This window comes from Kytococcus sp. Marseille-QA3725 (genome assembly GCF_054950055.1).
Genome location: NZ_JBUCLA010000001.1, coordinates 1,477,107 through 1,534,777 on the forward strand (window position 1 = coordinate 1,477,107; position 57,671 = coordinate 1,534,777).

The following is a 57,671-nucleotide window of genomic DNA, read 5'->3' on the forward strand; positions in this document are numbered from 1 at the left end:
TTCCATCGTGCAGCCGCTCATCCTGCTCGTCTCGATCCCGTTCGCGGCGACGGGCGCGATCGCGCTGCTGATCCTCACCCGGATCCCGCTCGGCGTGGCCGGCATGATCGGCGGGCTGATGCTGGTGGGCATCGTGGTGACCAACGCGATCGTGCTGATCGACCTGGTGAACCAGTACCGGGCCCGCGGGCTGTCCATCGAGGAGGCCGTCACCGAGGGCAGCCGCCACCGGCTGCGGCCCATCCTCATGACGGCGCTGGCCACCATCTGCGCGCTGCTGCCGATGGCCTTCGCCCTGACCGGCGGCGGTGCCTTCATCAGCCAGCCGCTGGCCATCGTCGTGATCGGCGGCCTGGTGAGCAGCACGCTGCTGACGCTGCTGCTGGTGCCCGCGCTCTACGTGATCGTCGAGCGCGTCGCCCGGCGCCTCGGGCACGACCGCGGCGAGCAGGCGCCGGCGCCGGTCGAGGAGCGGCGGGGGCCGGTGGGCCAGCGGCGCGGCGGGTCCACCGCCCTGGACGGGTGGCGCCCGGCCGGGGCCTGAGCCCTCAGTCGCAGGTGCTGCCGACCTCCCGGTCACCCACCGCCACCGGCAACTCGCCGGACGGGGTGAGCTCGCCGGTCAGCGCCCGCGCGGCGGCGTCCAGCTGGGCCGGGGTGTCGCCGAAGGTGGCCAGGCGCACGGGCGCGTCCGCCTCCGCGAGGCCGTAGGGCAGGTCGAGCGCCAGCGCGACGTCCGACGAGGAGCCGGCCTCGCCGGCCGATCCGGGAGCCGAGGAGCCCTCCGGCTCGGGCATCCCACCGTCCTCCACCTCCCCGGCGGCGTAGTCACCCCCGGCGACCAGGCGCACGACCTGCTCGGCACCGGGCCCGACCTCGAGTCCGGCCTCGGCGAGCGCAGCCCCCAGCCCCTCGCGCTGGTCGACGGTGCCGCCCTCGACGCGCACCCGGTCACCGGGCTCGAAGGTGCCGACCTCGCACGAGCCGAGGCTGGTCAGGGAGGCCTCGGCGAGGCGGGTGGCGAGCTCATCGCCCGTGCCGAGCACCTGCTCACCGGGCTGCTCACCCACCTGCAGGCTCGAGGCGACCGACCGGGTGGCGGCCTCGCGCAGCCGCTCCTCCGGCAGCGACCCGTCCCGGACCGCCTCCACGAGCGCCGCCCGCGATCCCTCGGGGTCCGGGGGCATGAGCAGCAGGTCGATGCCGGCGGCGACCGCCGTGACCGCCCGGTCCTGCCCGGAGGCGGGCTCCGCGCTGTCCAGGGCGCCCATGTTCATCGCGTCGGTGACCACCAGGCGGTCCTCGCCGAGCTCCTCGCGCAGCAGGTCGACCACGGGGCGGCTGAGGGTGGCGGGCAGGTCGTCCACCGACTCCAGCGCGATGTGGCCGACCATGATCGGCAGCCCGGCGTCGGCCGCGGCCCGGAAGGGCACGAGGTCCCGCTGGCGCAGCTCGTCCGGTGAGGCGTCGCTGGCCGGCAGCCCGACGTGGCTGTCGGTGGTCAGGCCGCCGTGCCCGGGGAAGTGCTTGGCCCCCGGCACGATCCCGGCCTGCTGGTAGCCCTCCCCCAGTGCCGTCACCACGTCCGCGACGCGCTCGGGGTCCGATCCCGGGGAGCGGATGCCGATGGTGGGGTCCTGCGGGCCGAGCGTGACGTCGGCGTCCGGGGCGAAGACCATGGTGAAGCCGAGCGCGCGCAGCTGCTGCCCGCTCAGCCGCGCGACCTGCCGCGAGAGGTCCGCGTCCGCCGCGGCGCCGTGGGCCATGCCCGCCGGCAGCGGGGTGACGGTGCTCTGGATGCGGCGCACCGGACCGCCCTCCTGGTCCACGCCGACCAGGGCCGGCCAGTCCCTGCCGGAGGCCCGCTGGGCGTCCTGCAGGCCCTCGGTGGTCCCGCGCAGGGTCGCGGGGTCGGCCGGGACGTTGTCGGCGAAGACGATGACCCCGGCGAAGCCGTCCCGCACCAGCCGCTCGGCGTCCTGGCCCGAGCTGCCCCGGTAGCCGGCGACGATCACCTGCCCGGCGAGCTCCTCGACGTCAAGGGAGCCGGTCAGGTCGCGGGCGCGCTGCAGCGCCTCCTCCCAGGTCGGCGTCCCCGCCGGCGAAGCGCTGGGCCCCGGCTGTCCCGAGGGCTGGTCGGACGAGGGGCGCGTCGACGGGCTGCTGGTGGCCTCCTCGGAGGTCGTCGACGGACCGCCTGCCGAGGGAGCGGCCGGGTCGTCCCCGGTCGGGCCACCGGACCCCGTCGGGCTCTCCTCGCCGGTCGGGCTGCCGGTGCCCGACCCCGCCGACTCGTCGGCCGGGTCCGCCGGTCCGGAGCACCCGGCGAGCGCCGTCACCACGGCCAGGGCGGCCGCCACCGGCAGGCGTCTCACACCTGCACCTCGGTGACGTGCTGCGAGGAGTTCGCGGGCAGGTCGAGCCCGGAGGGGGTGCGCCCACGTATGACCATCTGCGCCCCGAGCGCGGCCACCATCGCCCCGTTGTCGGTGCACAGGCCGGGGCGCGGCACGCGCAGCCGCACCCCGGCGGCCGCGCACCGCTCCTGCGCGAGGGCACGCAGCCGGGAGTTCGCGGCCACCCCGCCACCGAGCATGAGGTCCTCGACCCCCTCGGCGCGACAGGCCGCGACGGCCTTGCGGGTGAGCACGTCGACCACGGCCTCCTGGAAGCTCGCGGCCACGTCGGCCACCGGCACCGTCTCGCCGTCGCGCTCCCGGGTCTCCACCCAGCGGGCCACGGCGGTCTTCAACCCGCTGAAGGAGAAGTCGAACTCGTGGCGCTCCAGGTCGCGGCGGGAGGTCAGGCCGCGCGGGAAGTCGATGGCGATGCGGTCACCGTCGCGGGCCGCGCGGTCGATGTGCGGTCCGCCGGGGAAGGGCAGGCCCAGCACCCGGGCGACCTTGTCGAAGGCCTCCCCCGCGGCGTCGTCGATCGTCTGCCCCATCGGCCGGACGTCGTGGGTGATGTCCGGGACCATCAGCAGTGAGGAATGACCACCGGAGACGAGCAGGGACATCATCGGCTCGGGCAGTGGACCGTGCTCGACGACGTCGACCGCCACGTGGGCCGACAGGTGGTTCACCCCGTAGATCGGCTTGCCGAGGCCCAGGGCGAGCGCCTTGGCGCTCGCGGCCCCGACCAGCAGGGCGCCGGCCAGGCCCGGGCCGGCGGTCACCGCGACGGCGTCGACGTCCTGCAGGCGCACGCCGGCGTCGTGGCAGGCCTGCTCGACGGTGGGGACCATCGCCTCCAGGTGGGCGCGGCTGGCGACCTCCGGCACGACTCCCCCGAAGGCGGCGTGCTCGTCCATGCTGCTCGCGACGGCGTCGGCCAGCAGGGTGGTGCCGCGCACGATGCCCACGCCGGTCTCGTCGCAGCTGGTCTCGATGCCGAGCACCAGGGGCTCGTCGGGGCGGCTCATCTCAGCGCTCCTCCTGGTCGGTGGTCGCGTTCGGGTCGGTGGTCGGGGCCAGCAGCAGGCGCAGGATCGCGGCGTCCACCGGGCCGTCCGGCCCGCGGTAGTACCCGGTCCGGGTGGCCAGCAGGTCGAAGCCGGTGCGCTCGTAGAGGGCCAGGGCGGGGGTGTTGTCGGCCCGGACCTCCAGCAGCAGCGCCTCGGCACCCCCGGCGCGGGAGCGCTCCACCAGGTGGTCCATGAGGAGGCGGCCGAGGCCGGCGCCCCGGTGCGCCTCGTCGACGGTAATCGTCATGACGTCGGCCGTCGTGCCGCCGTGGTCGAGCCCCGCGTAGCCCAGCACGCGACGGCGGCCGGGGACCGCGGCGTCCGAGTCGACGGCCACGGCGTACTCCCTCCGCCCGGAGGCGAGCTCGCCCCACCAGGCGCTCTCGGTCCAGGCGTCGTGCGGGTGCGCCGCGGCCTCCAGCCACACCAGCTGCGGCAGGTCCCGCCAGTGGGCGGGTGCGAGGACCGCGCTCACAGGAGCACCCGCTTGCGCTGCCCGGGCGCCTGGGAGTCCGGGCGGCGCAGGTACAGCGGCTCGGTGTCGGTGAGGACCTCGGGGTGCTCGACCGCCAGCCGGGCCAGGACGGCGGCGTCCACGTCCGGGGCCACGGGGAGCCGCTCGCCGGTGAGCGACTCCGGGTAGAGCGCGGCCCCGGCCCCCACGACGGGCAGTCCGCGCACGGCCTCGGGCAGGTCCGCGGCGCGGGAGACCTCCGGCCCCGCGGCCCGGTGCACGCCCCGCTCGTAGTGGGCCCAGTAGACCTCCTTGCGCCGGGCGTCGGTGGCCACCAGCAGCGGCTGGTCGGCATCGACCACGCCCTGCTCCCGGGCGGCCGCGGCCAGGGCGTCCAGGCTGCAGACGCCGTGGAGCCGCGCACCGCCGGTGAGGGCGAGCACGCGACCGGTGACGATGCCGACGCGCAGCCCGGTGAACGGCCCCGGACCGGTGCCCACCACGATGTCGGTGACCTGCTCCGGGGAGGTTCCCGCGGCCTCGAGCACCCGCTGCACCACGGGGGCCAGCTGCTCCCCGGCGGCCCGGGCGTCCAGCACCGTCTCGGCGGCCAGCACGGTGCCGGTCGGGCCGGCGTCCCCGCCTGCGGGTGACGGCGTGCCGGAGTGGACCGCCGCGGTGACGGCGGCGGTGGAGGTGTCCAGGGCCAGGAGCATGGCGCTCAGGGTAGTTCGCGGCGCAGCAGCTCCGACAGCGACTGCAGCCGATCGGTCGCGTCGTCCCACTCCCCGACGGCGGCGACCTCGACCTGCCGGGTCGCCTGGTCCGCCCCGTCCGTGTCGTGCCCGGTGGCGCGGCGCACGTCGACCTCGAGCCAGCGGTCGGTGAGCTGCTCGACCAGACCTGCGCCCCACTCGGCCACCAGGACCGCACCGGCGAGGTCGGTGTCCAGGTCGATGTCGTCGACCTCGTGCCGACTGCCCAGCCGGTAGGTGTCCACGTGCACCAGGGACGGTCCGGAGCCGGCGGACGGGTGGACCCGGGAGATGACGAAGGTCGGCGAGGTGACGTCCCCCGAGACACCCAGCCCGTCCCCCAGGCCGCGGGTGAGGGTCGTCTTGCCGGCGCCCAGCTCCCCGGTCAGGACGAGCACGTCCCCGGCGCGCACCCACTCGCCCAGCCGGCGGCCGAGCTCCACCATCCGCTCGGTGGTGGCGACGTCCACGACGCTCATGCGACCTCCTCGACGAGCTCGAGCACCGCCTCGGCCACCTCGCGCGGGCGCTCCACCATCGCCAGGTGGCCGGCGCCCTGCACGACGCGGAGCTCGGAGCCCCGGTGCAGCTCGGCGATCTCGGCCGAGTGGCTGTGCGGCGTCATGCGGTCATCATCGCCGATGAGCACCAGGCCCGGGCAGGTCAGCGAGCGCAGCACGTCCCGTCCGTCGTGCGCGAGGATCGAGGTGAGCAGCTGCGAGAGCACCCGGTAGGGCACGCGGTGGTGCATGGCCAGGACCTGGTGCACCACGGCGCGCGGGGGCCGGCCGGCGAAGTTCGCCCTCGCCAGGTGAGCCATCTCGACCTCCCGTGCCCCGGCGCGCGGCGCGGGCCGACGGTCCGCCGTTCCACGGGCGGCACGGGCCATCACGCCGGGCACCAGTCGGCTGACCAGCGGCCCGACCAGGGTGCTGGTCCGCAGCGGCATGCCGAACGGCGAGGTGGCCATGCCCCCGGGCGAGGTCGCCATCCACACGGTCGCGTGGACCCGCTCGGCCAGGTCCGGGTGCCGCTCCAGCATCTGCATGGTCACCATGCCGCCCATCGAGTGGCCGAGCAGGACCAGCGGCTGGTCGGCCGGGACCTCCAGGGCCTCGATGACGGCGGCCAGGTCGTCCGCCAGGACGCCGAGGTCGAGGTCCTCCTCGCCGGCCCGGGACCAGCCGTGCCCGGCCAGGTCGGGCCGGACCACGCGCACCCCGTGGGCCGCGAGCGACCGCGCCAGCGGCCCGAAGATCCCCGAGGACAGCACGTAGCCGTGCACCAGGACGGCCGCCGCGCGGGCCTCCCCGCAGTCCGGCCCCTGCTCGACGGCGTGCAGCTCCCGGTCGCCCCGGGTGAGCCAGTGGTGCCGCATCAGGCCTCCTCGACCACGCGTGACACCCGCGGGCCGATGCGGGTGACGATCTCGTAGCTGATCGTGCCCGCCGCGTCGGCCCAGTCCTGCGCCGTGGGGCCACCGTCGGCGCCGTCCCCGAAGAGGGTGACCTCGTCCCCGGGTCCGGCCGGCGGCGTGGGGCCGGTGGCCTCCCCCAGGTCGACGACGAACTGGTCCATGCAGACACGGCCCGCGACGCAGCGGTCCAGCGCTCCGGAACGCCCGTCCACGCGCACCGGGGCGCGGTCGGACACGGCGCGCGGCACGCCGTCGCCGTAACCCAGGGGCACCACCCCCAGCCAGCGGTCGGTGGCGGTGACGTGGGTGAAGGAGTAGCTGATGCCGCTGCCGGCGGGCACCCGCCGGACGGCTGCCAGCGGTGCCCGCAGGGTCATGGCCGGGCGCAGGCCCAGCTCGGCGCTCGGGCGCAGGTCCGGCACCGGTGACAGCCCGTAGGCGACCAGGCCGGGGCGCACCAGGTCATAGGCCAGGTCGGGGCGGGTGACCACCGCGGCGGAGTTCGCCAGGTGGCGCCAGCGCGGGTCCAGACCGGCACGGGCGGCCTCGGCCAGTCCGCGCTCGAAGGCGTCCCGCTGGGCGTCCACCGAGGGGTGCCCGGGGTCGTCGGCGCAGGCCAGGTGGGAGAACACCCCCTCGACGACCAGGGTCCCCTCCTGCTCGGCCCGACGTGCGGTGGCGAACGCGTCCTCCCAGTCCTCCGGGGCGAGGCCGCCGCGGCTCATGCCGGTGTCGAGCTCCAGGTGGACCGTCACCGGACGTCCGACCCGACGCCCCGACCCGATCGCGGCGTCGACGGCCCAGGGGGCGGCCAGGCCGAGGGTGACGTCGGCCTCCACGAGCGGGGCGAGCTCGGTGGAGGGCGTGAGCAGCCACGCGATGAGCGGTCCGGTCACACCCGCCCGGCGCAGGGCGAGCGCCTCGGCGGGCTGAGCCACCCCGATGATCGGCGCCCCGGCCGCCTGCGCCGCCCGCGCCGCGGTGAGGGCACCGTGGCCGTACCCGTCCGCCTTGACCACGCCCATCACGTCGGCCCCGCAGGCCCACTCCCCGGCCCGCTCGAGGTTGTGGCGGATCGCACCGGCGTCGACGACGGCCCGGTGCCCGGCGGTGGGAGTGGCAGCACTGCGCATCCGGTCATCCTGTCACTGCCGGTCGGGCCGGAGGGCGGCCGTCCCTCACATACGATGGGGCCGTTCAGATCACCCCGGGGAGGTTCACGCCGTTGCCGCTGTCACACCTGCGCGACTCCATGCTCACGGCGTGGCGTGACAGCCGGGTCCGCTGGGGCTTCTTCGCCTCCCTGCTCATGGCGCTGGGCTCCCACACCCCCCTCTTCCTGCCGCGGAACAACCCGTTCCAGGACGTCCCCGGCCTGCGCTGGCTGCTCTCCCCGGAGGGCACCCTGCTGGCGACCGTGGTGCTGCTGGTGGGGACCATCGGCGTGGCCACCGCCTGGCTGCGGGTCCGGCCGCGCACCGACCGCCCCGGCCCGCCGATGCGCGCGACGATCCTCTGGTGGTCGCTGCCGATGACCTTCGCGCCCCCGCTGTACAGCCACGACGCGTACTCCTACGCGGCCGTCGGGTGGATGCACCACCACGGGCTGAACCCCTACGACATGGGCCCGGGTGCGGTGAGCGGCTACTTCCGGCAGCAGGTGGACCCGTACTGGCTGCTCACGCCCACCCCGTACGGCCCGCTGGCCCTGGAGATCCAGCGGTGGGTGGTGCTGCTGGTCGGCGAGCAGCCCTACCCGGCGGCGGTCGCGATGCGCCTCATGGCACTGGCCGGCGTCGTCCTGCTGCTGTGGACCATCCCCCGGCTGGCCCGCTGGGTCGGCGTCCGGGGCGACGTCGCACTCTGGTGGGGCGTGGCCAACCCGCTGGCCCTCATGCACTTCGTCGGCGGCGCCCACAACGACGCACTCATGGTGGGACTGCTGGCCCTGGCCCTGTGGGTGAGCACGCGCGGGCGCCCGTGGCTCGCCCTCGTCGTGGCGTCGGTCGTCATGGCGGCCGCCGCGGCGGTCAAGCAGCCCGCGGCCGTGGGGCTGCTCGGGACGACGGCCCTGTGCACGGCACGCATGTATCCGTACCTGCTCGCCCGCCCCCGCTCCAGCCTGCTGCCCACCGCCGGCGAGCACTGGCTGTCCAGGGCCTGGCCGGACCTGCGACGGCTCCTGGCCCCCGGCATCGTGGCCGCCCTCGTGTTCTGCGCGGCCTTCGCCGGGATCACCTGGGCGACCGGGCTCGGCTACGGCTGGATCCCGGCCCTGTCCGTGCCCGGCATGGCGGCGGGACTGTCCCCCATCAGCCTGATCGGCGGCCTGCTGGCCTCGGTCGTGTCCGCACTGGGGGTGCCGGCGGCCGGACCGGTCGTCAAGGGCGTCCTGAAGTACGCGGGCATGGCCGTCACCGTCGCGGTCGTGTTGCTCGCCTCGCTGCGGGTGCTGCGCATCGGTGGCATCGCCTTCACCGCGTGGACCCTGCTGGTGGTCGCGCTGCTGGGGCAGACGGTCCACCCCTGGTACGTGCTGTGGGGTCTGCCCCTGCTGCCGCTGGCCGGCATGCGCCCGGAGGTCGAGCGCGCGGCACTGTGGCTGACCTTCGCGGTGGTGGCCTACAGCCTGTTCGACACCGGCGCACGCTCCGGCCAGGTCGTCATCGGCCTGGCCTGCGTGGTGGTGCTGTTCTTCAGCTTCCGGGACCGACCGCCCCACGGCGGCCCCGCGCAGGAGGATCGGAAGCTCGACCTCGTCGAGGACGAGCCGCACCCGGTGGAGGCCTGACCGGGCTCAGCGCAGCCGCAGTTCTGCGAGGCTGCCGACCACGTGCTCGGGGACCAGCTGGTCCCGTCCCTCGGCGCGGGCCTCCTCCACCTCGGCCGGGCCGTGCACCCCGGTGGTGACCAGCACGCTGTGCAGCCCGGCGCGGTTGGCCCCCTGCACGTCGGTCTCGAGCCGGTCGCCGATGGCCACCACCTCCGCCGGCTCGCACCCCAGCCGCTCGAGGGCCATCTCGTAGATCCCGGCCTCCGGCTTGCAGGCGACCACGGGCTCCCTGCCGGTCGCGGTCACCACCGCCGCGACGTAAGCCCCGTTGCCCGGCGCGGTGCCCCACCCCGTGGGGAGCGTGCGGTCGCGGTTGGTCGCCACCCAGTCCGCTCCCAGCGTCACGGCGTGTGCGGCGTCGTGGAGCTGCTGCAGCGTCATGCCAGGCGCATAGCCCTGCACGACGGCCACCGCCTCCTGCGGATCCGTGGTCGTGCTGAGCCCTGCCGCGCGCACGGCATCGGACAGCGCGGGGGAACCCGCCACCAGCACGGCCGCGCCCTGCTCCACCCGGCCGGCCACCACGTGGGCGCCGGCCATCGCGCCGGTCAGCACCTGGTGCACGCCCAGGCGCACCCCGTCCTGGGCCAGTCTGGCCGCGAGCTCCTCCGTCGAGCGCGAGGCGTTGTTCGTGACGAACACCACCGAGAGCCCGGCTTCCATCCACGCGTTGAGCGCAGCGACGGCCTCGGTGAAGGGGCGGTCCCCCGCGTGCACGACTCCGTCGACGTCGCACACGACGCCGCGGATCCCCGCCAGCTCCACGCCGTCACCGGGCACGGTGATCTGCTGCATCAGGCGCGCTCGTCTGCCGACGGCTCGTCGGACTCGGACGTCGCCTCGGTCCCCGGCTCGGGCTCGGGAGTCGACGCCGGCTTCTCGGGCTCCGGCGTCTCCGCAGGGGCCTCCCGCTCGGGCTGCGGGGTCTCCGCAGGCGCCCAGTCCTCCAGGTCGTAGAAGATGCCCTCGGCGACCTCCGGCACCGCCGGCTCACCGGTCTCCCCGACCGAGGCCGCCTTCGCGTACCACTGCTCGGCCGCAGCGTCCCCGCGCGCTGCCAGCGCCTCGGCGTAGGCGAACCAGAGTCGACCGGCCTCCGGGTTGTCAGGAGCGATCCGCGAGGCAGGGGTCGCCAGGAGCGACGCCGCCGATGCCGCGTCGCCCAGGTCCCGGTGCGCCCCGGACAACACGATCGCCATCTCCACCAGGCCCTCGGGCGACAGGCGCGAGGCCTCGCGGGACCCACCGAGCTCGAGCGCCTTCTCCGGGCGACCGAGACCTCGCTGGCAGTCGGCGATCATCGGCAGCAGGTGGGAGGTGCCCGACAGACGCGCGGCCGTGCGCAGCTCACGCATCGCGTCGCTCCACTCCCCCCGCGCGTAGTGGACCGTACCCAGCGCCTCACGCGCGGAGGCGACACGACCCGCTCGGCGGGAGGCCGTCTCCGCGTGGGCCAGGGCAGCGTCCAGGTCCTCCTCCATGAACAGGTAGGCCGACTCGATGTGGGCGGCCACCCCCTTCATGTTCTCCTTGCTCAGCGTCTTCAGCTCGTCCCAGACCACCTGGCCCAGAGCCTGCCCCGTCACGCCCTCCGGGATCGCCGGCTCGGGCTTGCGCCCCTCCTTGGGGGCCAACGCCCGTGCACCTCCGGAGTGGTCGGGACGCTCACCGCGTCCACCGCGCGAGGTCGAGTGGGACCAGCCACCGTCACGCTTCCGGTCATCACCACGACCGCGACCACCACCATCACGGCCGCCGCGGCCTCCCTGGCCGCCGCTACGGGGACCCCCGCCCCCTCGGTCACCGCGGTCGCCACGTCCCCCGCGGGGCCCGCTCCCGCGCCTGTCGCCCTGAGGACGTCGACCCCAGCTCGTGGACTCGGCCCCACCCCGGGCTCCTTCGCGTCCCTCGGACGAGCTGGCGCTGCTCGTGCCCTCCGGATCGGTCGACGACGTGGGCTCGGCGTTGTCAGGCGTCATGGGGTGGATTCTACGCCGGTCCTGGTGCACACCACCCCACACACAACCCCCAGAACACAACCGGGCACCACACATCACCCCGAGACTGACCGGCCCCCCCCCGAACACCACCAAGCAGCCCAGATTGGCCGGCCACCCCACGAAACACGGCCCGCCCCACACGAGCAGCCCCCCTCCTGACCCACCAGGACACCCCATGAGCGAGTCCCAGAAACGAAGGGGCCCGTACACCACACCACGCCCGGTGGTGTCACCTTGGTCTCGGGTATGCAAAAAGGGCGAAGAAGGAAGACACCAGTCTGAACCGTCTCCGGTTCCCGACACAGGAACCTGGTTCACAGGTGATGCTTCCCTCTCCACCCTTTCGCGTAAAGAGGAGTTCGGCGACGTCCTACTCTCCCACACCGTTCCCAGTGCAGTACCATCGGCGCTGAAGGGCTTAGCTTCCGGGTTCGGAATGTGACCGGGCGTTTCCCCTTCGCTATGACCACCGAAACACTGTCGTACTCACACACAACAGCATCCCAAACCACCCACAACCGGGCGGCGGCATGTTTTTGTTCATCCCGGGGTGTGTTTTCCGGGAACCACACAGTGGACGCGTAGCATCTTTGTAGCAAGTCATCGGCTTATTAGTACCGGTCAGCTCCACACATTACTGTGCTTCCACATCCGGCCTATCAACCCAGTAGTCTAGCTGGGAGCCTCCCACCCTCAAAGGGGCATGGAAACCTCATCTTGAAGCGTGCTTCCCGCTTAGATGCTTTCAGCGGTTATCACTTCCGAACGTAGCTAATCAGCGGTGCTCTTGGCAGAACAACTGACACACCAGAGGTTCGTCCATCCCGGTCCTCTCGTACTAGGGACAGCTCTTCTCAAGTTTCCAACGCGCGCAGCGGATAGGGACCGAACTGTCTCACGACGTTCTAAACCCAGCTCGCGTACCGCTTTAATGGGCGAACAGCCCAACCCTTGGGACCTACTCCAGCCCCAGGATGCGACGAGCCGACATCGAGGTGCCAAACCATGCCGTCGATATGAGCTCTTGGGCAGGATCAGCCTGTTATCCCCGGGGTACCTTTTATCCGTTGAGCGCCGGCGATTCCACAATCCACCGTCGGGTCACTAGTTCCGACTTTCGTCCCTGCTCGACCTGTACGTCTCACAGTCAAGCTCCCTTGTGCACTTACACTCGAAACCTGGTTACCAACCAGGTTGAGGGAACCTTTGAGCGCCTCCGTTACCCTTTGGGAGGCAACCGCCCCAGTTAAACTACCCACCAGGCACTGTCCCTGATCCGGATCACGGACCGAAGTTAGATACCCAGAGCGACCAGAGTGGTATTTCAACGATGACTCCACACACGCTGGCGCGTATGCTTCACAGTCTCCCACCTATCCTACACAAGCCGCACCGAATACCAATACCAAGCTGTAGTAAAGGTCCCGGGGTCTTTCCGTCCTGCTGCGCGTAACGAGCATCTTTACTCGTAGTGCAATTTCGCCGAGTTCGTGGTTGAGACAGTGGAGAAGTCGTTACGCCATTCGTGCAGGTCGGAACTTACCCGACAAGGAATTTCGCTACCTTAGGATGGTTATAGTTACCACCGCCGTTTACTGGGGCTTAAGTTCAGAGCTGCACCCATACAGGTTGACTCGTCCCCTTAACCTTCCAGCACCGGGCAGGCGTCAGTCCGTATACATCGTCTTGCGACTTCGCACGGACCTGTGTTTTTAGTAAACAGTCGCTTCTCCCTGGTCTCTGCGGCCTTCACCGCTGCCACCAGCATGTGGTTTCACGGATCAGGCCCCCCTTCTCCCTAAGTTACGGGGGTATTTTGCCGAATTCCTTAACCACGATTCACTCGATCGCCTCAGTATTCTCTACCTAACCACCTGAGTCGGTTTGGGGTACGGGCGGCTAGAACCTCGCTAGAAGATTTTCTCGGCAACATAGGATCACTGACTTCCCGCATACGCGGTCACCATCAGGTCTCAGACACATGGCACCCGGATTTACCTAGATACCGTCCTACACCCTTGGACGTGGACAACCATCGCCACGCAACAGCTACCTTCTTGCGTCTCTCCATCGCTTGGCTACTACTGCTTCGGGTCCCGGGCTCACACCATCATCACGACACAAAGTGCCGATCAGCAGTGATCACACGGTTAGCATCCACAGCCTCGCCAGGGGCGGTCCTTCGCCGGTTCCGGAATATCAACCGGATGTCCATCGACTACGCCTGTCGGCCTCGCCTTAGGTCCCGACTTACCCAGGGCAGATTAGCTTGACCCTGGAACCCTTGGTTATTCGGCGGACGGGTTTCTCACCCGTCTTTCGCTACTCATGCCTGCATTCTCACTCGTGCAGCATCCACGACTGGATCACTCCGCCGCTTCACTCGCTGCACGACGCTCCCCTACCCAACTTTCGTTGCCACAACTTCGGTGGTGTGCTTGAGCCCCGCTACATTGTCGGCGCGGAATCACTTGACCAGTGAGCTGTTACGCACTCTTTAAAGGGTGGCTGCTTCTAAGCCAACCTCCTGGTTGTCACAGCAACTCCACATCCTTTCCCACTTAGCACACGCTTAGGGACCTTAGTTGGTGATCTGGGCTGTTTCCCTCTCGACTACGAAGCTTATCCCCCGCAGTCTCACTGCCACGCTTCACTTACCAGCATTCGGAGTTTGGCTAACGTCAGTAACCCGGTGGGGCCCATTAGCTATCCAGTAGCTCTACCTCTGGCAAGAAACACGTGACGCTGCACCTAAATGCATTTCGGGGAGAACCAGCTATCACGGAGTTTGATTGGCCTTTCACCCCTACCCACAGCTCATCCCCTCAGTTTTCAACCTAAGTGGGTTCGGTCCTCCACGCCGTCTTACCGGCGCTTCAACCTGGCCATGGGTAGATCACTCCGCTTCGGGTCTAGACCCAGCGACTCAGACGCCCTCTTCGGACTCGCTTTCGCTACGGCTTCCCCACACGGGTTAACCTTGCCACTGAGCACTAACTCGCAGGCTCATTCTTCAAAAGGCACGCAGTCACCCCGAAGGGCTCCTACGGCTTGTAGGCACATGGTTTCAGGAACTATTTCACTCCCCTCCCGGGGTACTTTTCACCTTTCCCTCACGGTACTTGTCCGCTATCGGTCATCAGAGAATATTTAGGCTTACCGGGTGGTCCCGGCAGATTCACACGAGATTTCACGGGCCCCGTGCTACTCGGGAACACAACACAGACAGTGCCAGCAGTTTCGTCTACGGGGGTCGCACCCTCTCTGCCCGGCCCTTCAAGACCGTTCGACTACCACCAACATTTATCACTGCCCCCAGGACTGGTAGATCCCGGACGACTGGTCCCACAACCCCGACCACGCAACCCCTACCAGGTATCACACGTGACCGGTTTAGCCTCATCCGCTTTCGCTCGCCACTACTCACGGAATCACAATTGTTTTCTCTTCCTGTGGGTACTGAGATGTTTCACTTCCCCACGTTCCCTCCCTCTACCCTATATATTCAGGTAGCGGTGACTGGACTTGCCTCCAGCCGGGTTACCCCATTCGGAAATCCTCGGATCAACGTCTAGTTATCGACTACCCGAGGCTTATCGCAGATTCTCACGTCCTTCATCGGTTTCTGATGCCAAGGCATCCACCATGTGCCCTTAAAAACTTGACACAAAGATGCTCGCGTCCACTGTGAAGTTCTCAAAAAACAACCCCATGACCCCCACCAGCACCACACACGCAGCACCAGCCAAGAATCAAGGAAACCAGGCAAAAAGCCCACCAACCAACCCAACAGGCCAGCTGGCACGCTTGGTCCCTGGGGACCCAACAGTGTGTCAACAACACCCCACACACCCGCAGCACTTTCCCAACACCCCACACAGGAGCACCGTACTCACACCACGAACACACGAGACGTCATGATCAATCGATGTTCCACCCAGAAGCACCCTCCGTGCCACAGACGGACACGCAAAGGGCCCCACCACCAAACAGGTGACAGGTTCTGACACACCCCACGAACCCCACAACAGGATCCGCAGGACGCGTAGTGGCTCCTTAGAAAGGAGGTGATCCAGCCGCACCTTCCGGTACGGCTACCTTGTTACGACTTAGTCCCAATCACCGGTCCCACCTTAGACGGCTCCTCCCACAAGGGTTAGGCCACCGGCTTCGGGTGTTACCGACTTTCGTGACTTGACGGGCGGTGTGTACAAGGCCCGGGAACGTATTCACCGCAGCGTTGCTGATCTGCGATTACTAGCGACTCCGACTTCATGGGGTCGAGTTGCAGACCCCAATCCGAACTGAGACCGGTTTTTTGGGATTCGCTCCACCTCACGGTTTCGCAGCCCTCTGTACCGGCCATTGTAGCATGCTTGAAGCCCAAGACATAAGGGGCATGATGATTTGACGTCATCCCCACCTTCCTCCGAGTTGACCCCGGCAGTCTCCTATGAGTCCCCACCATCACGTGCTGGCAACATAGAACGAGGGTTGCGCTCGTTGCGGGACTTAACCCAACATCTCACGACACGAGCTGACGACAACCATGCACCACCTGTGCACCAGCCCAAAGGGAAACCCCATCTCTGAGGCGATCCAGTGCATGTCAAGCCTTGGTAAGGTTCTTCGCGTTGCATCGAATTAATCAGCATGCTCCGCCGCTTGTGCGGGCCCCCGTCAATTCCTTTGAGTTTTAGCCTTGCGGCCGTACTCCCCAGGCGGGGCGCTTAATGCGTTAGCTGCGACACGGATCTCGTGGAATGAGACCCACGCCTAGCGCCCAACGTTTACGGCATGGACTACCAGGGTATCTAATCCTGTTCGCTCCCCATGCTTTCGCTTCTCAGCGTCAGTAATGGCCCAGAGACCTGCCTTCGCCATCGGTGTTCCTCCTGATATCTGCGCATTCCACCGCTACACCAGGAATTCCAGTCTCCCCTACCACACTCTAGTCTGCCCGTACCCACTGCACGTCCAGGGTTAAGCCCCAGATTTTCACAGCAGACGCGACAAACCGCCTACAAGCTCTTTACGCCCAATAATTCCGGACAACGCTCGCACCCTACGTATTACCGCGGCTGCTGGCACGTAGTTAGCCGGTGCTTCTTCTGCAGGTACCGTCACAAAAGCTTCTTCCCTGCTGAAAGAGGTTTACAACCCGAAGGCCGTCATCCCTCACGCGGCGTCGCTGCATCAGGCTTTCGCCCATTGTGCAATATTCCCCACTGCTGCCTCCCGTAGGAGTCTGGGCCGTGTCTCAGTCCCAGTGTGGCCGGTCGCCCTCTCAGGCCGGCTACCCGTCGTCGCCTTGGTAGGCCATTACCCCACCAACAAGCTGATAGGCCGCGAGTCCATCCACCACCGATAAATCTTTCCACCAACACCCCATGCGAGGGTCGGTCGTATCCAGTATTAGACGCCGTTTCCAGCGCTTATCCCAGAGTGGAGGGCAGGTTACTCACGTGTTACTCACCCGTTCGCCACTGATCCACGAGTGCAAGCACTCGCTTCACCGTTCGACTTGCATGTGTTAAGCACGCCGCCAGCGTTCGTCCTGAGCCAGGATCAAACTCTCCGTAGAAAATTTTGATACTGGCAGAGTCAGAATGAGTCGCTGGACTCAATCCTCATCGCCAAAGAAATCAACCAAACACACCCACAACACACCACCGCGAACGACGGAACGTCATGGATGCGAAAGGGATACAACAAAAATAATTTGGCATCGATTCATGACACACTGTTGAGTTCTCAAGGACCAAACACTCCCCAACATCCACCGCACCAACCCGCCAGAACTCCAGCAGGCCCACCGTGCGATCTCCTTCAGGGGCGATCCACAACCTTACACCATCCGAGCCGTGACCACCAACCCGGAACTCTCGAACCAGATCGCGACCACCAACCCAAACAACCGGGAAGGTCACCGCCACCCAAACCAGAACCACTCACTCACCGTGAGCCACCCGGCCGGGCAACGAGGAGGAACAATACACACACCCAAACCCCCACGCAAGCCGACTCGGGTCCGATTCGCGATGGACGTCCAACTCTGGCGGGATGACGCGGAATCTGGACCGTGATGGGGGCACTCTCCGTGCGCTTGGCCCCTCAAGGAAGGTCGCGCAGTGCCTCCGAGACGTGCTGCGGGAGCGCTGACGCACGCAACGGTCCGCCCTGCGAAGCACACCGACCAGCCCGACCGTGCAGGCGTGCGCCGAGTTCTGCCGCCAAGTGCCCGGGCAGCCCGAGCGCGAGCAGTCCTCCGACAACACCTGCGAGCACGTCCCCCGTACCGGCTGTCGACAACCACGGGGAGCCCGCGTCGACCACGGCGACCGCGATACCCCGCTCCTGCTCCCGGGGCGACGGGACGACGACGCTGACCCCGCCCTTGACGAGGACCGTGACCCCCCATCGCTCAGCGGCCACACCTCCTGCACCCACAGGGTCCGCCTCCACGCGGTGACGTTCCCACCCGATGAGCTCCCCCAGCTCCCCCGCATGGGGCGTGAGCACCACGGTGCCGGCGCGGTCGATCGCCTGCACCAGGCCCAGTGCGCCCGCGTCCAGCACCACGGGCTCGCCGTGGTGCAGCGCGGCACGCATGTCCTGCTGGCGCTCGGCGTCGTCGGGCGCGGTGCCCGGTCCGAGCACCCACGCCTGCACCCGCCCCGATCCGGGCACGACCTCGGGGCAGGACGAGAGCACCAGGTCCTCCGCCCGACGGGGACCCACGTAGCGCACCATGCCCACCCCCGTGTGCAGGGCTGCTGTGCTCGTCAGGACCGCGGCCCCGGGGTACCGCTCGCTCCCGGCGACGACCCCGACGACCCCGCGGGTGTACTTGTGGTCGGCCCGTCCAGGCCGGGGACAGCGCTCCAGCAGCTCGGCCAGCGTGTGCTCCACCAGAACGGGGGCCTCGTCCGGCTCCGCCAGACCGATGGGCGCCACCACCAGCTCCCCGCAGAGGTGGCGCGTGGCGGGTGCCAGGTGCACCGGCTTCAGGCAGGTGGGCGCCACGGTCACGTCCGCGACGAGGACGTCCCCCGCCTCCGCCACGGTGCGGCCGTGCGGGTCCGCGCCGCTCGGCAGGTCCACCGCCACCACCCGGGGCGCCGTCCCCTCCTCCCGACGCAGGTCGAGCGCGGTCGCGAGCTGACGCACGGGACCACGGAATCCGGGCCGTCCCCCGATGCCGAAGAGCCCGTCGACCACGACGTCTTCCGCCTCCCAGGCGTCGGTGAGCCCGCGAACCGCCGAGTCCGACACCACCCCCGGGTCCAGGAGGTCGATCACGCGGACACCCGCCTCCCGGGCCGCCTCCAGACCCTCCTCGTGGACGGTGTCCGCGCACAGGACCGCGGTGCACAGGGTTGCTCCGTCACGGGCCAGACCGGCCACGGCGTGCAGTGCGTCGCCACCGTTGTCGCCCGGACCCACCAACGCGTGCACTAGCCCACCGGGCCGCAGGCGTGCGGCGACCACGGACTCCACGGCGGACGCGGCCCGACGCATGAGCGTGCCGTCGTGGACCAGCGGACCGGCAGCCCGTTCCACCTGCCGCACCGCGTCGACCGAGTGGGCCGCCCGCGGCTGGCTCCCAGTCCCCCCGTGCTCGCTCCCGCCGTCCCCCTCCGCGACGACGGTCGCCACGGCGAGCCCCCCATCGTGCGTGAGGCTGACATGCCAGCGCGCGATCCCCAGCACCCCCGCGACCCGGGCCGCCTCGCCGTCGAGGCGCAGGTGCGGGCGGCCGTGCTCCCCGGACTCGATCCACGCCTGGCGGAAGCCCAACCCCGGGGGCGAGCCGAGCACCTTCGCGACGGCCTCCTTCGCCGCGAACCGTGCCGCGAGCGACGCGACCGGGAGATCGCGCTCGACCTCCGTGAAGAGCCGGTCGCGCAGCCCGGGGACGCGGTCGAGGGCGCCCGCGAGACGCTCCACCTCGACCACGTCGGTGCCCACGGAGACGATCACCGCCCCGCCTCCGGGACGGGAGACGGGGCGGTGACGTGACGACGGCTCATGCGCGGTGGCGTCAGCTCACTCGACGGTGACCGACTTGGCCAGGTTGCGCGGCTGGTCGACGTCCAGACCCTTGGCCGTGGACAGGTGCAGCGAGAACAGCTGCAGCGGGATGATGGCCAGCAGCGGCTGCAGCAGCGGGGTCGACGCGGGGACGCGGATCACCTCGTCCGCGAACGGCACGACCTGCTCGTCGCCCTCCTCGGCGATGACGAGGGTGCGGGCGCCACGCGCGCGGATCTCCTGGATGTTGGAGACCACCTTGCCATGCAGCCCGTGCGGGGCGTCGGTCGGCGGCACCACGATGAACACCGGCTGGCCGGGCTCGATGAGCGCGATCGGGCCGTGCTTGAGCTCGCCGGCCGCGAAGCCCTCGGCGTGGATGTAGGCGAGCTCCTTGAGCTTGAGCGCACCCTCCATCGCGATGGGGTAACCGACGTTGCGGCCCAGGAAGAGCACCGAGCGGGTGTCGGACATGAAGTGCGCGATCTCCTCGATGCGCGCGGTGTCCTCCAGCAGCGTCTCGATCTTCTCCGGGATGCGGTGCAGGTCCTCCAGCACCTTGCCGGCCTCGGTCGCGTACTCGCCGCCCTTGAGCTGGGCGAAGTAGAGGCCCAGCACGTAGCAGGCGGTGATCTGGGCGACGAAGGCCTTGGTGGAGGCCACCGCGATCTCCGGGCCCGCGTGCGTGTAGAGCACGGCGTCGGACTCGCGCGGGATGCTGGAGCCGTGGCTGTTGCAGATGGACAGCGTGCGGGCGCCGAGCTCCTTGGCGTGGCGGACCGCCATGAGGGTGTCCATCGTCTCGCCGGACTGCGAGATGGAGACGACCAGCGTGTTGGGGTCCAGCACCGGGTCGCGGTACCGGAACTCGTGGGCGAGGTCGACCTCGACCGGGATGCGGGCCCAGTGCTCGATGCCGTACTTGGCCACCATGCCGGCGTAGGCGGAGGTGCCGCAGGCGATGATGATGATCTTGTTGACGCCGCGCAGCTGGTCCTCGTCGATCTTCAGCTCGTCGAGGGTGAGGCGGCCGTCGGCGTCGGTGCGACCGAGCAGGGTGTCGCGCACGGCGTCGCCCTGGTCGTGGATCTCCTTCTCCATGAAGGTGTCGTAGCCGCCCTTCTCCGCGGCCGCAGCATCCCACGTGACCTCGAAGGGCTTGCCCTCGGCCGGGGTGCCGTCGAAGTTCATCACCGTGACCTCGTCGGCGGTGATGGTGGCGATCTGGTCCTGGTCCATCTCCATCGCCTGCTTGGTGTGGCTGATGAAGGCCGCGACGTCCGAGCCGAGGAAGTTCTCGCCCTCGCCCAGGCCGATGACCAGCGGGCTGTTGCGGCGGGCGCCCACGACGGTGCCCGGGGAGTCGGCGTGCACGGCGAGCAGGGTGAAGGCACCCTCCAGGCGGTTGACCACGGTGCGCATGGCCTCGGTCAGGTCACCCGCGTACTCCTTGGCCAGCAGGTGGGCGACGACCTCGGTGTCGGTCTCGGAGGTGAACTCGGCCCCGTCGGCCTCGAGCTCCTCGCGCAGGGAGTGGAAGTTCTCGATGATGCCGTTGTGGATCAGGGCGAGCTTCTCGTCCTTGCCACCCCGGTGGGGGTGGGCGTTCTCATCGGTGGGGCCACCGTGCGTGGCCCAGCGGGTGTGACCGATGGCGGTGCTCGTGTCCGGCAGCGTGTGCCGCTTGAGCTCCTCCTCGAGGTTCACCAGCTTGCCCGCCTTCTTGGCGGTCTCGACGCGACCGTCACCGACCAGCGCCACGCCCGCGGAGTCGTACCCGCGGTACTCCAGCCGCGCCAGGCCCTCCATGACGACGTCGAGAGCACGACGGCTCTTGTCGCGCCCGACATATCCCACGATTCCACACATGGCGCCCACACTAACCCGGGAGTCGGCCCCGCCGCGCCCGTCCCGTCGTGGCGCCGCCCACACGGCCCCGTCCCGATGCAGAATGGCGCGCATGTCGCACGGCACGGTGTCCTTCTCCCCCTATGTCGAGCTGGACCGGGACAGCTGGGCCCGCTTGCGCCAGTCGCACCCCATGAGCCTCACCGCCGAGGACGTGCGCCGCATCGAGGGCCTCGGCGACCGGATCAGCGTCGAGGAGGTCGAGCAGGTCTACCTGCCGCTGTGCCGCCTGATCAACCTCTACGTCCGCAACTCGCAGCGGCTCCGCGCCACGACCAACGAGTTCCTCGGGGAGTCGACCGAGCGCACCCCCTTCATCATCGGCGTGGCGGGCTCGGTGGCGGTCGGCAAGTCCACCACCGCCCGTCTGCTGCACGACCTCATGGCGCGCTGGCCGGAGACGCCCGAGGTGCAGCTGGTGACCACCGACGGCTTCCTGCACCCCAACGCGGTGCTCGAGGAGCGCGGGCTGATGGCGCGCAAGGGATTCCCCGAGAGCTACGACCGCCGCAAGCTGCTGCGCTTCGTCTCCTCGGTCAAGGCCGGCTCCCCCGAGGTGTCCGCCCCGGTGTACTCGCACCTCGTGTACGACATCGTGCCCGACGAGGAGATCGTCGTGCGCCAGCCCGACGTGCTCATCATCGAGGGACTCAACGTGCTGCAGCCGCCCACCATCCGCCGCGACGGCTCGGCCGGCCTGGCGGTCAGCGACTTCTTCGACTTCTCGGTCTACGTCGACGCCCGCACCGAGGACGTCAAGCAGTGGTACCTCGACCGCTTCCAGAAGCTGCGCACCACCGCCTTCGCGGACCCGGAGTCCTACTTCCACCGCTACGCGGACATGTCGGCGTACGACGCCGAGGACTTCGCGCTCTCGGTCTGGGACTCCATCAACGGGCCCAACCTGCAGCAGAACATCGCACCGACCAGGGGGCGGGCGACGGCCGTGCTGACGAAGGGCTCGGACCACTCCGTGCGGCGGGTGCTCCTGCGCAAGGTCTGACCGGGGACCCTGCGATGATGGCCCCATGACTGAGTACCGCACTGAACACGACTCCATGGGCGAGATGCAGGTCCCGGCGGACGCGCTGTACGGCGCCTCCACCGCCCGGGCCGTCGAGAACTTCCCGATCTCCGGTCGACCGGTCCCGGCGGCCGTGGTGCACGCCTTCGGCCAGCTGAAGGCCGCGGCGGCGCGCGCGAACGCCGAGCTGGGAAACCTGGACCAGGCGAAGGCCGACGCCATCGTGGCCGCCGCCGAGAGCGTGGCCAAGGGTGAGCACGACGAGCACTTCCCCGTCGACATCTTCCAGACCGGCTCGGGCACCTCCACCAACATGAACTCCAACGAGGTCATCGCGACCCTGGCGCGCCGCGCGGGCACCGACGTGCACCCGAACGACGACGTGAACATGGGCCAGTCCTCGAACGACACCTTCCCCACCGCCATGCGCGTGGCCATGGCGCAGGCCGTCTCCGAGCGGCTGGACCCGGCGCTGGAGACCCTCCAGAAGGCACTGGAGGCCAAGGCGCAGGAGTTCGCCGAGGTCGTGAAGGCCGGCCGCACCCACCTCATGGACGCCGTGCCGGTGACGCTGGGCCAGGAGTTCGGTGGCTACGCCCGTCAGGTCGAGCTGGGCCGCCAGCGCCTCGCGCAGGCCGCCGAGGCCGTGGCCGAGCTGCCGCTGGGCGGCACCGCCGCCGGCACCGGGCTGAACGCCCACCCGGAGTTCGCCGGCAAGGCGATCGCCGACCTCTCCCGCCAGGTGGGCGTGGAGATGCGCGAGGCACAGGACCACTTCGAGGCGCAGTCCACGCAGGACGCCGTGGTGCACCTGTCGGCCGCGACCCGCCTCATCGCGGTCTCGCTGACCAAGATCTGCAACGACCTGCGCTGGATGGGCTCCGGCCCCCGCGCCGGTCTGGGCGAGCTGCGCATCCCCGAGCTGCAGCCGGGCTCCTCGATCATGCCGGGCAAGGTGAACCCGGTGATCCCGGAGGCCACGCTGATGGTCTGCGCCCGCGTCATGGGCAACGACGCCACCATCGCCTTCGGTGGCACCACCGGCTCCTTCGAGCTGAACATGATGCTGCCGGTGATGGCCACCGACATGCTGGACTCGCTGGACCTGCTGGCCGGCGCCTCCCGCGTGCTGGCCGACCGCTGCGTCTCCGGCCTGGAGGCCAACACCGAGCAGCTGGCCGAGTACGCGGGCGCCTCCACGGCCATCGTCACCGCGCTCAACGCGAAGATCGGCTACGAGGCCGCCTCCAAGGTGGCCAAGCAGTCGCTGGCCGAGAAGAAGACCGTGCGCCAGGTGGTCATCGACCGGGGCCACGTGGAGAACGGCGACCTCACCGAGGCCGAGCTCGACGAGGCGCTGGACCTGCTGGGCATGGCCACTCCCCACCAGAAGTGACCCCGGGGGGCGGCGACGCCCCCACCCCCGGGCACGCGGAAGGGCCCCACCACGTGGTGGGGGCCCTTCCGCGTGTCGGAGCCGGGTCGGCTCAGTACCAGTTGTGCGCCACGGAGTGCGCCCAGGCGCCGCAGGGCGTGCCGTAGCGGCCGCTGATGTAACCCAGGCCCCAATCGATCTGGGTGGCCGGGTTGGTCCGCCAGTCAGCGCCGGAGGACGCCATCTTGCTGCCGGGCAGGGCCTGCGGGATGCCGTAGGCACCGGAGGTCGGGTTCGTGGCCGAGACCTGCCACTGGCTCTCCTTGGCCCAAAGGTTGTCGAGGCACTTGAACTCCGAGGCACCCAGACCACGCTCGGCGAGCATGGCGCGGGCGACCGAACGGGGGTCACCGTTCGAGACCGGCACCTCGGTCTCCTGCTCCTCGTCCTGACGCTCCTCGCGCTCCTCGCGCTCCTGGCGCTCGCGCTCCTCACGCTCACGACGCTCGGCGGCCTCGCGCACACGCTCCTCACGCTCCGCGGCCTCGCGGGCGCGACGCTGGTGCTCGGCGTACTCACGCTCACGCTGCTCCTGGGCAGCCTTCTCGGCACGCTCCTGAGCCGCCTTCTCGGCGGCCTCGCGCTCAGCGCGCTCCTGCGCGGCCTTCTCAGCAGCGGCCTTCTGGGCCGCCTCACGCTCGGCCTTCTCCTGCGCAGCCTTCTCAGCGGCAGCCTCACGCTGGGCCTGCTCCTGAGCCGCCTTCTGAGCAGCGGCCTTCTGGGCCGCCTCACGCTCGGCCTTCTCCTGCGCAGCCTTCTCCGCAGCAGCCTTCTGGGCCGCCTCGCGCTGCGCCTTCTCGGCAGCTGCCCGCTCGGCAGCCTCACGATCAGCGCGCTCCTGCGCGGCCTTCTCAGCAGCGGCCTTCTTCGCCGCCTCACGCTCGGCCTTCTCCTGCGCAGCCTTCTCCGCAGCAGCCTTCTGGGCCGCCTCGCGCTGCGCCTTCTCGGCAGCTGCCCGCTCGGCAGCCTCACGCTCAGCGCGCTCCTGCGCGGCCTTCTCAGCAGCCGCCTTCTGAGCAGCAGCCCTCTCGGCAGCCTCACGCTCGGCCTTCTCCTGAGCAGCCTTCTCAGCAGCCTGGCGCTCGGCCTCACGCTGCGCGGCGGCCTGCCGCGCGGCCTTGCGCTCCGCGGCCTTCTCGGCTGCCTCACGCTGCTCGCGCAGCTCCGCGGCCTCACGGGCCTCCGCACGCTCGGCGGCAGCCTCCTCCGCGGCCCCACGCTCGGCCGCAGCACGCGCGGCGGCCTCCCGGGCAGCCTGCTGACGGGCACTCTCCGCACGCTCCTGCGCGGCCTCGCGGGCCTTCTTCTGGGCGGCGGCCTCGTCCTTCTTCTGCTCACCACCCGAGCGGCTGGCGCGCTCGTCGCGGTCGTCGGCCTTCACCTCGTGGTTCAGGGCCGCCGCGTTGTCCTCGGGCGCGGGGTCCGAGGGCAGGGTCGACACCGTCACACCGGCGACGGAGGCCAGGGCCGTCACAGCGGCCGCCGCACCCGCGACCGGGTGACGACGGAGCACGTTCGTGCCGCGGCGCGACGCGTTGTCAGGGGACACGTTCATCGAGACATCCTTCGAGTCATGGCCGGGAAGGGACATCCCAGCCCTCGTCAGGGCTCCCGCCCGATGGACGCAGGAGCATCGGTCTGCCGCCCCACATGGGACGCATGGGGCGCAGACGACCCGGCACCCTTGCGCACCGAGGGGTCGCGGGTCAAGCCACGACCCCTCATCACCCGGCGAAAAGCAATGGGCCCCGACGGATCACGGCTCGAGCAGCTCGGTCACCAGGGCCGCGATGGGCGAGCGCTCCGAACGGGTCAGCGTGACGTGGGAGAACAGCGGCCGGCCCTTGAGTGCCTCGATGACGGCAGCAACCCCGTCGTGACGCCCCACCCGCAGGTTGTCCCGCTGAGCGACGTCGTGGGTGAGCACGACGCGGCTGTTCTGTCCGATGCGGGAGAGCACCGTGAGCAGCACGTTGCGCTCCAGCGACTGGGCCTCGTCCACGATGACGAACGCGTCGTGGAGCGATCGGCCGCGGATGTGCGTCAGCGGCAGCACCTCGATGAGCCCGCGGTCCACGATCTCCTCCACGACCTCCCGGGAGACCACGGCCCCCAGGGTGTCGAAGACGGCCTGGGCCCACGGCCCCATCTTCTCGTTCTCGCTGCCCGGCAGGTAGCCGAGCTCCTGCCCGCCGACCGGGTAGAGCGGCCGGAAAACCAGCACCTTGCTCTGCTGGCGCCTCTCCATGACGGCCTCCAGCCCGGCGCACAGCGCGAGCGCCGACTTGCCCGTGCCGGCGTGCCCGCCCAGGGACACGATGCCCACGTCCGGATCGAGCAGCAGGTCCAGGGCGACCCGCTGCTCGGCGCTGCGTCCGTGCAGCCCGAAGGCGTCCCGATCCCCGCGGACCATGCGCAGGGCACCGTCGGGGGTGACGCGGGCGAGGCCGGAGCCCGTGGGCGAGGTGAGCACCACACCGGTGTTGCAGGGCAGGGTGAGGGCCTCTTCGACGATGACGCGCCCCTCGTCGTAGAGGCTGTCCATCTGCTCGGCCGTCACCCCGAGCGAGGCCATGCCGGTCCAGCCGGAGTCGACCGCCATCTCGTTGCGGTACTCCTGTGCCTCCAGGCCGACGGCCGAGGCCTTGACCCGGAGCGGCAGGTCCTTGGAGACCACGCACACGTCGTGCCCCTCGTCGGCGAGGTTGCGGGCCACCGAGAGGATGCGGGTGTCGTTGTCCCCCAGCCGGAAGCCGGCCGGCAGGGACGAGGGGTCGGTGTGGTTGAGCTCCACCCGGAGCCAGCCGCCCCCGTCGGTGGGCACCGGGCGGTCCAGGTAACCGTGGCGGATGCGCAGGTCGTCCAGGGTGCGCAGTGCGCTGCGGGCGAAGTAGCCCAGCTCAGGGTGGTGGCGCTTGCCCTCGAGCTCGGTGACGACGACGACCGGGAGCACGACCTCGTGCTCGGCGAAACGCATCATGGCCCGGGGGTCGGACAGCAGGACCGAGGTGTCCACCACGTAGGTGCGCAGGCCGGTGGCCGTCGCCGGGCTCGTCGACGTCTCCGGGGCCGTGGCCACCTCACCCCCCTCCGTGCGATCCGTCGTGGGGAGCTGCTGGTGACCGGTCATGACGCCTCCTGTCCCGCGTCGGCCGACGCGGGTCGACTCGTTGACACACCCGAATCTAGGTGTCGGTGGAGGCGCCGTCGCCCCCGCGCGCACCGGGTTCCGAGCGTTGTCCAGACGTTCACGCCGCGTTCAGAGGCCGCCGTGCGGGTCAGCGGCCGAAGCGGCGCTCCCGGTCGGCGTAGGCGCGCAGGGCACGGAGGAAGTCCACCCGCCGGAAGTCCGGCCAGTAGGCCTCGCAGAAGTAGAATTCGCTCTTCTCGCTCTGCCACAGCAGGAAGCCGCCCAGCCGCTGCTCACCCGAGGTGCGGATCACCAGGTCCGGGTCCGGCTGGCCCTTGGTGTAGAGGTGTTCGGCGATGACCTCGGGCGTCACCCGGTCGGCCGCCTCCGCGAGGTCAAGCCCCTCGGCGTCCCACTGGCGCAGCAGGGAGGCCACGGCATCACTGATCTCCTTGCGCCCGCCGTAGCTGATGGCCACGTTCACCAGCAGGCCCTCGACCTCCTGGGTGCGCCGGACGGCGTCCTCCAGCACCGCCCGGCTGGCCGGGGGCAGAAGATCGGGCGAGCCGACCAGGTGCAGCCGCCAGCGACCGCTGGCGGCCAGGTCGGTCACCGCCTGCTCGATGATCTCCAGCAGCGGCTCGAGCTCCTCGGTGGGGCGCTTGAGGTTGTCCGTGGAGAGCATCCACAGCGTGACGACCTCGATGTCAAGCTCCTCGCACCACCCGAGGAAGGGCTCGATGTTGTCCGCACCGGCACGGTGCCCCTCGGCGGTGTCGGAGCCGCGCTCCCGCGCCCAGCGCCGGTTGCCGTCCAGCATCACCCCGACGTGGCAGGGCAGCCGCGCGGGGTCGAGGTCCTGGACGATGCGCTGCTCGTAGGCGCTGTACACCAGGCCACGCACCCGCCCCGTCGTGCCGCTCGTCGACTCGCTCACGCGTCCTCGCCCCCCGGCGGCGTGCGCCGCACGTCCGCATCCGGCTCCGTGGTCCGGTCGGTTGGGCCGGCCTCCCGACGCCGCGCCTCGGCGGCCTCGTGCTCACGCTCCTCGGCGGCCTGCTGCTTCTCCGCGTAGCTGACGCGGCGGAGGTGGCGCGTCATGCTCCAGCCGAGGGCCCAGACGGCCAGCGCCAGCAGGAACATCGCCAGGAAGGCACCGACCCCACCGGTGATCGAGACGTTCGTGTCCGCGCCGCCCTGGGCCAGGAACTGACCACCCATCACGCGTCCTCCTCCACTCGGGTCCGTCCGTCGTACGCCGCCTGCTCCCACGAGGCCGTCCGCGCCAGCTCGTCGGCGGCCGCCACGTCCTGCGGCAGGCCCGCGAACAGGTCGTCCTCCGGGAGCTCGGTGGGGACCAGCGAGACGGCGAGCTCGTAGTCCTCGTAAGGGTAGGCCGCCCGCTGCAGATCCAGCGGGACCTTGAAGAACCAGCCCACGGGATCGATCTGGGTGGCGTGGGCCCGCAGGGCGTCGTCCCGCTGCTCGAAGAACTCGCCGCACTGCACGCGGGTGGTGAGGCGACGCCGAGGCCGGTCCTTCATGCGCTCCATCCAGTCCCCGTAGGGCGACTCCACCCCGGCCTCCTCGCAGGCCACGTGCAGGGCCTCGATGCGCTCGGGGTTGAAGCCGTGGTTGTAGTAGACCTTCAGCGGTTGCCACGGCTCGCCGGCGTCCACGAAGCGCTCCGGGTCGCCCGCGGCCTCCAGGGCGGCCATCGTCACCCGGTGGGTCATGATGTGGTCCGGGTGCGGGTAGCCGCCGTTCTCGTCATAGGTCGTCACCACGTGCGGCCGCACCTCGCGGATCACCCGGACGAGGGCCTCGGCGGTCACCTCCAGGGGCTCCAGCGCGAAGCAGCCGTCCGGCAGGGCCGGCAGGGGGTCCCCCTCGGGCAGCCCGGAGTCGACGAAGCCGAGCCAGACGTGGTCGACGCCCAGGATCCCCTGCGCCGCCGCCATCTCGCGCCGCCGCACCTCCACGATGTTCCGCAGCACCTCGGGGTCGTCCTGCAGGAAGGGGTTCAGCACGTCGCCGCGCTCACCGCCGGTGCAGGAGACGACGGTCACCGGGTGCCCGGCGGCGCGGTAGCGCAGCACGGTCGCAGCACCCTTGCTCGACTCGTCGTCGGGGTGCGCGTGCACTGCGAGCAGACGGAGCTGGTCGGTCACGGGGCGCCTTTCTGGTGGCCACGGGGGTGGTCGCCCGACCGGGACGACCGATGGACAACAATGGTGCACCGGTCATTGTCCCCCATCGGCGCGTGGCGAGACGTGGCCGGGCGGTCACCGACCCGATCCCCGAGGAGCACGATGCCCACCACGCCCCCCCGCCCCACCCACCGGCTGTCGCAGCGCGCCTGGTGGGTCATCGGCATCGTGGGTGTGGGGCTGGCCACCGCCCTGGTGGTCTGGTACGCCCTGCTGCTGAGCACCGACAAGCCGAACTGGTTCTACGCCGGGCACGAGGACATCTCGGACAGCTCCGTGACGGTCATCTACGACGTGCACCGTGACCCGGGCCGGGAGGTCGTCTGCCGCCTGGTGGCCGAGGACGAGCAGCACGCCGTCGTCGGCAGCCGGGAGGTGACCGTGCCCCCGCACGAGAAGGGCTCGACCCGCGAGCGGACGGTCGTGCGCACCACCTCGAGACCGCTCGTGGGCAACGTGTCCAGCTGCTGGTACCCCGGCTCCTGAGCCGACGAGGATGGCGGCACGGCGCGCCACGGCGTAGACTGGCCGATCACACGAACGCAAACCAGGGTCCGGTCGCGAAGCTGGCGGCCGGACCTTTCCGCAGTCCGGCCCGGTTCAGCGACGGGCTGCGGACCGCCACTCTGCTAAGGAGAGTGACCATGGCTGAAGCCACCCAGGAGACGAGCTACCTCACGCGCGCCGCCTTCGACCGTCTCAGCGCCGAGCTCGAGCAGCTCAAGGGCGAGGGCCGACGGGACATCGCCTACCGCATCGAGGAGGCCCGGTCGGAGGGTGACCTCAAGGAGAACGGCGGCTACCACGCCGCCAAGGAGGAGCAGGGGAAGATGGAGGCACGCATCCATCAGCTCACCACCCTGCTCGAGAACGCCGAGGTCGGCGAGGAGCCCCCGGCCGACGACGGCGTGGTCGAGCCCGGCATGGTCGTGACCATCGAGATGTTCGGCGACACCGAGACCTTCCTGTTCGGCAACCGCGAGATCGCCGACGGCGACGACCTGCAGGTGTACTCGGAGAAGTCCCCCCTCGGCCAGGCCATCGACGGCCACAACCAGGGCGAGACGGTGTCCTACGAGGCACCCAACGGCAAGAGCATCGACGTGAAGATCGTCGGAGTCCGCCCCTACGAGGGCTGATCGACCACCCAGCAGAGGGCCCCGCCGCGAGTTCGCGGCAGGGCCCTCTCGCGCACCCGGCCCGGGTGGCCCACGGCCCCCGGGCAGGTGGAAGCATGGAGCCATGAGCACACTCCTGGCCCCCGGAACCCCGCACGCCGTCCTGGGAACCCCGATGGACTCCTGGCCCGAGGGCAGTGAGGTCATCCACCTGGCCGGCGGCTGCTTCTGGGGCATCGAGCGCTTCTACTGGACGCTGCCCGGCGTGGTCACGACCTCGGCCGGCTACATGGGCGGCACCGACCCGCAGCCGACCTACCGCTCGGTCTGCGGCGGCGGCACCGGTCACGCCGAGACCGTGCAGGTGGTCTTCGACCCGCAGCGCACCAGCGTCGACGAGGTGCTGAAGGTGTTCTGGGAGAACCACGACCCGACCCAGGGCAACCGGCAGGGCAACGACGTCGGCGAGCAGTACCGCTCGGCGATCTTCTGCACCACCGACCACCAGGTGCGGGTGGCCGAGGCGACGCGCGACGCGATGCAGGAGCAGCTGACCGCCGCCGGGCACGGCCCGATCACCACCGAGATCGTGGTTCCCTCCCAGGCGGGCGAGTACCACCTGGCCGAGGAGTACCACCAGCAGTACCTGCACAAGAACCCCGACGGGTACTGCAACCACGGCCCGAACGGCATGACCTGCCCCGTCGGCCTGGTCGACCTGCCGGCACAGACGGACGTCCTCCCGCCCGCCGAGTGAGGCTCAGGCCGCCCGCTCGGTGACGGCGGCCAGCACCTCCGGCCAACGCCGGTCCAGCCAGCGGCCGGCGGCCACGATGCTGCCCCAGGCGACGCCCGCTCCCAGGAGCACACCGGTGGGCCCCACCACGTGCTGCAGGGCACCCGCGTCGCGGGTGAGCAGCCACAGGACGAGCAGCACGACCGAGAGCGTCCCCATGACCAGCCAGGTGACGACCATGGCCAGCAGGGTGGCCAGCGTGCTGCCGGGCGGCGTCGAGAACTGGTTGGCCCCGGGCTGCGGGGCCGGGAACTGCCAGAGCGCGGAGGTGAGCTGCCCCGCCCCGCACCCGGCCAGCAGGATGCCGAGGCCCACGCCGGCGCCGTTGGGCAGCTGGTCCCAGCGGCCGCTGACGGCGGCCCCGACGACGGCTGCCAGCAGCACCACGGGGACGGCGACCGTGACGACGGCCAGGAACCTGCCCCAGCGGTCCTGCACGCCGCGGATGCCGGAGACGACGTGCGCCCACAGGGCCGAGCCGTCGTAGCTGGTGTCCTGCATGGTGACCATGGCGAAGGACAGGGCCACGGCCGCCCCGGCGTAGGGCAGCAGCGGCAGGTCGGTGGAGGCCACCCCCTGGAGGAGGATCGGTGCGACGAAGAGCACCGGCATGAGCAGCGCCACCGCGAAGTTCATGACGTAGCGCGGGTCGCGGCGCCAGTTGACCAGGCTCCGCATCATCACTCCCCCGGCCGGCGTGGGCGGGGCGAGCGCGGCCAGCCTCCCCGTGCGCACCTCGTGGGCCCGCCCGGTGGACTCCAGCGGGGAGACCAGGCGCTCGGCCACGGCGCGCGCCCAGCCCCACAGCAGCAGCCCGACCAGCGCCAGGACGAGAACCAGCCGCAGCCCGGCGTCCACCCAGTCACCGGCGACCACCGCCCGGGGGATCGCCCAGGGCAGCCCGAAGGGGGTCCAGCCGGCGACGTCCGCGATGGCCTCGAGGCGCTCGCGGAGATCGGTGGCGGACGCGACCCCGACCATCACGACGTTGCTGAGCAGCCCGCTGCAGGCCGCGAGGACGACCCCCACCCCGGTGGCGAGGTCCCGCACCCAGCGCGGGGTGTCCGGCGAGCTCATGGCGGCCGCCATGCCACTGCGCAGCGCCACCGTGACGACCGCCCACAGGACCGCTGCCACGAGGGCGGCGACGAGCGCGGCCGCCGAGGTGGACAGCCCCACGACGCCACCGGCGGCACCGAGCAGCAGGATCGGCCCGGTGACCCCGATGAGGGAGCCGACCAGCAGACCGGGCAGCAGGTCGCGGGCGCCCACCGGCAGCAGCGCGAAGCGCCCGGGGTCGAGCGTGTCGTCAACCCCGGTGGAGACCAGCGGGACGAGCACGAGACCGAAGGAGGTGCCGGCCAGCACGCAGGTGACCAGCGCCGCGGCCACCGCCGGGTCCAGGGTGCGCGTCGCACCGAGCCCCAGGGCCAGCCCCACCGCGAGCGCCAACCCGACCACCAGGCCGAGGACGAAGCCCACCAGCTGCCACCCGTTGCGCCGGAATCCCGCCCTCAGCAGAGTCAGCTTGAGGCGGATCAGGAGCGCAACCACGAGAGCTCCTCGCCACCGGTGGTGCGGCCCCCGCCGACGAGGCGCAGGAAGGTGTCCTGCAGCGAGTCGCCGTGCCGCACGTCCTCGACCGTCCCGGCGACCAGGAGGTGGCCCTCCTGCATGATCGCGACGTGGGAGCAGAGGGACTGCACGAGCTCCATGACGTGGCTGGAGATGACCACGGTGCCACCGCCGGCCGCGTAGTCCGAGAGCAGGTCGCGGATGCCCTGGGCGGAGACGGGGTCCACCGCCTCGAGGGGCTCGTCGAGCACCAGCAGGCGCGGGGCGTGGATCAGCGCGCACGCGAGCCCGATCTTCTTGGTCATGCCGGCCGAGTAGTCGACGACCATCTTGCGGGCGGCCGGCTCCAGGCCGAGTGCGTGCAGGAGCTGCCCGGACCGCTCGGCGACGACCGACCGCTCCAGACCGTGCAGGCGGCCGACGTAGGTGAGCAGCTCGCTGCCGGAGAGCCGGTCGAACAGGCGCATGCCGTCGGGGAGGACCCCCATGAGCGCCTTCGCGGACCGCGGGTCGGACCAGACGTCGTGCCCGAGCACCCGTACTGCCCCGGCGTCGGGGCGCAGCAGGCCAGTGGCCATGGACAGGGCCGTCGTCTTGCCCGCACCGTTCGGGCCCACGAGCCCCAGCACGGCACCCCGTGGCACGTCGAGGTCGACCCCCGCCACGGCGACCTGTCCGCCGAAGACCTTGGTGAGCCCTCGCCACTGCATCGCCACGCCCGGGTCCCCTGCGCCCTGTCCGTCCATGGGGCGAAAACTACACCGCAGCACCGGCCCCTCAGGGGCCCCAGGGCTCGGTGCGGGACAGGTACCGCAGGATCGCCCGCACGCGGCGGTTCTCCTCGTCCGGGGCGAGGTGGAGCTTGGCGAAGATGTTGGACACGTGCTTGGCCACGGCGGCCCCGGAGAGCACCAGCTCCTCGGCGATCTGGCCGTTCGACATGCCGCGGGCCATGAGCTCCAGCACCTCCCGCTCCCGGGCGGTCAGGTCGTCCAGCCCGGTGGAGCGGCGCGACATCATGGCGCGCGTGACCTCGGGGTCGATGACGACACCGCCGCGCGCGACGACCTCCAGCGAGTCCACGAAGTCGACGACCTCCGCGACGCGGTCCTTGAGCAGGTAGCCCGCTCCGCCGGCGCCGGGCGGCTGCGGCAGCCCGAAGAGCCGCTGGGCGTGCACCGGAGCGACGTACTGACTCACCACGAGGACCGCGAGCTGCGGGTGCCGCTCCTTGAGGGCCACAGCGGCGCGCAGGCCGTCGTCGGTCATGGTCGGCGGCATGCGGACGTCGGTGATCAGCACGTCCGGCAGGTCGCCCCGGGCCGCGGCCTCGTCGACCACCCGCTCCAGCACGTCCGCACGGGACTCCTGGCCGACCACCTCGTGGCCGCGGCGCTCCAGCAGGCCGACCAGTCCCTCACGCAGGATGGCCGAGTCATCGGCCACCAGCACCCTCGTCACAGGACCACCCCCGGCTCACCCCGCTGCAGCAGCAGCGGCACGCTCGCGGCCACCTGGGTGGGGCCCCCGGCGGGACTCGAGACCGTGACCTCGCCACCGAAGGCCGCGAGGCGCTCCCGCAGCCCCGAGAGGCCGTGCCCGGGCACCACCTCGGCCCCGCCCGGCCCGGTGTCGACCACCGAGATGCGCAGGTGCGAGTCCGCGGCCAGCAGCACCGTCGCCGACGCCCCGGGAGCGTGCTTGGCGGCGTTGGTCATCGCCTCGGCCGCGAAGAAGTAGGCGGTCGCCATCACGGCCGCCGGGATCTCCGGCAGCGAGTAGGGACAGACGATGCGGATGTCCCCCGGCAGACCGTCGGCGACCTGCTGCAGGGCCGCCTCGAGCCCCTCGTCGGCCAGCGTGCTCGGGTTGATGCCCCGCACCGTGGCCCGCAGCGCGTCCAGCCCCTCGGACAGGCGGGTGGCCGCCTGGTCGAGCAGGTCCGCGAGCTCCGGCTCGGCCCGGGCGGCCGGGTGCAGACGCGCCTCCCCGAGCAGCATCGAGGCCGCCACCACGTACTGCTGCGCCCCGTCGTGCAGGTCCCGCTCGATGCGGCGCCGCTCGATCTCGTAAGCCTCGACCACCTCCCGGCGGGAGGCGGTCAGCGCCGCCACCCGTCGGTGTGCCTCGGCCTCCCGGGAGGAGGCGCCACGTCGGTCGAACAGTCCCACTCGGCGGAAACTACCCGAGACCGGGCCCGGGGACGGTAGTGCCAGCACTACTGCGAGACCATCGTCCGCACGGTGTTCCGAGAGCCCGCCAGACCGTGGAATGAAGCCATGACACGACAGACCACCAGGCCCACGCGCCTCTCCACCCACGACATCACCGTGACCTATGGGTCCGTCGACGCCCTGGCCGGCGTCAGCCTCGACATCGCCGGCGGGGAGACGCTCGCCGTCATGGGCCCCTCCGGCTCGGGCAAGTCGACCCTGCTGCACTGCCTCTCGGGCATCGTGGTCCCCGGCCACGGCGAGGTCGAGTTCGAGGGCCGCTCGCTCTCCGGCATGAAGGACGCTGGACGCTCCCGGACCCGGCTGGAGGAGTTCGGCTTCGTCTTCCAGGACCACCAGCTCATCCCCGAGCTCACCGCCCGGGAGAACGTCGCCCTGCCGCGGATGCTCACCGGCACCGGCCGGGGCGAGGCCCTGCGCGACGCGGACGAGACCCTCGACCAGCTCGGAATGGGGGAGCTGCGCAAGCGTCGCCCGGGGGACATGTCCGGTGGCCAGGCGCAGCGCGTCGCCATCGCCCGCGCTCTGGGCGGCAGCCCGAAGGTCGTCTTCGCCGACGAGCCCAGCGGCGCTCTCGACCAGGCCACCGGCCACGAGGTGATGCAGTTGCTGACCGCCACCGTGGCTCGCATCGACGCGAGTCTGGTGCTGGTGACCCACGACCCGCAGGTGGCTCGCTGGTGCTCCCGCGTGGTGGAGATCCGCGATGGCCTGATCCACTCCGACCGCCTGGTCGAGCAGCCGCTGGGGGTGTCGGCATGAGCAATGGACACCCCGGACTCACCGGAATTACCCTCAGCCTGCTCAGGGCCAGACTGACGGCGGGTGAGGGAGAGCGCCTGCTCTTCGTCGCATCCGCCCTGGCCTACGTGGTCTCCTCAGCCCTCGCTTTCACCGTGGCCGGAGGCACCTGGATGTTCCATCGCCGCGCAGATGAACCCTTTGGGGTGATGGCTGAGATGGTGGCCTCCGAGGGAGGCGACAACTCGGTGTTGGCCATGTATGTCGGGCTCGCCGCCCTGGCCTGCTTCCTCACCGTTCCAGCGATCACGTCCTTGGCCGCCTCTGCCGCCGTCCTCGGTGCCCACGGCCGCGAGCGCCGGATGGCCGTCCTGCGGCTGCTCGGCGTCTCTTCACGACAGGTCACCCGCATGGCCCTCATCGAGACGGTTGCACAGGCCGTCGTGGGCTCACTGCTGGGGTTCCTCCTCTACTTGTTGGCGCTCCCGCTGTGGGGGCGCCTGACCATGCAGATGGAGCCGATCGGCCTCCGCGAGATGCTCCTCCCCTGGTGGCTGCTGCTGGGCGTGTCGGTCCTGGTCGTGGTGATCGGCACGATCGCCTCCTGGTGGGGCCTGCAGCAGGTCCGGGTCTCCCCGCTCGGGGTGGCCCGCCGCAGCAGCAGCCCGGCCCTGCGCTGGTGGCGACTGCCGGCCTTCTTCATCCTCGTCGGCATCGTGTGGGCCGGCATGGCCACAGTCCGTCCAAACCCCACTGTCCTGCCATGGATCATCACCGGCGGGCTGCTGCTGGCCCTGATGATCGGTGCGAACCTGGTGGGGCCGTGGGTCCTGCAGACCCTGTGCCGGGTGCTGGCCCTGCTGCCACTGCCCTCGGCGATGTGGGCGGCCCGCCGGGTTCAGGCCGATCCACGGGGAACCTGGAACCGGGTGGCGGGTGTGGGACTCATCGCCTTCGTCGGCGCCTACGTGAGCAGCATGCCGCTGCCGTCCGAAGCGCCGGACACCACCGACCCCGCTGAGATGTTCATGGTCAACATGGGCTGGGACATCACCAAGGGTGCGATCATCACCCTGTCCGTCGGATTCGTGCTGGCCGCCACCGCCACGTTCATCAACCAGACGTCGGCCGTCTACGAGCGTGCTGACCAGGCACGTGCCCTGGAGCGCATGGGCGCCTCGGTCGCTGTGATCCGTCGGGTGACCTGGCTGGAAGCACTCGGCCCCCTCCTCCTCGCACTCACCCTCGGTGCAGGACTCGGTATCGCCTTCGCCCAGGGACTGGCTGCGGCGGCCGAGAGCAGGGGTCTGGAGCACAGCGCCACCGGGCCGGTGATCCTCGCGGTCACCCTGGGCGGTGGCGTGCTGCTCACCGCCCTGGCAGTGGCCGCCACGGGCCCGCTCCAGCGTCGCACCCTGCTCACGCAGGAGCGCACGGCCGACTGATCGGCACACACAGGGGTGGTCCGTCCGGTGGGGCCCCGGACGGACCACCCCTGTGCAGGCGCGACGAGGCCCCCCGTGACAGACTGTCGCGGCATCCAGTGAAAGGTCACCCGATAACGCATGCCCGGCAACTCCACCTTCCGCCACACGAACACGTCCGTCCTGTCCGTCTCGGGCCTGCCCGCACCGGAGGTGCACACCTCGGCCGAGTTCGACGAGCGGATCATGACCTCCCTGCGCCGCAACAAGCTCGTACCGGGGGTGCTCCAGCGGCTGGTCGGCATCAAGGAGCGCCGCTGGTGGCCGGAGGACGTCCACTTCACCGAGGCCGCCGCCGAGGCCGGCCGCCGCGCCCTGGTGGACGCCGGCATCAAGCCCGAGCAGGTGGGGCTCATGGTGAACACCTCGGTGAGCCGTGACCACCTGGAGCCGTCCACGGCCGTCCGCATCCACGACGCGATGGGGCTGCCCCGCAGCGCCATGAACTTCGACGTGACGAACGCCTGCCTCGGCTTCGTCAACGGCATGCAGATCGCCGCCGCGATGATCGACTCCGGCCAGATCGAGTACGCCCTGATCGTCAACGCCGAGACCACCCGGCACACCCACGAGACGACCCTCGCGCGGCTGGAGCGCGAGGACGCGACGGCCGACGACATCCTGCAGCAGCTGGCCACCCTGACGCTGGGGTCCGGCGCCGCCGCGATGGTGCTGGGCCGCACCGACCGCCACCCGGAGGGCCACCGCTTCGTCGGGGGCGTCTCCCGCGCGGCCACCGAGCACAACGAGCTCTGCGTCGGCGACTTCGACCGCATGACCACCGACTCGGTGGCCCTGCAGGAAGCCGGCATCGCCCTGTCCGAGGCGCTCTGGGAGGACGCCGCCCGGGAGTTCGACTGGCAGGACCTGGACCGCTACGTCATCCACCAGGTCTCCACCGTGCACACCGAGCAGGTGTGCGACCGCCTCGGCCTGGACGGCACCAGGGTGCCGCGTACCTTCCCCACCTACGGCAACATGGGTCCTGCGGCCGTCCCGTTCACCCTGGCGCTGGAGGCCCCGCACCTGGAGCGCGGGGACCGCGTCCTGCTGATGGGGATCGGGTCCGGCCTGAACGCCTGTTGCGCAGAGATCGAGTGGTGAGCACCCCGTGACGACCCCCGCCAGCCCCCGGACGACCCCCCTCGACGAGCTGCCGGAGGTCGATCCGCGCTGGCAGCACTTCGTCGACCTGCCCGCGCGGGGTGACCTGCCCGCCGCGCGGATGGCCGTGCTCGACACGCACTCCCCGCAGATGGTGGAGGCCGGTGCCCGCCCGCAGGACGTGCGGCACGTGCTGGTGTGCGTCCACGGCAACCCGACCTGGTCCTACCTGTGGCGCCGCGTCCTGGAGCAGGCCCCGGAGGACTGGAGGGTCGTCGCCGTCGACCACGTCGGCATGGGCCACAGCGACCGGACGGCGGTCACCCGTCGGCTGGCTGACCGCATCGACGACCTCGACGAGGCCCTGGCCCGACTGGGGGTGCTGGAGGGTCTGCACGCCCAGCTGCCGGTCTCGGTGATGGTCCACGACTGGGGCGGCACGATCGGTCTGGGCTGGGCCACCCGCCACCGCGGGCGCATCGCCTCGACCGTCATCACCAACACCGCCCTGTGGCAGCCCGACGACCGCGTCCCCCCGGGCATCCGCGCAGCCCGTGCCGGTGGCCTGCACCGCGCGGCCACCGTGAACACCGCGACCTTCGTGCACGCAGCGGCCTGGGTCGGCCGCCCCGGACCGGACCCCGAGATCGCGCGCGCCCTGGCCTCCCCCTACACGCGTCGCGAGCTGCGGCACAGCGTGGGCGACTTCGTGGCCGACATCCCCCTGGACCGCGAGCACCCCTCGCGCGCCACGCTGGAGCAGGTGGCCGACGAGGTGGCCGCACTGGACGTGCCGGCGCTGGTGCTCTGGGGCGCCCAGGACCCCGTCTTCACCGACCGCTACCTGCGCGACGTGCTGGAGCGCTTCCCGGAGGCCGACGTGCACCGCTGGGGAGACGCCTCCCACCTGGTGCTCGAGGACCGCCCCGAGGGCGTGGAGCTGGCCTGGCGCTGGCTGACCGAGCACGCCTCGCCCGCCACCTCGACCCCGGTGGCCGCCGCCGGCGCGGGCGCGGGCGACGCCATCACCCCGGACCACGAGCCCGCCACGGACCCCCTGTGGTCCCGTCTGGTGGAGCGGGCCGCGCACGACCCCGAGGCCATCGCCATCGCGGAGCTCGCCAAGAAGGAGCTCCACTGGGTGACCGTCTCCGCGCTGGAGGGGCGCATCGAGCGGCTGGCCCAAGGGCTGCGGGCCCACGGCGTGCAGCGCGGTACCCGCGTGGCCGTGCTGGTGCCGCCGGGCATCGACCTGACCGTCGTCGTCTACGCCGTCTGGCAGGCCGGCGGCTCGATCGTCGTGGCCGACGCCGGGCTCGGGGTCCGCCCGATGGCGGGCGCCCTGCGCAGCGCCGACCCGCAGCTGGTCATCGGCATCCCGGCCGGCCTGGCCGCCGCCCGGACCCTGGGTGTGGAGGGCGAGCGCGTGGTCGTGCTCCCCGAGGAGACCACCCGCAGGACCGCCCTGGCCGGACGGGTCGCGGGCGCCGAGACCACCATGGCCGAGCTCGAGGCGCGCGGGACCCGCAGCGAACACCCCCTCCCCACACCCGCTCTGGACGACGAGGCCGCCGTCCTGTTCACCTCCGGGGCGACCGGCCCCTCCAAGGGAGTCGTCTACCGCCACCGACAGCTGCTGGCGCAGCGCGACGTCATCGAGCAGGCGCTGGAGCTGCGCACGGGTGACTCGCTCGTGGCCGCCTTCGCGCCCTTCGCCCTGTACGGCCCGGCGCTGGGCATGACCTCGGCCGTGCCGTACATGGACGTGACCAAGCCGGACACGCTGACCGCCGCCGCCCTGGCCGATGCCGTGGAGGCCGTGGAGGCCGACGTCGTCTTCGCCTCCCCCGCCGCGCTGCGCAACGTGGTGGCCACCCGGGGGGGCGTGAGCGTGCTGGACGGCGTGCGCACGGTGATGTCGGCCGGCGCCCCGGTGCCCGTGGAGCTGCTCGAGCAGGTCCGCGAGGTGATGCCGAACGCCGCCACCGTGACCCCCTACGGCATGACCGAGGCCCTGCCGCTGACGGCGGTGGACCCGCGGACGGTCCCGGCCGAGGAGCTCGCCACCAATGCCGGCGTGTGCGTCGGGCGCCCCGTCCCCGGGGTCAGCCTGCGCATCGCCCCGCTGGGCCCCGACGGGACCCCCGGGGGCGACGAGGTGCTCACCCAGGAGCCGGGCGTGGTGGGCGAGATCGTGGCCAGCGCGCCGCACCTGAAGAGTCACTACGACCGGCTGTGGGGCACGCAGGAGGCCACGGCACACCCGGCGGGTGCGCACCGCACCGGGGACATCGGCCACCTCGACACCGCGGGGCGGTTGTGGGTCGAGGGGCGCGGCATCCACACCGTCACCACCGAGCACGGCCCGGTCACCCCCGGCGGCATCGAGTCCCGCGTGGAGCGGCTGCCCGGTGTGGCGAACGCGGCCGTGGTGGGCGTCGGTCCGGCCGGGGCCCAGCGCGTGGCCGTGGTCCTGCGCCCCGAGGCCGGGACGGACCTGACGCTGCATCGCGGTTCGCCCGTCGCCTCGGTGGAGTGCTCCGACGCCGTCCGGCGCGCCGCCGCCGACGGGCCCGGTGCCGCGCCGGTCGCCGCGGTGCTGGTCCGCGACCGGTTGCCGGTCGACATCCGCCACGCCTCCAAGATCGACCGCACCGCCCTGGCCCGCTGGGCCGAGACGACGCTCGCCGGCGACGGAGGGCGGCTGCCCACCGGTGTGCGGGAGCTCGCCGCCGCGCCACTGCGACTGGTCCGTCGCCTCGACCGCGTGGGGTTCCGGCCGTGACCCGGGTCCTGGTCACCGGCGCCTCCGGCATGCTCGGTGGGGCCGTCGCCCGCGCTCTCGCCGAGCGCGGTGACGAGGTCACCGTCATGCAGCGCCGCCCGTCCGCATCCGGTCTGCGCGAGGTGCTCGGCAGCGTCGACGACCCCGAGGCCGTCGCACGCGCCGTGGCCGGTCAGGAGGCCGTGGTGCACCTGGCCGCCAAGGTCGACGTCGTGGGGCCGCTGGAGGAGTTCCGCCGCACGAACGTGGAGGGCACCCGGCTGCTGCTGGAGGCCGCCCGCGAGGCCGGGGTGGAGCGCTTCGTCCACACGAGCTCCCCCTCGGTGGCGCACGCCGGTGCCGCCCTGGTGGGCGTCGGCAGCGAGTCCGCCGCCCCCGACTCCGCACGGGGCAGCTACGCCCGCACCAAGGCCCAGGCCGAGCTCATGGCCCTGGCGGCCGACGGCCCGCAGCTCGCGGTCACCGCCGTCCGGCCCCACCTGGTGTGGGGGCCCGGCGACACCCAGCTGGTGGGTCGCCTGGTGGCCCGAGCCCGCGCCGGCCGGCTGCCCTGGGTCGGGGACGGTGCGGCCCTGGTCGACTCCACCTACGTCGACAACGCCCGGGACGCCCTGGTCGCGGCCCTGGACGCCCTGGCCGGTCCGCGCACGGAGCACTCCGCGCACGGCCGTCCGTGGGTGGTGACCAACGACGAGCCGCGACCGGTCGCCGAGCTGATCGCCGGCATCGTGCTGGCCCACGGTGCGCCTCTTCCCCGCTTGCGCATCGCGACCCCGCCCGCCGGGGCCGCCGGCCACCTGGTGGACGCCGCCGTGGCCGCAAGCCAGCGCGTCCGCCCCATCACCGAGCCGCCGCTGACGCACTTCCTGGTGGAGCAGCTGACGACCGCCCACTGGTTCTCCCAGCAGGAGGTCCACCGTGCCCTCGACTGGCGTCCCGTCGTGAGCCTCGACGAGGGTCTGGAGCGCCTGCGGGAGGGCATGTGACCGACTGGCAGGAGCTGGCCCGCCCGCTGGCGCGCCGCGCACCGGCGGCGGCCCTGGGAGTCGCCGGCGCGACCGTCCTGGGGGCCGGCACCCTCGCGTTCGAGCTGTGGCAGGCCAGCCGTCTGTCCGACGGCAGGCCCGGCAACGCCCCCGACGACAACGGCGTCTACACCCCCTCGGGGGAGCACCAGCGCCAGGAGGTCGACTCCCCCTGGAAGTTCGTGATGATGGGGGACTCGGTCGCCAACGGGGTGGGCGCGCAGCGCCCGGAGCAAACCATCGGAGCCCGCTGCGCCCGCCGGATCGCATCCCTCTCCGGCCGTCCCGTGTACCTGGAGAGCGTCGCGGTCAACGGCGTCACGTCGGTGGGGCTGGACGAGCAGGTCGACCGCGCCCTGCGCAAGTTCCCCCACCCGGACCTGGTGCTGCTGAGCATCGGCGGCAACGACATCGCCAAGAACGCCGACCTGCCGGCCTGCCTCACCGAGCTGCGCCGGGCCGTGCTGCGGCTGCGGGCCGTCGGCGCTGAGGTGGTCGTGGCCACCTGTCCGGACTTCGGCATGATCGTCTCCCTCGGCCAGCCGCTGCGCTGGGTGATGCAGGCCCGATCGCGCCGCTACGCCGTCCGGCAGACCGTCGCCGTCGTCGAGTGCGGCGGCCGCACGGTGTCGCTGGGGGCGCTGACGACGCGCGCCTTCCTGGACGACCCGGACGGGATGTTCCACACCGACCGCTTCCACCCCTCGGCCAAGGGCTACAAGCGCGCAGCCCAGGTGCTGGTGCCTTCCCTGCTGGACGCGCTGGGGCTGCCGGTGACCGAGCGGGACGCCCGCAAGGCCGAGGGCGCCGTCGTGGAGCTCGGGCAGCACACCACGCTCGAGCAGGCCGCCGTCCGTGCCGCGGCCCACGAGGGCACCGAGGTGCAGCTCTCGGACGAGCCGGTCGGCGGTCTACGCGCCCTCGTGCAGCGTCGCCGGCGCGATCCCGGTGACGACGCCGACAGCGCCCGCCCCGCGCAGCGCGAGGACGACGACGCGGACGTGTCGTAGATCACCCCGCGTGCGTAGGATGCGAGGTCCGTCCACCCCACCGACAGGAGCCCCCATGCCTGAAGCTGTGATCGTCTCGGCCACCCGGTCCCCCATCGGACGGGCCTTCAAGGGGAGCCTCAAGGACGTGCGCCCCGACGACCTCGCCGCGCAGATGCTGACCGCGGCGCTGGAGAAGGTGCCCGGGCTGGACCCGCGCGAGATCGACGACTTCTACCTCGGCTGCGCCGAGCCGTGGGCGGAGCACGGCTCGAACATGGCGCGCGTCGTGGCCGTGCTGGCCGGGCTGGACCACCTGCCCGGTGCCACGGTGAACCGCTTCTGCTCCTCCAGCCTGCAGACCACCCGCATGGCGATGCACGCCATCCGGGCCGGCGAGGGGGACGTGTTCGTCTCCGGCGGCGTCGAGTGCGTCTCTCGCTACGTCGACTTCTCCGGCGCCGGGGTGGCCAAGGCCGACTGGCAGAACCCCCGCTTCGCCGAGGCGAAGGCACGCACCGAGCGCATCGCCGCCGAGAACACCACCTGGACCGACCCGCGCGAGACCGGTGCCCTGCCGGACGTCTACGTCGCCATGGGCCAGACGGCCGAGAACGTGGCCACCCACAAGGGGGTCAGCCGGCAGCGCCAGGACGAGTGGGGCGTCATCAGCCAGAACCGTGCCCAGGCCGCCATCGAGGCCGGCCTGTTCGAGCGCGAGATCACCCCGGTGACGCTGCCCGATGGCAGCACGCACGCCACCGACGACGGCCCCCGCTTCGGCACCACCCTGGAGAAGCTGCAGGGGCTCGACCCGGTGTTCCGCGAGGACGGCACGGTCACCGCCGGCAACTGCTGCCCGCTCAACGACGGCGCGGCGGCGCTGGTCATCATGAGCGACACCCGGGCCAAGGAGCTCGGGCTCACCCCGCTGGCCCGCATCGTCTCCACCGGCGTCTCGGCCCTCTCCCCGGAGATCATGGGGCTCGGTCCGGTGGAGGCCTGTCGGCAGGCGATGGACCGTGCCGGGATGTCCATCGGCGACCTGGACCTCTACGAGATCAACGAGGCCTTCGCGGCCCAGGTTCTGCCCAGCGCCGACGAGCTGGATATGGACCCGGAGAAGCTCAACGTGCACGGCGGCGCCATCGCGCTGGGGCACCCCTTCGGCATGACCGGTGCCCGCATCACGACCACCCTGCTCAACGCGATGGTCGAGCGCGACGCCCAGTTCGCGATGGAGTCGATGTGCGTCGGCGGCGGTCAGGGCATGGCGATGATCCTGGAGCGGCTCTCCTGAGCCCCGGCTGACTCAGGCGCCGTGCTCGCGGCGCAGCCCGGCGAGGTCGGCGGCCATCCGGCCGCCGACCTCGGCCGTCTCCGGGGCTCCTGCCAGCCGCCCCCGGGCCACCGCCTCCAGGACGTCGGGCAGCGCAGCCGGCGAGGGGACGCGCACGTCCGCCGGTGGCCAGCCGTTCTCCCGCGCCTCCGCGTCGGCCCAGCCGGCGGCCAGCCCGCCGGCACCCTCCACCCACGCCTCGGGCAGGTCCGCGCGGGCGACGATGCGGCGGGCGCGGGTGAGCTCCTCGGCGAGCGCGGCAGGCAGTGACGGCATGGCGACATTCTCCCGGTATTCACCGCCGGTTCACACCGGGTGGGCATGCTGCCCCGGCACACATCCCTCGCACACTCGGGAGAATCATGTTCCGCCGCACCGCTTCGCTGGGCCTCTCGGCCGCCGTGCTCGTCGCACTCGCGCCGGCTGCCCAGGCCGCCCCGGACCAGGTCGACCTGCAGATCCTGTCCTTCAACGACTTCCACGGCAACATCGAGCCGCAGGACGACCCCGGCGAGCCCGGTGGTGCGGCCAACCTCGCCGCCCACCTGGACCGCCTGCGCGAGGGCCAGGAGCACACCGCCACCCTGTCGGCCGGCGACAACATCGGGGGCAGCCCGTTCGCGTCCGCCGCGTTCCGCGACGAGCCGACCATCGAGGCGCTCAACGAGATGGACCTGACCGCCTCCACCGTGGGCAACCACGAGTTCGACCAGGGCACCGACGAGCTGCTGCGCATGACCGAGGGCGGCTGCAAGGAGGACGGCGACGGCGAGGGCGGCCGCAACTCCTGCGCCCTGCCCGGCCACGCGTACCCCGGTGCCGACTTCCCGATGATCGCCGCGAACGTGGTCTGGAAGGACTCCGGCGAGCCGGTGCTGCCCGAGTACGAGATCCAGGAGTACGACGGCGTCAAGGTGGCCTACGTGGGTCTGGCGCTGGACGAGACCCCCTCCATCGTGTCCGCCGAGGGCATCCAGGACGTCGAGTTCCTGGACGCCGCGAAGACCGCCAACGACCTGGTCCCCGAGCTGCGAGCCCAGGGCGTCGAGGCGATGGTGACCGTGCTGCACGAGGGCGGCGAGTCCGAGGACGGCACGACCGTCGAGGGCGATGTCGTCGACTTCGTGAACGAGCTCGACCCGGCCTACGACGTGGTGCTCTCGGCCCACACCCACAACGAGTACGTCTCGGAGGTGGACGGCCGCCTGGTGACCCAGGCTCGCAACTACGGCCAGCTGGTCACCGACATCCAGCTGAGCCTGGACAAGGAGACCGGTGACGTCGTGCCGGGCTCGGTCGAGGCCGAGAACGTCGAGGTCACCCAGGACATCGAGGACGACGCCGAGGTCGCGAAGATCGTCGACGACTACGCCGCCGTCATCGGCCCGCTGGCCGACGAGGTGCTGGGCACCGTGACCGGCCAGGTGAGCCACGACCGCTACGGCTTCGGCGTCTCCCCGCTGGGCCGCATGATCGCCGATGCGCAGCTGGCCGACGACTCCGTGGTGACCGGCGGCAAGGAGCCGGTGATCTCCTTCATGAACCCCGGTGGCGTCCGCGTGCCCGCGCTGGACCAGCCCGGTGAGGACGGCTCCACCGACGGCGAGATCACCATGGAGGAGGCGTTCAGCGCCCAGCCCTTCAACAACTACCTGGTGACGATGGACCTGACCGGCGCGCAGATCCACCAGATCCTGCAGGAGCAGTGGAGCGGCGAGAACGCGGGCGAGACCAAGATCCTGCAGACCTCCACCGGCTTCACCTACGGCGTCGACGACGCCGAGACGCCGGAGCTGGTCGAGGGCACCGTGGAGGTCGACGGCGAGCCCGTGCCGAACGACGACTCGCGCACCTACCGGATCGTGACGAACAACTTCCTGGCCGAGGGCGGCGACGGCTTCCCGACCTTCGCCGAGGGCAAGGACGTCTACTTCGGCGGCCTGGACATCGACGCGATGCGCGCCTTCCTGGTGGAGAACTCGCCGTACACCCCGGAGGAGCCGGGTGTGCCCGAGGTCGGTGCCGAGGGCCCGATCGTCGACACCGGCGCCGAGTTCGCCCCGTCGACCGGTCTGCTGACCACCACGACCGTCGGCCTGGTCACCCTGCTGGCCGGTGCGGGCGTGCTGACCTTCGCCGGTCGCCGCGGCTGAGCACCGTCCCGCGAACGCACGGAGCCCCCGTCGACCGGCTTGAACTGCTCCCCGGGAGTTGGACTGAGAAATCAGTTCCGACTCCCGGGGAGTTCGTGATGGAGGCCAAGAGTTCGTTGTCATCGCAGGAGCGGTTGACGGCCGTAGAGTTCTTCGAGTCTGGTTGGGGCTCTCGCGCCGTGGCCACGCGGCTGGGCAAGAGCCGCTGGGCGGTGCGAAGTCTCTACCGACGCTGGAAACTGTCAGGCCGAGGAGCGTTGGTGGAGCCACCGAAGAAGTCCTACCCGTTCGAGGTCAAGCTTGAGGCCGCCCAGCGCTACCTGGCCGGTGAATCCAAGGTGGCACTGGCCGGCGAGTTCGGGGTGCCCTCACCGCCCCTGATCGCGACCTGGGCCAGAGTCCTGAAAGCCGAGGGGCCTGACGGGCTGCGCCCCAGACCCAGGGGCCGCCCGGCCAGGCCTTCGGAGCCGGTCTCGGAGCTCGAGGCGTTGCGCCGGGAGAACCAGCGCTTGCGGGCGCAGAACGCCTACCTGGGAAAATTGCAGGCCTTGATGGAGCAGCAACGTCGGCCAAGGTGAAGGCCGTCGTTTCCCTCAAGGCGCAGCACCGTCTGGGTGACCTGCTGGCCGCGGCCGGTCTGGCGCGCTCGACGTTCTTCTACCACCAGGCACGCCTCTTGGAGCCGGACCCGCAGGCCGAGCTGAAGACCGCGATCACCGAGGTGTTCACGGCCAGTCGCAAGCGTTTCGGGCACCGCCGGGTCTGGGCGCAACTACGCGCCGACGGGTGGGTCGTTTCCCGCAAGACGGTGTGGAAGCTGATGCGCGAGCTCGATCTGCGCTGCCCGATCCGCAGGCGCCGGTTCCGGTCCTACCGGGGTACCACCAGTCGCACCGCGCCCAACGTGCTGGACCGTGACTTCACCGTCACCGGGCCGAACCAGAAGTGGGTCACCGACGTCACCGAGTTCCACATCGGCCCGGACAAGGTGTTCCTCTCAGCGGTGATGGACCTGTTCGACCGACAGGTCATCGGCGCCACCATCGGCCCTTCCCCGACCCTGACGCTGACGAACTCCTCCCTGCAGCAGGCCCTGACCACCTTGGAACCGGGCCAGCACCCGATCGTGCACTCCGACCAGGGATTCCAGTACCAGCACGCCACCTGGCAGGAATTACTCGCACGGGTCGGTGCGACCGCGTCGATGTCCCGCAAGGGCAACTGCCTGGACAACGCCGTCATCGAGAGCTTCTTCGGTCACCTCAAGGACGAGTTGTACTGCGACACGTCCTTCACCACACCCACCCAGCTCACGACGGCCCTGCGGGACTACCTGGCCTGGTTCAACCACGACCGCCCCCACAGCAGCAACGAGGGCCTGGCCCCGGTGCAGTACCGGAACCAGACCCTCGCTGCCGCGTGAGACCCCGTACGCTCAAACCAGTCCAACTTCAGGGGGACAGTTCAATGCGTCGGGTGGGGGCTCCGTCGTGCCCGGCTCGTGCGCCGGGAGCTGCGCGGGTCAGTCGTCCGAGCGCAGGATGTACAGCAGGCGCAGGATCTCGATGTACACCCACACCAGCGAGGCGACCAGCCCGTGGGCCATCAGCCAGGAGTATTTCTCCGGCAGGCCGGAGGACACGCCGCGGTCGATGGTCTCGAAGTCGATGGCCAGCGAGTACGCAGCCATCCCGACACCCACGAGGGCCACGATCCAGCCGAAGCTGGAGGAGTAGACGCTCATGCCGGCGAAGTAGGCGAAGCCCAGGTTCACCAGCTGGAAGACCAGGTAGCCCATGGCCATCAGGCCGAAGATGCGCATGGCCCGGCTGCTCACCTTGACCAGGCCCACCTTCCAGCCCATCAGCATGGCGGTGAAGGTGCCCATGGTCGCGAGGACCGCGGCGACGACGATGCCCCCCTCGAAGCTCTCGAAGGTGACGCTGATGGCACCCACGAAGGCGCCCTGCGCCGCCGCGTGCAGCAGGATCAGGGGCACGTTGACCGACTTCATGAAGGCGATCACGAGGCTGAGGCCCAGCGAGCCGAACATGCCAGCCAGCCACACCACCATCGCGAGCTGCGGCTGCGGCCCGACCAGCACCCAGGTGCCGGCCGCGACGGCCAGCACGATGCCGAAGAGCAGCGCCGTCTTGACAAACACGTCGTCGAGGCTCAGGCGCCCGATACGACCCTGGTCGAGCGACGGTGCGGCGTAGGCCTGCTCCATCTGGCCGTACTGCTGCTGGGTGACGCCGGCCTGGCCGACGGTGTTGAAGTCCGCGTACTGGCCGTACTGGGGCTGCCCAGGACGACTCTCCTTCTCCAGGCGGTTGATGGCGGGGTTGAAAGCCATGGGGTCTCCTTGTCGGGGACGCCCGCCACCACGGTGGTGACGGTCAGCGTCCAACTACCTCGGAACAACACTGGTCGGGGTGTGACGATTCCGCACCGCTCACGATCCGGGTCCGGTGTGCGCGTGCGGTCGTGCCCTCGACGGGACTCGAACCCGCACCGTGAGCCATTTTAAGTGGCCTGCCTCTGCCAGTTGGGCCACGAGGGCGCCCTCAGGATAGGTGGCGCCCCGCCAGGTCCAGGGCGGTCCCGTCGAGGATGTCGCTCTCACTCACGGTCACCTGCTCCACCCCGCTGGCCCGGCCGACGCGCTCGATGATGCGCTGCCAGAAGAGCGCACCGGCGCCGATCACGTCCACGCGTCCGGGGTGCAGGAACGGCAGCTCCGCGCGCCGCACACGACTGCGGACCATCAGGTCCTGGGCGGCCTCGCGCACCCGGCCGGCAGGCAGCACCGCCCCGTCCAGCCGGTCCCGGTCGTACTCGGGCAGCTGCAGGGCGTGCGCCATCGTGGTCGTGATGGTGCCGGCCACGCCCACCAGGGTCGTCACCGCCGAGAGGTCAACCACCGTGGCGGCCTCGTCGATGCCGGCGTCGGCGTCGGCCAGCGCCGCGTCGACCTCCTGCGGCGTGGGCGGGTCCGAGTGCAGGTGCCGCTCGGTGAGGCGCACGCTGCCCAGGTCGATGGAGCGGGCCGCCGTCACCTCCTGGTCCCCCAGCACGAACTCGGTCGAGCCGCCGCCGAGGTCCACCACCAGGAAGGGACCCGGAACGCCCCGGGCACGCAGCGGGCCGGTGGCGCCCAGGAAGGACAGACGCGCCTCCTCGTCACCGGAGATGACCTCCGGGGTGACCTCGAACCCGTGCTCGGCGAAGACACCGGCGATCGCCTCGGTGAACTCACCGGCGTTCTCGGCGTCGCGCGAGGCGGACGTGGCGACGAAGCGGATCGCGGCCACGCGGTGCTCGGCGCAGAGGGCCGCGTAGTCGGCGGCCGCCGCCACGGTGCGCTGCAGGGCCTCCGGGGCGATGCGGCCGGTCGCGTCGACGTCCTGCCCCAGCCGGACGATGCGGTTCTCCCGGTGGAGCTGTTCGCGGGCCACCGCCTCGCCGTCGACGAGCGCGGCCTCCAGCACCAGCAGCCGGATCGAGTTCGTGCCGCTGTCCACGGCCGCGACGCGCACGGTCGGGGCGCTCACGCCTGGTCCCGGGCGGCGATCGCGTCCGTGCAGCAGCCGGTGTGCCACCACGGCTCCAGCGCCTCCAGGGCCTCGTCGCCCAGCGGGTTGACGCCCGGGCCGGCGGCCAGCGAGTGGGCCACCAGCACGTGCAGGCACTTCACACGGGTCGGCATGCCCCCGGCGCTGACGTGGTCGATCTCCTCGACCACCCCCAGCGCACGGCGCGCGGCGAGGTAGTGCTCGTGGGCGGCGGCGTACGCCGCGGCCAGCGCCGGGTCGGTGGACAGGCGCTCGGTCATCTCGGCCATCATCCCGGTGGTCTCCAGCGTGGAGATCGCACCGGTCAGGCGGGGGCAGGTGGCGTAGAAGGTGGTCGGGAAGGGCGTGCCGTCGGGCAGGCGGGGCTCGGTCTGCACCACGGTCGGGCAGCCGCACGGGCAGCGGTGCGCGACGGAGACCACCCCGCGCGGCAGGCGGCCCAGCTGCCCCTCGACGGTCTGCAGGTCGTCCTCGGTGGGCTCACTCGGCCCCGGGAAGGTCAGCTGGTCGATCACTCTTCTCCTTCGGCGGTCGGCTTCTCCTCGCCGTCCTCAAGATCCTCCGACGGGATGTCGGAGGGGTCGAATCCGTCCTCGGTGATGAGCTCGGGCACGCCGTCCGGGACGGGCTGCTCGACCTCCTCGACCGGCGCCTCGGTGGAGTCGCCCTCCGGCACGGGGACGGGTTCCTCGTCGGGCTCACGGGTGGGCTCCTGCGGCACCCCGGCGGCGGTTTGCTCGACCGACCCCCACAGGGTCTCGTACCAGGCCCGGTCCTCCCCCGCGACCTCCTGGTCGGCCTCGCTCCCGGCCTCCTCGCCGCGGGTGATCACGTGGTAGCGCTTCTCCCCCGGCTCGGCGTAGTCGAGCCGCTCGCGGGCGAGCTCCTGCACGTGCTCGTCGTCGCGCAGCTTCGCCCGCTCGGACTCGAGCTCGTGCGTGCGGGCCTTCTCGGCCTCGGCCTCCTGCCGGACGTCCTGGATCTCGGCCCGCTGCGTCCACCAGCCGGTGAACGGCGGGACGGCGATCCACGCCGCCAGCAGCACGGCGCCCAGCAGCATCACGGCCCGCCAGGGGGTCGCACGCACCAGGGCCACCTGCGCCCCGCCGCGCGCGGAGCCGGTGGCCCGTCGCGAACTGCGGGGGGTTCCGGGAGCCATCCCCCCATTCTGCCGCACCGGCTCCGTCCACCCGGCGCCGACGCACGGTGGCCGGTCCGCTGCCCGGGACGGCGATCGGCCGCCCGGACGAGGGTCCGGGCGGCCGATCGGTGGGTGCCGGGCGTCAGCCCTTGAAGCGCGGGAAGGCCGCGGCACCGGCGTACACGCCAGCGTCGTCGAGCTCCTCCTCGATGCGCAGCAGCTCGTTGTACTTCGCGACACGCTCGGAGCGGGCCGGGGCGCCGGTCTTGATCTGGCCGCAGTTCGTCGCGACCGCGAGGTGGGCGATGGTGACGTCCTCGGTCTCGCCGGAGCGGTGGGACATCATCGAGGAGTAGCCGTTGCGGGCCGCCAGGCTCACGGCGTCCAGGGTCTCGGTCAGCGAGCCGATCTGGTTCACCTTCACCAGCAGGGCGTTGCCGGCCTGCTCGTCGATGCCGCGCTGCAGGCGCTCGGGGTTGGTGACGAACAGGTCGTCGCCCACCAGCTGCACCTTGTCGCCGAGGGCGGCGGTCATGGCCTTCCAGCCCTCCCAGTCCTCCTCGTCCAGCGGGTCCTCGATGGAGACCAGCGGGTAGGCGTCCACCAGCTCGGCGTAGTAGGCCACCATCTCCTCGGCGGTCTTCTTCTCGCCCTCGAAGGTGTACTTGCCCTTCTCGGCGAACTCGCTGGCGGCCACGTCCAGGGCCAGGGCGATGTCCTTGCCCAGCTTGTAGCCGGCCTTCTTGACGGCCTCGGCGATGAGGTCCAGGGCCGCACGGTTGGACTCCAGGTTCGGGGCGAAGCCGCCCTCGTCACCCAGGCCGGTGGACAGGCCCTTGTCCTTCAGCACGGCCTTCAGCGCGTGGTAGACCTCGGTGCCCCAGCGCAGCGCCTCGCGGAAGGTCGGCGCACCGATCGGGGCGATCATGAACTCCTGGATGTCGACGTTGGAGTCCGCGTGGGAGCCGCCGTTGAGGATGTTCATCATCGGCACCGGCAGGGTGTGCGCGTTCGGCCCGCCGACGTAGCGGAAGAGCGGCAGGTCGGCGGAGGTGGCGGCGGCGCTGGCCACGGCCAGGGAGACGCCCAGCACCGCGTTGGCGCCCAGCTCGCCCTTGTTGTCGGTACCGTCCAGGGCGATCATGTCGGCGTCGACGAGGCGCTGGTCGGTCGCCTCCTCGCCCAGCAGGCGCGGGGCGATCTCCTCGATGACCGCCTCGACGGCCTGCTCCACGCCCTTGCCCAGGTAGCGACCCTTGTCGCCGTCGCGGCGCTCGGCGGCCTCGAACTGGCCGGTGGACGCGCCCGACGGGACGGCCGCCCGCGCGACGGTGCCGTCCTCCAGCATCACCTCGACCTCGACGGTCGGGTTTCCGCGGGAGTCGAGGATCTCGCGGGCGTGGATTCCTTCGATGAGTGCCAAGGTGTGCTCCTCGTGGGTGCTCAGGACGTGACGGTCCGCATGCCGTGGTGCGCGCGGTCCACGGGGCAGCCTACTGGTGCCGCTCGGCCTTCTCCCGCGCCTTCGCCCCCTGGTAGATCGGGTACACCTCGGCGGCGGTCCCCACGTTCGGGACGTCGGGGTCGAACACGTGGGGGTGCCGGCGCAGCACCTTGGCCTCCAGGGCCGCCACGACGTCCTCGACGTCGAACTGCCCGGCCTCGCTCGCAATCTGGGCGTGGACCACCACCTGCCAGAGCAGGTCGCCCAGCTCCTCGCACAGGTGCTCCGGGTCGTCCTCGCCGATGGCCTCGACCACCTCCTCGGCCTCGTCCAGGGCGAAGCGCGCGAGCGAGCCGTGCGTCTGCTCGTGGTGCCACGGGCAGCCGCCCTCCCCGCGCAGCCGCGCCTCCAGCGCCACGACGCGGGCCAGCCCCTCGCCGAGCCGGTCCTCGGACCCGCCGCTGGGAGCGCCTCGGTCGGCGGGCTCCTGCGACGTACCGCTCACGACCCGCTCCCGGAGATGTCGTCGAGCAGCACCGCGCGCAGCAGCTGCGAGGCCCACTCGAGCACCGCGGCGTCGCGCAGCGGCTGACCGCCCACCTTCGCGGTCTTCGGTGCCGGCACGAGCAGGGCGCCGAGCGCGGGCTTCACCACGGTGCCGGGGTACATCCGCAGCAGCCGCAGCTCCTGGCTCTCGCGCAGCTCGACCGGCGCAAAGCGCACCTTGGAGCCCATGGCCGAGATGTCCGAGACCCCCGCCCGGCGGGCCAGGGCGCGCAACCGCGCCACCTCGAAGAGGGCCTCGACCGGCTGCGGCGGGTTGCCGTAGCGGTCGCGCACCTCCCCGATGATGTCGTCGAGCTCGGCGTCGTCCTTGACGGCCGCGAGCTTCTTGTAGACCTCCAGGCGCAGCCGCTCGCCCGGCACGTAGTCGTGCGGCAGGTGGGCGTCCACGGGCAGCTCGACCTTGATCTCCGCCGGCTCCCCGTCATCGGCACCGCCCTCCTTGGCGCGCGCGACGGCCTCGCCCACCATGCGGACGTAGAGGTCGAAGCCCACCCCGGCGATGTGCCCGGACTGCTCGCCGCCGAGCAGGTTGCCCGCACCACGGATCTCGAGGTCCTTCATGGCCACCTGCATGCCCGCACCCAGGTCGGTGTGGCTGGCGATGGTGCGCAGCCGGTCGTGCGCGGTCTCCGTCAGCGGCTTCTCCGGCGGGTAGAGGAAGTAGGCGTAGGCGCGCTCCCGACCACGGCCCACGCGCCCCCGCAGCTGGTGCAGCTGCGAGAGGCCGAAGGTGTCGGCCCGGTCCAGGATCAGCGTGTTCGCGTTCGCGATGTCCAGACCCGTCTCGACGATGGTGGTGGAGACGAGCACGTCGAACTTGCGCTCCCAGAAGTCGGTGACCACCTGCTCCAGCCGGTGCTCCCCCATCTGGCCGTGGGCGACCTCCACCCGCGCCTCGGGCACGAGCTCGCGCAGCCGCGCGGCCACCTTGTCGATGGTGGCGACCTTGTTGTGCACGAAGAAGACCTGGCCCTCGCGCAACAGCTCGCGGTGGATCGCCGCGGCGATCTGCTTCTCCTCGTACGCACCCACGTAGGTCAGCACCGGGTGCCGCTCCTCCGGCGGCGTCGCCAGCGTCGACATCTCGCGGATGCCGGTGACCGCCATCTCCAGGGTGCGCGGGATCGGCGTCGCCGACATCGCCAGCACGTCGACGTTGGTGCGCAGCGTCTTGAGCTGCTCCTTGTGCTCGACGCCGAAGCGCTGCTCCTCGTCGATGATCACCAGGCCGAGCTCCTTGAACTTCACCGAGGCGGACAGCAGCCGGTGGGTGCCGATCACGAGGTCGACCGACCCGTCCCGCAGCCCGTCGATCGTCTCCTGCGCCTCGGCCTCGGGTGTGAAGCGTGAGAGGGCCCGGACGGTCACCGGGAACTGCTGGTAGCGCTCGGTGAAGGTCTGCAGGTGTTGCTGCACCAGCAGCGTGGTGGGCACCAGCACCGCCACCTGCTTGGAGTCCTGCATGGCCTTGAACGCGGCACGCACCGCGATCTCGGTCTTGCCGTAGCCCACGTCGCCGCAGATGAGGCGGTCCATGGGCACGGACTTCTCCATGTCCCCCTTCACCTCGTCGATGGTCGACAGCTGGTCGGGCGTCTCCACGTACGCGAAGGCGTCCTCCAGCTCGCGCTGCCAGGGCGAGTCGGGACCGAAGGCGTGTCCCTGCGTGGCCATTCGCGCCGAGTAGAGCTGGATGAGCTCGTTGGCGATCTGCTTGACGTGCTTGCGCGCCCGCGACTTGGTCTTGGACCAGTCCGAGCCGCCCAGCTTGTTCAGCGAGGGGGCCTCCCCGCCGACGTAGCGGGTGATCTGATCGAGCTGGTCGGTGGGGACGAAGAGCCGGTCGGAGGGCTGCCCCCGCTTGGAGGAGGCGTACTCCACCACGAGGTACTCACGCGTCGCCCCGCCGACGGTGCGCTGCACCATCTCCACGAACTTCCCGACACCGTGCTGCTCGTGGACGATGAAGTCGCCCGGGTTCAGCTGCAGCGGGTCCACCATCTTGCGGCGCCGCGAGGGCATGCGCCGCATGTCCTTGGTCGAGCCCTTGACGGCCTGCCCCGTGAGGTCCTGCTCGGAGATGATCGTCAGGCCCGTGCCCACGCCCGGGAGCGAGATGCCGGGCCCCCACGGTGCGGTGCAGATCTCGGCGACCGACTCGGGCCCCTCGGCCTCGGGCGCCACCACCTGCCGGGCGGCGATCTCGTGCTCGCCCAGCACCTCCGTGAGCCGCTTCGCGAGCCCCGGCCCGTCGGTGAGCAGCACGACCCGCTGCCCGGCGGCGAGCGCGGCCCGCACGTCCGCGACGGCCCGGTCGGGCTCGCCGCGGTAGTTGGGGACCTCCTCGGCCTCCAGCCGCAGGTGGGTCGCGTCGTCGTCCACCGTGTCCAGGTCGGGCGCGAACGGGGACAGGGTCCACCAGCCGCGCTCGGTGGTCAGGGCGTGCTCGCGGATCTCCGCGAGCTCCCGGTAGGCGCCCCGGCCCAGGGCGTCGGCGAGGTCGACCGGCACCTGTCCACCGGCGGCCGCCGATGTCCACCCGGCGGTGAGGAACTCCTGCGAGGTGGTGACGAGGTCCGCGGCCCGGCGGCGGATCCGCTCCGGGTCGCTGACCAGCATCCGCGAGCCCTCCGGCAGCACGTCCAGCAGGGTCTCCATGCCGTCCACGAGCACCGGGGTGAGCGACTCCATGCCCTCCACGGCCACACCTGCCGCGATGGACTCCAGCATGTCGGCCACCCCGGGCAGCTCCTGCACGAGCCCCGCGGCGCGCTCCTGCACGGCGGGGGTCAGCAGCAGCTCGCGGCACGGCGGGGCCCACAGGCCGTCGGGGGCTATCTCCAGCGAGCGCTGGTCGGCCACCCGGAACCAGCGCACCTCCTCCACCTCGTCGCCCCAGAACTCCAGGCGCAGCGGGTGGTCCTCGGTGGGCGGGAAGACGTCGAGGATGCCGCCGCGCACCGCGAACTCGCCCCGCTTCTCCACCAGGTCGGTGCGCGTGTAGGCCGCGTTCACCAGGGCCTCCACGACCTCCTCCGGGTCGTGGGTCTCCCCCGAGCGCACCACCACCGGCACGAGGTCGCCCAGTCCGGTGGGCAGCGGCTGCAGCAGCGAGCGCACGGCCGCGATGACCACCCGCACCGGGCCGTCGTGGTCCGCCTGACCGGGGTGTGCGAGGCGGCGGAGCACCGCCAGCCGCTGCCCGACCGTGTCGCTGCGGGGGCTGAGCCGCTCGTGGGGCAGCGTCTCCCAGCTGGGGAAGACCGCGACGCTCTCCGGCGGCAGCAGCGACCGCAGGCTCGCGGCCAGGTCCTCGGACTCCCGCCCGGTCGCCGTCACCAGGAGCACCACACCGCCGTCGCCGCGCACCTCCTCGGCCAGCGCGGCTGCCGCCCACGGACGCACCCCGGGCACCGCCGTGAGGTCCACCTCCACATCGCCGCGACGGTGGATCTCCAGCATGCGGGCCAACGACGCGGACCGCGAGACCGGCTTGAGCAGCGCGGAGAGCGGGGGGCCGCCGCCCGGCGTGCCGGGTGCGGCGGGGGTCGACGGGGCGGGTGCGGGGGTCACGGCATCGGGCACGGCACAAGGGTAGGCGTCCGCACCGACAGGGCGCCGAGCCGGTGTTGCGTGCCGACGGGCGCTCGGTGAGGATCGGGGCGTGGCCCCACGAATGCGTCCCCTGCCCCTCCCCACCCCCTCCGCTCGCAGGGCCCTCCCGCTGACGTGCGGGCTGCTGGCCGGGTGCACGCTGGCCCCCACGACCGTCCCGTCGGCCGCCTTCGCCGCCCCGGAGGGACACCCCACCGTGATGAGCGCGGGGGTGCTCCCGGCCACCCAGCCGGAGAACCTGCCGGAGCAGCTGGTGGACGAGGCCGGCGTGCTGGAGGACCGGTCCGCCGTCGAGGACGAGCTGCAGTCCCTGCGCTCGGAGCACGGCATGCAGCTCTTCGTGGTCTACGTGGACGAGTTCACCGACTCCTCCGGCCAGGCGATGGAGGGTGACCGCTGGACGGAGGAGACTTTCTCCGCCTCCGGACTGGGCACCCACGACGCCCTCCTCGCCGTCGCGGTGGACCAGCGCCGCTACGGCATGTACGGCGGGGAGGGGACGGTCTCCGGGCAGGAGGGCACCCGGATCGAGTCCGAGTACGTGGAGCCCGCGCTCGCCGAGGACGACTGGGCCGGTGCGGCCACCGGGGCGGTCCGCGGCTTCCACGACGCGGCGGACGGGAAGCTCGCCCCCGGTGGCCGGGACATGCCCGGCATGGGCCTCGCGCCCTGGCTCCTCACCCTCCCGCTGCTCATCGGAGGCGCGGTGATGGTCGCCCGGATGGGCCGTCCGGGCCGGGGACGGGCCACGGCCGCGACGTCCACCGGTGGCGCTCCTTCGTCGGCAGGCGCGTCGCCGGAGCAGCTGGAGCGCCGCGTCGCCGAGCTGCTCGTGCAGGTGGACGACGCGGTGCGCTCCTCGGACGAGGAGGTCCGCTACTCGCGCGCCCAGTTCGGCACGCAGGCCACCCAGGAGTTCACCGAGGCGGTGCGGACCGCCCGCGGCAAGGCCTCGGAGGCCTTCGCCCTCAAGCGTCGGGTGGACGACGCGCTGCGTTCCGGGGCCCCCGAGGAGTCGCAGCGTGCGGACCTCGAGCAGATCACGGTGCTGGCCGGCGAGGCCCTGGCCACCCTGGACGCCCAGAGCGAGAAGTTCGAGCGGCTGCGCGACCTGCAGGCACGGGCTCCCCAGGTGCTGCAGGAGACCGCCCACCGCGCCGACGAGGTCGAGGCGCGTCTGCCCGGAGCCCGGGAGCAGCTCCGGGCCCTGCAGGTCAGCTACGAGCCGCGGGCGCTCGCGACGGTGGCAGGCAACATCGAGCAGGCCGAGCGCCTCGTCGCCTCGGCCCGCCAGAGCGCGAGCAACGGCCAGCAGGCCCT

Annotated in this window: 44 protein-coding genes, 1 tRNA gene, 3 rRNA genes and 1 pseudogene (2 of these 49 cut by a window edge); 17 read left to right on the forward strand and 32 right to left on the reverse strand. The window is 71.3% G+C overall.

Translation table 11 applies throughout. The annotated features are described in order from the left end of the window. Positions 1-544, forward strand: the end of a protein-coding gene (locus ACY8FT_RS06765) for an efflux RND transporter permease subunit (RefSeq protein WP_462418134.1). It extends 2,627 nt beyond the left edge of the window; the window shows 544 of its 3,171 coding nt (coding positions 2,628-3,171); its start codon lies beyond the left edge, outside the window; the stop codon is at positions 542-544. A 4-nt stretch (positions 545-548) separates the two neighbouring features. Here the strand turns inward: ACY8FT_RS06765 and ACY8FT_RS06770 are convergent, their stop codons facing one another. Genes ACY8FT_RS06770 through alr form a run of 7 tightly spaced genes read right to left on the reverse strand, consistent with a single transcriptional unit; the run spans position 549 to position 7,225 of the window. Next, entirely contained in the window at positions 549-2,375 is a 1,827-nt protein-coding gene (locus ACY8FT_RS06770; RefSeq protein ID WP_462418135.1) for a glycoside hydrolase family 3 protein, read from the reverse strand. Further along, positions 2,372-3,424: a tRNA (adenosine(37)-N6)-threonylcarbamoyltransferase complex transferase subunit TsaD gene (gene tsaD / locus ACY8FT_RS06775; RefSeq protein ID WP_462418136.1), complete on the reverse strand. Its 1,053-nt coding sequence runs from the start codon at positions 3,422-3,424 to the stop codon at positions 2,372-2,374. Before tsaD ends, ACY8FT_RS06770 begins: the two co-directional genes overlap by 4 nt. A 1-nt stretch (position 3,425) precedes the next feature. Continuing rightward, on the reverse strand, positions 3,426-3,941 hold the full coding sequence (locus ACY8FT_RS06780) for a GNAT family N-acetyltransferase (protein WP_462418137.1): 516 nt from the start codon (positions 3,939-3,941) through the stop codon (positions 3,426-3,428). Then, on the reverse strand, positions 3,938-4,636 hold the full coding sequence (gene tsaB, locus ACY8FT_RS06785) for a tRNA (adenosine(37)-N6)-threonylcarbamoyltransferase complex dimerization subunit type 1 TsaB (RefSeq protein ID WP_462418138.1): 699 nt from the start codon (positions 4,634-4,636) through the stop codon (positions 3,938-3,940). Before tsaB ends, ACY8FT_RS06780 begins: the two co-directional genes overlap by 4 nt. Before the next feature lie 5 nt (positions 4,637-4,641). Then, positions 4,642-5,154 (reverse strand): tRNA (adenosine(37)-N6)-threonylcarbamoyltransferase complex ATPase subunit type 1 TsaE, encoded by a 513-nt coding sequence (gene tsaE, locus ACY8FT_RS06790; protein WP_462418139.1) that lies wholly within the window; start codon positions 5,152-5,154, stop codon positions 4,642-4,644. Then, a complete protein-coding gene (locus tag ACY8FT_RS06795; protein WP_462418140.1) occupies positions 5,151-6,053 on the reverse strand; it encodes an alpha/beta fold hydrolase in 903 nt (300 codons plus the stop codon). Before ACY8FT_RS06795 ends, tsaE begins: the two co-directional genes overlap by 4 nt. Further along, complete coding sequence (alr, locus tag ACY8FT_RS06800; RefSeq protein ID WP_462418141.1) at positions 6,053-7,225, reverse strand: alanine racemase; 1,173 nt, start codon at positions 7,223-7,225, stop codon at positions 6,053-6,055. Before alr ends, ACY8FT_RS06795 begins: the two co-directional genes overlap by 1 nt. 92 nt (positions 7,226-7,317) lie before the next feature. On the opposite strand from alr, the gene mptB reads away from it, so the two are divergent. Then, positions 7,318-8,883: a polyprenol phosphomannose-dependent alpha 1,6 mannosyltransferase MptB gene (gene mptB / locus ACY8FT_RS06805; protein ID WP_462418142.1), complete on the forward strand. Its 1,566-nt coding sequence runs from the start codon at positions 7,318-7,320 to the stop codon at positions 8,881-8,883. A gap of 6 nt (positions 8,884-8,889) precedes the next feature. On the opposite strand, the gene ACY8FT_RS06810 is transcribed toward mptB, so the two are convergent. The 7 genes from ACY8FT_RS06810 to glmS form a co-directional block, all read right to left on the reverse strand. Further along, entirely contained in the window at positions 8,890-9,720 is an 831-nt protein-coding gene (locus ACY8FT_RS06810) for an HAD-IIA family hydrolase (RefSeq protein WP_462418143.1), read from the reverse strand. After that, positions 9,720-10,559: a tetratricopeptide repeat protein gene (locus tag ACY8FT_RS06815; RefSeq protein ID WP_462418144.1), complete on the reverse strand. Its 840-nt coding sequence runs from the start codon at positions 10,557-10,559 to the stop codon at positions 9,720-9,722. The genes ACY8FT_RS06810 and ACY8FT_RS06815 overlap by 1 nt, the downstream gene beginning before the upstream one ends. Positions 10,560-11,282: 723 nt before the next feature. Continuing rightward, a 5S ribosomal RNA gene (gene rrf, locus ACY8FT_RS06820) occupies positions 11,283-11,399 on the reverse strand. 117 nt (positions 11,400-11,516) lie between these two features. Continuing rightward, a 23S ribosomal RNA gene (locus ACY8FT_RS06825) occupies positions 11,517-14,592 on the reverse strand. Positions 14,593-14,985: 393 nt separating this feature from the next. After that, positions 14,986-16,509 (reverse strand): 16S ribosomal RNA (locus tag ACY8FT_RS06830). The 16S, 23S and 5S rRNA genes sit together here, the layout of an rRNA operon. Positions 16,510-17,039: 530 nt before the next feature. After that, positions 17,040-18,908 (reverse strand): holo-ACP synthase, encoded by a 1,869-nt coding sequence (locus ACY8FT_RS06835; RefSeq protein WP_462418145.1) that lies wholly within the window; start codon positions 18,906-18,908, stop codon positions 17,040-17,042. Positions 18,909-18,974: 66 nt separating this feature from the next. Further along, entirely contained in the window at positions 18,975-20,828 is a 1,854-nt protein-coding gene (gene glmS / locus ACY8FT_RS06840) for a glutamine--fructose-6-phosphate transaminase (isomerizing) (RefSeq protein WP_462418146.1), read from the reverse strand. A 91-nt stretch (positions 20,829-20,919) separates the two neighbouring features. Here glmS and coaA point away from each other — a divergent pair, with 91 nt between their 5' ends. Both coaA and ACY8FT_RS06850 read left to right on the forward strand, forming a co-directional pair. After that, the gene (coaA, locus tag ACY8FT_RS06845) at positions 20,920-21,870 is read left to right on the forward strand and encodes a type I pantothenate kinase (protein WP_462418147.1); all 951 of its coding nucleotides are present in this window, start codon (positions 20,920-20,922) and stop codon (positions 21,868-21,870) included. A gap of 25 nt (positions 21,871-21,895) precedes the next feature. After that, the gene (locus ACY8FT_RS06850) at positions 21,896-23,287 is read left to right on the forward strand and encodes a class II fumarate hydratase (protein WP_462418148.1); all 1,392 of its coding nucleotides are present in this window, start codon (positions 21,896-21,898) and stop codon (positions 23,285-23,287) included. 91 nt (positions 23,288-23,378) lie between these two features. Here ACY8FT_RS06850 and ACY8FT_RS06855 read toward each other — a convergent pair whose 3' ends face one another. The 5 genes from ACY8FT_RS06855 to mca form a co-directional block, all read right to left on the reverse strand. Further along, positions 23,379-24,881 (reverse strand): aggregation-promoting factor C-terminal-like domain-containing protein, encoded by a 1,503-nt coding sequence (locus ACY8FT_RS06855; RefSeq protein ID WP_462418149.1) that lies wholly within the window; start codon positions 24,879-24,881, stop codon positions 23,379-23,381. A gap of 201 nt (positions 24,882-25,082) precedes the next feature. Then, complete coding sequence (locus ACY8FT_RS06860; RefSeq protein ID WP_462418150.1) at positions 25,083-26,456, reverse strand: PhoH family protein; 1,374 nt, start codon at positions 26,454-26,456, stop codon at positions 25,083-25,085. Between the two features lie 148 nt (positions 26,457-26,604). Continuing rightward, a complete protein-coding gene (locus ACY8FT_RS06865; protein ID WP_462418151.1) occupies positions 26,605-27,393 on the reverse strand; it encodes an isoprenyl transferase in 789 nt (262 codons plus the stop codon). Next, positions 27,390-27,677: a hypothetical protein gene (locus tag ACY8FT_RS06870; protein WP_462418152.1), complete on the reverse strand. Its 288-nt coding sequence runs from the start codon at positions 27,675-27,677 to the stop codon at positions 27,390-27,392. The genes ACY8FT_RS06865 and ACY8FT_RS06870 overlap by 4 nt, the downstream gene beginning before the upstream one ends. Then, entirely contained in the window at positions 27,677-28,627 is a 951-nt protein-coding gene (gene mca / locus ACY8FT_RS06875; protein WP_462418153.1) for a mycothiol conjugate amidase Mca, read from the reverse strand. The genes ACY8FT_RS06870 and mca overlap by 1 nt, the downstream gene beginning before the upstream one ends. 141 nt (positions 28,628-28,768) lie before the next feature. On the opposite strand from mca, the gene ACY8FT_RS06880 reads away from it, so the two are divergent. The 3 genes from ACY8FT_RS06880 (at position 28,769) to msrA (ending at position 30,541) form a co-directional block, all read left to right on the forward strand. After that, positions 28,769-29,152: a DUF4307 domain-containing protein gene (locus ACY8FT_RS06880; RefSeq protein ID WP_462418154.1), complete on the forward strand. Its 384-nt coding sequence runs from the start codon at positions 28,769-28,771 to the stop codon at positions 29,150-29,152. Positions 29,153-29,310: 158 nt separating this feature from the next. Beyond that, positions 29,311-29,805 carry a transcription elongation factor GreA gene (gene greA, locus ACY8FT_RS06885; RefSeq protein ID WP_462418155.1) on the forward strand — a complete coding sequence of 165 codons (495 nt, stop codon included), beginning with the start codon at positions 29,311-29,313 and terminating at the stop codon, positions 29,803-29,805. A gap of 103 nt (positions 29,806-29,908) precedes the next feature. Then, entirely contained in the window at positions 29,909-30,541 is a 633-nt protein-coding gene (msrA, locus tag ACY8FT_RS06890; protein WP_462418156.1) for a peptide-methionine (S)-S-oxide reductase MsrA, read from the forward strand. Between the two features lie 3 nt (positions 30,542-30,544). On the opposite strand, the gene ACY8FT_RS06895 is transcribed toward msrA, so the two are convergent. From ACY8FT_RS06895 to ACY8FT_RS06910, 4 genes are read right to left on the reverse strand one after another with little or no spacing between them, the layout of a single operon-like run. Continuing rightward, positions 30,545-32,134 carry a hypothetical protein gene (locus tag ACY8FT_RS06895; RefSeq protein WP_462418157.1) on the reverse strand — a complete coding sequence of 530 codons (1,590 nt, stop codon included), beginning with the start codon at positions 32,132-32,134 and terminating at the stop codon, positions 30,545-30,547. Next, a complete protein-coding gene (locus ACY8FT_RS06900; RefSeq protein ID WP_462418158.1) occupies positions 32,119-32,901 on the reverse strand; it encodes an ABC transporter ATP-binding protein in 783 nt (260 codons plus the stop codon). The genes ACY8FT_RS06895 and ACY8FT_RS06900 overlap by 16 nt, the downstream gene beginning before the upstream one ends. Before the next feature lie 31 nt (positions 32,902-32,932). Next, positions 32,933-33,601, reverse strand: a complete 669-nt coding sequence (locus ACY8FT_RS06905; RefSeq protein ID WP_462418159.1) for a response regulator transcription factor — start codon at positions 33,599-33,601, stop codon at positions 32,933-32,935. Between the two features lie 11 nt (positions 33,602-33,612). Next, complete coding sequence (locus ACY8FT_RS06910) at positions 33,613-34,326, reverse strand: sensor histidine kinase (protein ID WP_462418160.1); 714 nt, start codon at positions 34,324-34,326, stop codon at positions 33,613-33,615. A gap of 108 nt (positions 34,327-34,434) precedes the next feature. Between ACY8FT_RS06910 and ACY8FT_RS06915 the strand changes: the two genes are divergently transcribed. The 7 genes from ACY8FT_RS06915 to ACY8FT_RS06945 all read left to right on the forward strand — a co-directional run bounded on the left by ACY8FT_RS06915 (position 34,435) and on the right by ACY8FT_RS06945 (position 43,817). Continuing rightward, a complete protein-coding gene (locus ACY8FT_RS06915; RefSeq protein WP_462418161.1) occupies positions 34,435-35,151 on the forward strand; it encodes an ABC transporter ATP-binding protein in 717 nt (238 codons plus the stop codon). Further along, a complete protein-coding gene (locus ACY8FT_RS06920; RefSeq protein ID WP_462418162.1) occupies positions 35,148-36,575 on the forward strand; it encodes an FtsX-like permease family protein in 1,428 nt (475 codons plus the stop codon). Before ACY8FT_RS06915 ends, ACY8FT_RS06920 begins: the two co-directional genes overlap by 4 nt. A 120-nt stretch (positions 36,576-36,695) precedes the next feature. Next, positions 36,696-37,718 carry a 3-oxoacyl-ACP synthase III gene (locus ACY8FT_RS06925; protein ID WP_462418163.1) on the forward strand — a complete coding sequence of 341 codons (1,023 nt, stop codon included), beginning with the start codon at positions 36,696-36,698 and terminating at the stop codon, positions 37,716-37,718. A 7-nt stretch (positions 37,719-37,725) separates the two neighbouring features. Next, a complete protein-coding gene (locus tag ACY8FT_RS06930) occupies positions 37,726-40,503 on the forward strand; it encodes an alpha/beta fold hydrolase (RefSeq protein WP_462418164.1) in 2,778 nt (925 codons plus the stop codon). Then, entirely contained in the window at positions 40,500-41,489 is a 990-nt protein-coding gene (locus ACY8FT_RS06935; RefSeq protein ID WP_462418165.1) for an NAD-dependent epimerase/dehydratase family protein, read from the forward strand. Before ACY8FT_RS06930 ends, ACY8FT_RS06935 begins: the two co-directional genes overlap by 4 nt. Next, a complete protein-coding gene (locus ACY8FT_RS06940; protein ID WP_462418166.1) occupies positions 41,486-42,538 on the forward strand; it encodes an SGNH/GDSL hydrolase family protein in 1,053 nt (350 codons plus the stop codon). The genes ACY8FT_RS06935 and ACY8FT_RS06940 overlap by 4 nt, the downstream gene beginning before the upstream one ends. Before the next feature lie 55 nt (positions 42,539-42,593). Then, positions 42,594-43,817, forward strand: coding sequence for an acetyl-CoA C-acetyltransferase (locus tag ACY8FT_RS06945; protein WP_462418167.1), 1,224 nt, complete (start codon positions 42,594-42,596; stop codon positions 43,815-43,817). Between the two features lie 12 nt (positions 43,818-43,829). On the opposite strand, the gene ACY8FT_RS06950 is transcribed toward ACY8FT_RS06945, so the two are convergent. Next, the gene (locus tag ACY8FT_RS06950; protein WP_462418168.1) at positions 43,830-44,132 is read right to left on the reverse strand and encodes a hypothetical protein; all 303 of its coding nucleotides are present in this window, start codon (positions 44,130-44,132) and stop codon (positions 43,830-43,832) included. An 86-nt stretch (positions 44,133-44,218) separates the two neighbouring features. Between ACY8FT_RS06950 and ACY8FT_RS06955 the strand changes: the two genes are divergently transcribed. Both ACY8FT_RS06955 and ACY8FT_RS06960 read left to right on the forward strand, forming a co-directional pair. Continuing rightward, positions 44,219-46,009 (forward strand): bifunctional metallophosphatase/5'-nucleotidase, encoded by a 1,791-nt coding sequence (locus tag ACY8FT_RS06955; RefSeq protein ID WP_462418169.1) that lies wholly within the window; start codon positions 44,219-44,221, stop codon positions 46,007-46,009. Positions 46,010-46,168: 159 nt separating this feature from the next. Next, positions 46,169-47,432, forward strand: a pseudogene (locus tag ACY8FT_RS06960) (IS3 family transposase). Positions 47,433-47,531: 99 nt separating this feature from the next. On the opposite strand, the gene ACY8FT_RS06965 reads toward ACY8FT_RS06960, so the two are convergent. The 8 genes from ACY8FT_RS06965 to mfd form a co-directional block, all read right to left on the reverse strand. After that, positions 47,532-48,365: a Bax inhibitor-1/YccA family protein gene (locus ACY8FT_RS06965; protein WP_462418170.1), complete on the reverse strand. Its 834-nt coding sequence runs from the start codon at positions 48,363-48,365 to the stop codon at positions 47,532-47,534. A 132-nt stretch (positions 48,366-48,497) separates the two neighbouring features. Then, positions 48,498-48,572 (reverse strand) — tRNA-Leu (locus ACY8FT_RS06970). 4 nt (positions 48,573-48,576) lie between these two features. Further along, positions 48,577-49,563, reverse strand: coding sequence for a Ppx/GppA phosphatase family protein (locus tag ACY8FT_RS06975; protein ID WP_462418171.1), 987 nt, complete (start codon positions 49,561-49,563; stop codon positions 48,577-48,579). Further along, positions 49,560-50,099: a DUF501 domain-containing protein gene (locus ACY8FT_RS06980; RefSeq protein ID WP_462418172.1), complete on the reverse strand. Its 540-nt coding sequence runs from the start codon at positions 50,097-50,099 to the stop codon at positions 49,560-49,562. Before ACY8FT_RS06980 ends, ACY8FT_RS06975 begins: the two co-directional genes overlap by 4 nt. Continuing rightward, positions 50,096-50,743, reverse strand: a complete 648-nt coding sequence (locus ACY8FT_RS06985; RefSeq protein ID WP_462418173.1) for an FtsB family cell division protein — start codon at positions 50,741-50,743, stop codon at positions 50,096-50,098. Before ACY8FT_RS06985 ends, ACY8FT_RS06980 begins: the two co-directional genes overlap by 4 nt. 124 nt (positions 50,744-50,867) lie before the next feature. Then, positions 50,868-52,148, reverse strand: a complete 1,281-nt coding sequence (eno, locus tag ACY8FT_RS06990; protein ID WP_462418174.1) for a phosphopyruvate hydratase — start codon at positions 52,146-52,148, stop codon at positions 50,868-50,870. A gap of 70 nt (positions 52,149-52,218) precedes the next feature. Beyond that, complete coding sequence (locus ACY8FT_RS06995; protein WP_462418175.1) at positions 52,219-52,674, reverse strand: MazG nucleotide pyrophosphohydrolase domain-containing protein; 456 nt, start codon at positions 52,672-52,674, stop codon at positions 52,219-52,221. Beyond that, entirely contained in the window at positions 52,671-56,198 is a 3,528-nt protein-coding gene (mfd, locus tag ACY8FT_RS07000) for a transcription-repair coupling factor (protein ID WP_462418412.1), read from the reverse strand. Before mfd ends, ACY8FT_RS06995 begins: the two co-directional genes overlap by 4 nt. A 202-nt stretch (positions 56,199-56,400) precedes the next feature. On the opposite strand from mfd, the gene ACY8FT_RS07005 reads away from it, so the two are divergent. After that, on the forward strand, positions 56,401-57,671 hold the 5' portion of the coding sequence (locus ACY8FT_RS07005; RefSeq protein ID WP_462418176.1) for a TPM domain-containing protein. Its footprint extends 781 nt past the window's final position; 1,271 of the gene's 2,052 nt are visible here — the first part of the coding sequence; it begins with the start codon at positions 56,401-56,403; its stop codon lies off the right edge, out of view.

What these genes read in the sequence shown, in the direction of transcription:
- tsaD (WP_462418136.1), bottom strand. Translation starts at nt 3,424, where the DNA reads ATGAGCCGCCCCGACGAGCCCCTGGTGCTCGGCATCGAGACCAGCTGC.
- tsaB (WP_462418138.1), bottom strand. Translation starts at nt 4,636, where the DNA reads ATGCTCCTGGCCCTGGACACCTCCACCGCCGCCGTCACCGCGGCGGTC.
- tsaE (WP_462418139.1), bottom strand. Translation starts at nt 5,154, where the DNA reads ATGAGCGTCGTGGACGTCGCCACCACCGAGCGGATGGTGGAGCTCGGC.
- ACY8FT_RS06795 (WP_462418140.1), bottom strand. Translation starts at nt 6,053, where the DNA reads ATGCGGCACCACTGGCTCACCCGGGGCGACCGGGAGCTGCACGCCGTC.
- alr (WP_462418141.1), bottom strand. Translation starts at nt 7,225, where the DNA reads ATGCGCAGTGCTGCCACTCCCACCGCCGGGCACCGGGCCGTCGTCGAC.
- ACY8FT_RS06810 (WP_462418143.1), bottom strand. Translation starts at nt 9,720, where the DNA reads ATGCAGCAGATCACCGTGCCCGGTGACGGCGTGGAGCTGGCGGGGATC.
- glmS (WP_462418146.1), bottom strand. Translation starts at nt 20,828, where the DNA reads ATGTGTGGAATCGTGGGATATGTCGGGCGCGACAAGAGCCGTCGTGCT.
- coaA (WP_462418147.1), top strand. Translation starts at nt 20,920, where the DNA reads ATGTCGCACGGCACGGTGTCCTTCTCCCCCTATGTCGAGCTGGACCGG.
- ACY8FT_RS06850 (WP_462418148.1), top strand. Translation starts at nt 21,896, where the DNA reads ATGACTGAGTACCGCACTGAACACGACTCCATGGGCGAGATGCAGGTC.
- ACY8FT_RS06855 (WP_462418149.1), bottom strand. Translation starts at nt 24,881, where the DNA reads ATGAACGTGTCCCCTGACAACGCGTCGCGCCGCGGCACGAACGTGCTC.
- ACY8FT_RS06860 (WP_462418150.1), bottom strand. Translation starts at nt 26,456, where the DNA reads ATGACCGGTCACCAGCAGCTCCCCACGACGGATCGCACGGAGGGGGGT.
- ACY8FT_RS06870 (WP_462418152.1), bottom strand. Translation starts at nt 27,677, where the DNA reads ATGGGTGGTCAGTTCCTGGCCCAGGGCGGCGCGGACACGAACGTCTCG.
- ACY8FT_RS06880 (WP_462418154.1), top strand. Translation starts at nt 28,769, where the DNA reads ATGCCCACCACGCCCCCCCGCCCCACCCACCGGCTGTCGCAGCGCGCC.
- greA (WP_462418155.1), top strand. Translation starts at nt 29,311, where the DNA reads ATGGCTGAAGCCACCCAGGAGACGAGCTACCTCACGCGCGCCGCCTTC.
- msrA (WP_462418156.1), top strand. Translation starts at nt 29,909, where the DNA reads ATGAGCACACTCCTGGCCCCCGGAACCCCGCACGCCGTCCTGGGAACC.
- ACY8FT_RS06900 (WP_462418158.1), bottom strand. Translation starts at nt 32,901, where the DNA reads ATGGACGGACAGGGCGCAGGGGACCCGGGCGTGGCGATGCAGTGGCGA.
- ACY8FT_RS06915 (WP_462418161.1), top strand. Translation starts at nt 34,435, where the DNA reads ATGACACGACAGACCACCAGGCCCACGCGCCTCTCCACCCACGACATC.
- ACY8FT_RS06920 (WP_462418162.1), top strand. Translation starts at nt 35,148, where the DNA reads ATGAGCAATGGACACCCCGGACTCACCGGAATTACCCTCAGCCTGCTC.
- ACY8FT_RS06925 (WP_462418163.1), top strand. Translation starts at nt 36,696, where the DNA reads ATGCCCGGCAACTCCACCTTCCGCCACACGAACACGTCCGTCCTGTCC.
- ACY8FT_RS06945 (WP_462418167.1), top strand. Translation starts at nt 42,594, where the DNA reads ATGCCTGAAGCTGTGATCGTCTCGGCCACCCGGTCCCCCATCGGACGG.
- ACY8FT_RS06950 (WP_462418168.1), bottom strand. Translation starts at nt 44,132, where the DNA reads ATGCCGTCACTGCCTGCCGCGCTCGCCGAGGAGCTCACCCGCGCCCGC.
- ACY8FT_RS06955 (WP_462418169.1), top strand. Translation starts at nt 44,219, where the DNA reads ATGTTCCGCCGCACCGCTTCGCTGGGCCTCTCGGCCGCCGTGCTCGTC.
- ACY8FT_RS06965 (WP_462418170.1), bottom strand. Translation starts at nt 48,365, where the DNA reads ATGGCTTTCAACCCCGCCATCAACCGCCTGGAGAAGGAGAGTCGTCCT.
- ACY8FT_RS06985 (WP_462418173.1), bottom strand. Translation starts at nt 50,743, where the DNA reads ATGGCTCCCGGAACCCCCCGCAGTTCGCGACGGGCCACCGGCTCCGCG.
- mfd (WP_462418412.1), bottom strand. Translation starts at nt 56,198, where the DNA reads ATGCTGGAGATCCACCGTCGCGGCGATGTGGAGGTGGACCTCACGGCG.